Source organism: Methylobrevis albus (assembly GCF_015904235.1).
Taxonomy (GTDB): Bacteria; Pseudomonadota; Alphaproteobacteria; order Rhizobiales; family Pleomorphomonadaceae; genus Methylobrevis_A; species Methylobrevis_A albus.
The window spans coordinates 423,349-479,148 of sequence record NZ_JADZLT010000050.1 but is presented as its reverse complement, the minus strand read 5'-3'; the positions used below and the strand labels follow the sequence as shown (position 1 = coordinate 479,148).

At 70.9% G+C, this 55,800-nt stretch carries 52 protein-coding genes and 1 tRNA gene (2 of these 53 cut by a window edge); 28 read left to right on the top strand and 25 right to left on the bottom strand.

All coding sequences use genetic code 11. The features are described from left to right. Positions 1-701: the 5' portion of an aspartate aminotransferase family protein gene (locus I5731_RS11940; protein ID WP_197311602.1), read on the bottom strand. Its footprint begins 499 nt before the window's first position; the window shows 701 of its 1,200 coding nt (coding positions 1-701); it begins with the start codon at positions 699-701; its stop codon lies beyond the left edge, outside the window. A 440-nt stretch (positions 702-1,141) separates the two neighbouring features. Between I5731_RS11940 and I5731_RS11935 the strand changes: the two genes are divergently transcribed. Next, positions 1,142-1,648, top strand: coding sequence for a GcrA family cell cycle regulator (locus I5731_RS11935; protein ID WP_197311601.1), 507 nt, complete (start codon positions 1,142-1,144; stop codon positions 1,646-1,648). A gap of 114 nt (positions 1,649-1,762) precedes the next feature. Here the strand turns inward: I5731_RS11935 and I5731_RS11930 are convergent, their stop codons facing one another. Then, the gene (locus I5731_RS11930) at positions 1,763-2,644 is read right to left on the bottom strand and encodes a transporter substrate-binding domain-containing protein (RefSeq protein WP_197311600.1); all 882 of its coding nucleotides are present in this window, start codon (positions 2,642-2,644) and stop codon (positions 1,763-1,765) included. 300 nt (positions 2,645-2,944) lie between these two features. On the opposite strand from I5731_RS11930, the gene I5731_RS20025 reads away from it, so the two are divergent. Continuing rightward, positions 2,945-5,260, top strand: coding sequence for a glycosyltransferase family 2 protein (locus I5731_RS20025; protein WP_197311599.1), 2,316 nt, complete (start codon positions 2,945-2,947; stop codon positions 5,258-5,260). A gap of 10 nt (positions 5,261-5,270) precedes the next feature. Here I5731_RS20025 and I5731_RS11920 read toward each other — a convergent pair. Then, positions 5,271-5,344, bottom strand: a tRNA-Gly gene (locus tag I5731_RS11920). A gap of 266 nt (positions 5,345-5,610) precedes the next feature. Here I5731_RS11920 and I5731_RS11915 point away from each other — a divergent pair. Beyond that, positions 5,611-6,798 carry a M12 family metallo-peptidase gene (locus I5731_RS11915; RefSeq protein WP_197311598.1) on the top strand — a complete coding sequence of 396 codons (1,188 nt, stop codon included), beginning with the start codon at positions 5,611-5,613 and terminating at the stop codon, positions 6,796-6,798. Positions 6,799-6,834: 36 nt separating this feature from the next. Here I5731_RS11915 and lepA read toward each other — a convergent pair whose 3' ends face one another. The 3 genes from lepA to I5731_RS11900 all read right to left on the bottom strand — a co-directional run bounded on the left by lepA (position 6,835) and on the right by I5731_RS11900 (position 10,216). After that, a complete protein-coding gene (gene lepA, locus I5731_RS11910) occupies positions 6,835-8,640 on the bottom strand; it encodes a translation elongation factor 4 (protein WP_197311597.1) in 1,806 nt (601 codons plus the stop codon). A 103-nt stretch (positions 8,641-8,743) separates the two neighbouring features. Beyond that, the gene (locus tag I5731_RS11905; RefSeq protein ID WP_197311596.1) at positions 8,744-9,178 is read right to left on the bottom strand and encodes a hypothetical protein; all 435 of its coding nucleotides are present in this window, start codon (positions 9,176-9,178) and stop codon (positions 8,744-8,746) included. A 117-nt stretch (positions 9,179-9,295) separates the two neighbouring features. Then, complete coding sequence (locus tag I5731_RS11900; RefSeq protein WP_197311595.1) at positions 9,296-10,216, bottom strand: LysR family transcriptional regulator; 921 nt, start codon at positions 10,214-10,216, stop codon at positions 9,296-9,298. A 115-nt stretch (positions 10,217-10,331) separates the two neighbouring features. On the opposite strand from I5731_RS11900, the gene I5731_RS11895 reads away from it, so the two are divergent. The 7 genes from I5731_RS11895 to I5731_RS11865 all read left to right on the top strand — a co-directional run bounded on the left by I5731_RS11895 (position 10,332) and on the right by I5731_RS11865 (position 17,234). Next, a complete protein-coding gene (locus I5731_RS11895) occupies positions 10,332-10,892 on the top strand; it encodes a GNAT family N-acetyltransferase (protein WP_197311594.1) in 561 nt (186 codons plus the stop codon). 39 nt (positions 10,893-10,931) lie between these two features. Beyond that, positions 10,932-11,480: a GNAT family N-acetyltransferase gene (locus tag I5731_RS11890; RefSeq protein WP_197311593.1), complete on the top strand. Its 549-nt coding sequence runs from the start codon at positions 10,932-10,934 to the stop codon at positions 11,478-11,480. A 33-nt stretch (positions 11,481-11,513) separates the two neighbouring features. Continuing rightward, positions 11,514-12,014: a MarR family winged helix-turn-helix transcriptional regulator gene (locus I5731_RS11885; RefSeq protein WP_197311592.1), complete on the top strand. Its 501-nt coding sequence runs from the start codon at positions 11,514-11,516 to the stop codon at positions 12,012-12,014. A 500-nt stretch (positions 12,015-12,514) separates the two neighbouring features. After that, positions 12,515-13,039: a tyrosine phosphatase family protein gene (locus tag I5731_RS11880; protein ID WP_197311591.1), complete on the top strand. Its 525-nt coding sequence runs from the start codon at positions 12,515-12,517 to the stop codon at positions 13,037-13,039. Continuing rightward, the gene (locus I5731_RS11875) at positions 13,039-15,816 is read left to right on the top strand and encodes a DUF2339 domain-containing protein (RefSeq protein ID WP_197311590.1); all 2,778 of its coding nucleotides are present in this window, start codon (positions 13,039-13,041) and stop codon (positions 15,814-15,816) included. Before I5731_RS11880 ends, I5731_RS11875 begins: the two co-directional genes overlap by 1 nt. A 116-nt stretch (positions 15,817-15,932) precedes the next feature. Further along, positions 15,933-16,886 (top strand): ArgK/MeaB family GTPase, encoded by a 954-nt coding sequence (locus tag I5731_RS11870; protein ID WP_197311589.1) that lies wholly within the window; start codon positions 15,933-15,935, stop codon positions 16,884-16,886. A 135-nt stretch (positions 16,887-17,021) separates the two neighbouring features. Next, positions 17,022-17,234, top strand: a complete 213-nt coding sequence (locus tag I5731_RS11865) for a hypothetical protein (protein ID WP_197311588.1) — start codon at positions 17,022-17,024, stop codon at positions 17,232-17,234. A 15-nt stretch (positions 17,235-17,249) separates the two neighbouring features. On the opposite strand, the gene I5731_RS11860 is transcribed toward I5731_RS11865, so the two are convergent. After that, on the bottom strand, positions 17,250-18,473 hold the full coding sequence (locus tag I5731_RS11860) for an MFS transporter (protein ID WP_197311587.1): 1,224 nt from the start codon (positions 18,471-18,473) through the stop codon (positions 17,250-17,252). Positions 18,474-18,888: 415 nt separating this feature from the next. On the opposite strand from I5731_RS11860, the gene I5731_RS11855 reads away from it, so the two are divergent. Next, positions 18,889-20,241 (top strand): glycoside hydrolase family 1 protein, encoded by a 1,353-nt coding sequence (locus I5731_RS11855; protein WP_197311586.1) that lies wholly within the window; start codon positions 18,889-18,891, stop codon positions 20,239-20,241. A 190-nt stretch (positions 20,242-20,431) separates the two neighbouring features. Further along, positions 20,432-22,693: a UDP-galactopyranose mutase gene (gene glf / locus I5731_RS11850; protein ID WP_197311585.1), complete on the top strand. Its 2,262-nt coding sequence runs from the start codon at positions 20,432-20,434 to the stop codon at positions 22,691-22,693. 132 nt (positions 22,694-22,825) lie between these two features. Here the strand turns inward: glf and I5731_RS11845 are convergent, their stop codons facing one another. The 3 genes from I5731_RS11845 to ygfZ all read right to left on the bottom strand — a co-directional run bounded on the left by I5731_RS11845 (position 22,826) and on the right by ygfZ (position 25,625). Next, entirely contained in the window at positions 22,826-23,938 is a 1,113-nt protein-coding gene (locus I5731_RS11845) for an NAD(P)/FAD-dependent oxidoreductase (RefSeq protein WP_197311584.1), read from the bottom strand. A gap of 100 nt (positions 23,939-24,038) precedes the next feature. Next, the gene (locus I5731_RS11840) at positions 24,039-24,656 is read right to left on the bottom strand and encodes an HD domain-containing protein (protein WP_197311583.1); all 618 of its coding nucleotides are present in this window, start codon (positions 24,654-24,656) and stop codon (positions 24,039-24,041) included. Positions 24,657-24,707: 51 nt separating this feature from the next. Then, complete coding sequence (ygfZ, locus tag I5731_RS11835) at positions 24,708-25,625, bottom strand: CAF17-like 4Fe-4S cluster assembly/insertion protein YgfZ (protein WP_197311582.1); 918 nt, start codon at positions 25,623-25,625, stop codon at positions 24,708-24,710. Positions 25,626-26,541: 916 nt separating this feature from the next. On the opposite strand from ygfZ, the gene I5731_RS11830 reads away from it, so the two are divergent. Then, positions 26,542-27,879, top strand: a complete 1,338-nt coding sequence (locus tag I5731_RS11830) for a dihydroorotase (protein WP_197311581.1) — start codon at positions 26,542-26,544, stop codon at positions 27,877-27,879. Positions 27,880-27,894: 15 nt separating this feature from the next. Here I5731_RS11830 and I5731_RS11825 read toward each other — a convergent pair whose 3' ends face one another. The 5 genes from I5731_RS11825 to I5731_RS11805 form a co-directional block, all read right to left on the bottom strand. Continuing rightward, positions 27,895-28,590: a hypothetical protein gene (locus tag I5731_RS11825; protein ID WP_197311580.1), complete on the bottom strand. Its 696-nt coding sequence runs from the start codon at positions 28,588-28,590 to the stop codon at positions 27,895-27,897. Positions 28,591-28,739: 149 nt separating this feature from the next. Continuing rightward, on the bottom strand, positions 28,740-29,009 hold the full coding sequence (locus I5731_RS11820; RefSeq protein ID WP_197311579.1) for a hypothetical protein: 270 nt from the start codon (positions 29,007-29,009) through the stop codon (positions 28,740-28,742). A gap of 186 nt (positions 29,010-29,195) precedes the next feature. Next, positions 29,196-29,549, bottom strand: coding sequence for a TIGR02301 family protein (locus I5731_RS11815; protein ID WP_197311578.1), 354 nt, complete (start codon positions 29,547-29,549; stop codon positions 29,196-29,198). A 59-nt stretch (positions 29,550-29,608) separates the two neighbouring features. Then, positions 29,609-30,091, bottom strand: a complete 483-nt coding sequence (locus I5731_RS11810; protein WP_197311577.1) for an NUDIX hydrolase — start codon at positions 30,089-30,091, stop codon at positions 29,609-29,611. Then, positions 30,091-30,618 carry a hypothetical protein gene (locus I5731_RS11805; protein ID WP_197311576.1) on the bottom strand — a complete coding sequence of 176 codons (528 nt, stop codon included), beginning with the start codon at positions 30,616-30,618 and terminating at the stop codon, positions 30,091-30,093. The genes I5731_RS11810 and I5731_RS11805 overlap by 1 nt, the downstream gene beginning before the upstream one ends. A 247-nt stretch (positions 30,619-30,865) precedes the next feature. Between I5731_RS11805 and I5731_RS11800 the strand changes: the two genes are divergently transcribed. Both I5731_RS11800 and I5731_RS11795 read left to right on the top strand, forming a co-directional pair. Further along, the gene (locus I5731_RS11800) at positions 30,866-31,600 is read left to right on the top strand and encodes an SOS response-associated peptidase (protein ID WP_197311575.1); all 735 of its coding nucleotides are present in this window, start codon (positions 30,866-30,868) and stop codon (positions 31,598-31,600) included. A gap of 117 nt (positions 31,601-31,717) precedes the next feature. Beyond that, positions 31,718-32,464, top strand: a complete 747-nt coding sequence (locus I5731_RS11795; protein WP_197311574.1) for a sulfotransferase-like domain-containing protein — start codon at positions 31,718-31,720, stop codon at positions 32,462-32,464. Positions 32,465-33,265: 801 nt separating this feature from the next. On the opposite strand, the gene I5731_RS11790 is transcribed toward I5731_RS11795, so the two are convergent. Both I5731_RS11790 and I5731_RS11785 read right to left on the bottom strand, forming a co-directional pair. Further along, positions 33,266-33,643, bottom strand: coding sequence for a VOC family protein (locus I5731_RS11790; protein WP_197311573.1), 378 nt, complete (start codon positions 33,641-33,643; stop codon positions 33,266-33,268). A 185-nt stretch (positions 33,644-33,828) separates the two neighbouring features. After that, positions 33,829-34,503 (bottom strand): outer membrane protein, encoded by a 675-nt coding sequence (locus tag I5731_RS11785; RefSeq protein ID WP_197311572.1) that lies wholly within the window; start codon positions 34,501-34,503, stop codon positions 33,829-33,831. 365 nt (positions 34,504-34,868) lie between these two features. Here I5731_RS11785 and I5731_RS11780 point away from each other — a divergent pair, with 365 nt between their 5' ends. Further along, positions 34,869-35,663: an SDR family oxidoreductase gene (locus I5731_RS11780; protein WP_197311571.1), complete on the top strand. Its 795-nt coding sequence runs from the start codon at positions 34,869-34,871 to the stop codon at positions 35,661-35,663. Between the two features lie 65 nt (positions 35,664-35,728). Then, on the top strand, positions 35,729-37,774 hold the full coding sequence (gene uvrC, locus I5731_RS11775; RefSeq protein WP_197311570.1) for an excinuclease ABC subunit UvrC: 2,046 nt from the start codon (positions 35,729-35,731) through the stop codon (positions 37,772-37,774). Positions 37,775-38,378: 604 nt separating this feature from the next. Here uvrC and I5731_RS11770 read toward each other — a convergent pair. Genes I5731_RS11770 through pgsA form a run of 3 tightly spaced genes read right to left on the bottom strand, consistent with a single transcriptional unit; the run spans position 38,379 to position 39,670 of the window. Beyond that, a complete protein-coding gene (locus I5731_RS11770; protein WP_197311569.1) occupies positions 38,379-38,834 on the bottom strand; it encodes a molybdenum cofactor biosynthesis protein MoaE in 456 nt (151 codons plus the stop codon). A 4-nt stretch (positions 38,835-38,838) separates the two neighbouring features. Further along, positions 38,839-39,093 (bottom strand): molybdopterin converting factor subunit 1, encoded by a 255-nt coding sequence (gene moaD, locus I5731_RS11765; protein WP_197311568.1) that lies wholly within the window; start codon positions 39,091-39,093, stop codon positions 38,839-38,841. Positions 39,094-39,100: 7 nt separating this feature from the next. Further along, positions 39,101-39,670, bottom strand: coding sequence for a CDP-diacylglycerol--glycerol-3-phosphate 3-phosphatidyltransferase (gene pgsA, locus I5731_RS11760; RefSeq protein ID WP_197311567.1), 570 nt, complete (start codon positions 39,668-39,670; stop codon positions 39,101-39,103). Positions 39,671-39,938: 268 nt separating this feature from the next. Between pgsA and bioB the strand changes: the two genes are divergently transcribed. The 6 genes from bioB to I5731_RS11730 all read left to right on the top strand — a co-directional run bounded on the left by bioB (position 39,939) and on the right by I5731_RS11730 (position 46,923). Next, positions 39,939-40,997: a biotin synthase BioB gene (bioB, locus tag I5731_RS11755; protein WP_197311566.1), complete on the top strand. Its 1,059-nt coding sequence runs from the start codon at positions 39,939-39,941 to the stop codon at positions 40,995-40,997. A gap of 349 nt (positions 40,998-41,346) precedes the next feature. Then, positions 41,347-42,516, top strand: coding sequence for an 8-amino-7-oxononanoate synthase (locus tag I5731_RS11750; RefSeq protein WP_197311565.1), 1,170 nt, complete (start codon positions 41,347-41,349; stop codon positions 42,514-42,516). A 337-nt stretch (positions 42,517-42,853) separates the two neighbouring features. Then, positions 42,854-43,492, top strand: coding sequence for a dethiobiotin synthase (gene bioD, locus I5731_RS11745; RefSeq protein WP_197311564.1), 639 nt, complete (start codon positions 42,854-42,856; stop codon positions 43,490-43,492). Positions 43,493-43,597: 105 nt separating this feature from the next. Next, positions 43,598-44,866: an adenosylmethionine--8-amino-7-oxononanoate transaminase gene (locus tag I5731_RS11740; protein ID WP_197311563.1), complete on the top strand. Its 1,269-nt coding sequence runs from the start codon at positions 43,598-43,600 to the stop codon at positions 44,864-44,866. Between the two features lie 496 nt (positions 44,867-45,362). Beyond that, positions 45,363-46,346 (top strand): beta-ketoacyl-ACP synthase III, encoded by a 984-nt coding sequence (locus I5731_RS11735; protein ID WP_197311562.1) that lies wholly within the window; start codon positions 45,363-45,365, stop codon positions 46,344-46,346. 151 nt (positions 46,347-46,497) lie between these two features. Beyond that, entirely contained in the window at positions 46,498-46,923 is a 426-nt protein-coding gene (locus I5731_RS11730; protein ID WP_197311561.1) for a hypothetical protein, read from the top strand. A gap of 70 nt (positions 46,924-46,993) precedes the next feature. Here I5731_RS11730 and otnC read toward each other — a convergent pair whose 3' ends face one another. From otnC to nanR, 5 genes are all read right to left on the bottom strand, one after another. Continuing rightward, complete coding sequence (gene otnC, locus I5731_RS11725; RefSeq protein WP_197311560.1) at positions 46,994-47,644, bottom strand: 3-oxo-tetronate 4-phosphate decarboxylase; 651 nt, start codon at positions 47,642-47,644, stop codon at positions 46,994-46,996. 32 nt (positions 47,645-47,676) lie between these two features. After that, positions 47,677-48,948, bottom strand: coding sequence for a 3-oxo-tetronate kinase (gene otnK, locus I5731_RS11720; RefSeq protein ID WP_197311559.1), 1,272 nt, complete (start codon positions 48,946-48,948; stop codon positions 47,677-47,679). A gap of 3 nt (positions 48,949-48,951) precedes the next feature. Next, positions 48,952-49,758, bottom strand: coding sequence for an HpcH/HpaI aldolase family protein (locus tag I5731_RS11715; RefSeq protein ID WP_197311558.1), 807 nt, complete (start codon positions 49,756-49,758; stop codon positions 48,952-48,954). Between the two features lie 70 nt (positions 49,759-49,828). Continuing rightward, complete coding sequence (locus I5731_RS11710; RefSeq protein WP_197311557.1) at positions 49,829-50,137, bottom strand: putative quinol monooxygenase; 309 nt, start codon at positions 50,135-50,137, stop codon at positions 49,829-49,831. Between the two features lie 23 nt (positions 50,138-50,160). Beyond that, positions 50,161-50,868, bottom strand: coding sequence for a transcriptional regulator NanR (gene nanR / locus I5731_RS11705; protein WP_197311556.1), 708 nt, complete (start codon positions 50,866-50,868; stop codon positions 50,161-50,163). A 277-nt stretch (positions 50,869-51,145) separates the two neighbouring features. On the opposite strand from nanR, the gene I5731_RS11700 reads away from it, so the two are divergent. The 5 genes from I5731_RS11700 to I5731_RS11680 form a co-directional block, all read left to right on the top strand. Continuing rightward, positions 51,146-52,138: a TRAP transporter substrate-binding protein gene (locus I5731_RS11700; RefSeq protein ID WP_197311555.1), complete on the top strand. Its 993-nt coding sequence runs from the start codon at positions 51,146-51,148 to the stop codon at positions 52,136-52,138. Between the two features lie 151 nt (positions 52,139-52,289). Then, complete coding sequence (locus tag I5731_RS11695; protein ID WP_197311554.1) at positions 52,290-52,799, top strand: TRAP transporter small permease subunit; 510 nt, start codon at positions 52,290-52,292, stop codon at positions 52,797-52,799. A gap of 5 nt (positions 52,800-52,804) precedes the next feature. After that, the gene (locus I5731_RS11690) at positions 52,805-54,079 is read left to right on the top strand and encodes a TRAP transporter large permease (RefSeq protein ID WP_197311553.1); all 1,275 of its coding nucleotides are present in this window, start codon (positions 52,805-52,807) and stop codon (positions 54,077-54,079) included. An 8-nt stretch (positions 54,080-54,087) separates the two neighbouring features. Next, positions 54,088-55,233: an alpha-hydroxy acid oxidase gene (locus tag I5731_RS11685; RefSeq protein ID WP_197311552.1), complete on the top strand. Its 1,146-nt coding sequence runs from the start codon at positions 54,088-54,090 to the stop codon at positions 55,231-55,233. 124 nt (positions 55,234-55,357) lie between these two features. Then, positions 55,358-55,800, top strand: partial view of a multidrug effflux MFS transporter gene (locus tag I5731_RS11680; protein ID WP_197311551.1) — the start only. 1,072 nt of this gene lie beyond the right edge of the window; the window shows 443 of its 1,515 coding nt (coding positions 1-443); it begins with the start codon at positions 55,358-55,360; the stop codon falls past the right edge of the window.

Below are 55,800 nucleotides of genomic sequence, written 5' to 3'. Positions count from 1 at the left end.
GCGAACAGCTTGCCGGTGCGGCCGATGCCGGTCTGCACCTCGTCGTAGACGAGCAGGATGCCCTCGGCGTCGCAGAGCTCGCGCAGCGCCCGCAGCACGCCGTGCGGCACCGGCCGCACGCCGCCCTCGCCCTGGATCGGCTCGATCAGGATCGCCGCCGTCTCGGGGCCGACGGCGGCCTTCGCCGCCTCGAAGTCGGCGAACGGCACCTGGTCGAAGCCCTCGACCTTCGGACCGAAGCCTTCGAGATACTTCGCCTGGCCGCCGGCGGCGAGCGTCGCCAGCGTGCGGCCGTGGAACGCACCCTCGAAGGTGACGATGCGCACGCGCTCGGGGTTGCCGCGCGCGTAGTGATAGCGCCGCGCCGTCTTGATCGCCGCCTCCAGCGCCTCGGCGCCGGAATTGGAGAAGAAAACCCGGTCGGCGAAGGAATGGTCGACGAGCCGCTGCGCGAGCCGGGTCTGCTCGGGGATCTGGAACAGGTTCGACGTGTGCCACAGCTTGCCGGCTTGCCGCGTCAGCGCCTCGACGAGGTGCGGATGGGCGTGGCCGAGCGCGTTGACCGCGATGCCGGCGCCGAAATCGAGCCAGGCGTCGCCGCTCTCCGTGTAGAGCCACGCGCCCTCGCCTCGCTCGAAGGCGACGTCGGCGCGGGCGAAGGTCGCAAACAGCGGCGAGACGGCGGAGGGTGCGGCGGACATGGCTTTCCCGGTCGATCGAAGGAGGGTGCTGCGCTGGTGCGCAAATAGAAATGGCCGCGTCCCCTGAATTGGCGGCGCGGCCCGACGGTCTTCGTATACCATAAGGCCTGCGGGCGCTGTCAATCGCCGGGATTTGCGAGCCGCGGCGCGGGCTTGGCGGACGTTTTCCATGTTTCCGGCGCCGCCGTTGCACGCCAGGGGCGTTAAGCTGGGGAAAACCGCCGGCCACCCTGCCGCCGGGGCGGTGCGTCGTTGCCAGCGACTCAACGGGTATTGTAGTTTCCGGCCTGGGCCATACGACATATCGTATGGTCTGGACCTCTCGAGGTGCATCACGTCATCGGTGGCAGAGCGGCGCTCAAGGGGCGGCGCCGCGAACGCCCGGAGCTTTCCGGCGCGATGACGACGGATTCGAACCTCAAGTCAGGAGTAGCGGAACGATGGATCTTTCCTGGACCGACGATCGCGTGGAGCGTCTCAAGACCCTCTGGATGGAGGGTCACAGCGCCAGCCAGATCGCGGCGGAACTCGGCGGCGTGACCCGCAATGCGGTGATCGGCAAGGTCCACCGGCTCGGCCTCTCCGGTCGTGCCAAGCCGCAGCCGCAGGCGGCCCGGCCGCGCAAGGCCCGCGAGCCCAGCCATCCGATGCGCCCGGTCGCGCCGATCACCATCGGCAACCTCGCCGTGAAGGCCGAGCCGATGGCCGAGGCCGCCCCGGAGGTCGCTCCCGCCCCGGCGCCGGTGCCCGAGGTCGTGCCGTTCGAGCGCGCGACGATCCTGACGCTGACCGAGCAGACCTGCAAATGGCCGATCGGCGACCCGAGCCGCGCCGACTTCTTCTTCTGCGGCCGCAAGTCGGAATCGGGCGTGCCTTACTGCACCTACCATTGCCGCATGGCCTACCAGCCGGCGCACGACCGCCGCCGCGACCGCAAGGCGAGCTGAGCGGCCGCAAGCCCGCCTGACGACCGCCCGCGCGGGATCCCGCGGGCAAGCCCCCTTGGCGGTCCCTGTCCTCCTCCGGCCTTCCGCCGGAGGGGCAGGGCGCCGGGCCGGCCCTCAGTACAGCCCGGCCGGGAAGAACGTCAGCGACAACTCGCCGAGTTCGCCCGACTGCTCGAGCCGCATCAGCGCGCCGTCGAGGAAGACCTTCAGCGGCTCGCCCGACACCGCGATCGCCAGCCCCCCGTCGAAATAGGCCGGCTCGATGTAGGGCCCGCCGGCAAAGCCGCAACAGCCCGCCGCCGCCGGACCGTTCAACCAGAAGGTCAGCGGCAGCGCGTCCGCGAACACCGCCGCCGCCTTGCCCTCTTTTAGCAGCGCCAGCGCGCCGGCGAGGTCGGGCGCGGTGACGCGCGTCGTGTCGCCGAAGAAATCGCTGAGATAGGCCTCGTGCCGCGAGCCGGCGACGACGGCGACCGTCAGGCCGGCGAGCCCTTCCGGCGTCGCCGTGATCGCCGCCCCGGCGGCCGCGACGAAGCGCGCCGGGATCACCAGATAGGGCCGCGTGAACAGCAGCTCGCCCGGCGCATCGGGCCGCCGCAGCCCGGCGATGATCGCGTCCGCCCGGTTTTCGGCGACCGCCGCGCCAAGTTCGTCGAAGGGCAGCGCCTGGATCGTGCAGGCGACGCCGGCGCCGCGGCAGATCGCCCGCGCGAGTTCCACGTTGTAGCCGATCAGCGTGCCGCCGCCGTCGGCGAAGTTGAACGGCGGGAAATCGTCGGTGGTGACGAAGCGGATGCTGCGCGGCGGCAGCCCGGCCTCGCCGGCCTGCAACCCCGGATCGAACACGCGCGGCGGCAAGGTCGCGGTAGCGCCGGCGGCGGCCTGCGCCAAGTGCACGGTGGTGCCCGCCGCGGCGCCCGGCCGCGCGGCCGGGGCGCTGCCTTCGGCGCCGGCCGGCAGGCAACCGCCGATCGCGGCGAGAAGCGTACCGGCCACCAAGAATACTATTGCTGATCTCTTCATCGAACGACTACGATTTTAACGGGCATGGGCGGGCCGCGGGCGTTTCCACGGCTGCCCGGGCCGGCGCCGCACCCTGCAGCGCCGCGGCGAACCGGGCGCATCCTAGCCGTGCGGCAGGTGATTTGGCGACGCGTATTCGCACCCCGGGGGCCGGGCGCGGGCGCTTCGCAAGGGGCCGCGCCGATCGCGCGCGGCGCGCAGGAACCAGGACGAGGGAGACGGCAGCGGCGCAGGCAACGGGGGGCGGCCCGCATGGCGAGCGGGGAAGGGGGCGTGTCCGCGGGATCCGTGGGCGCCGTCGCGGCGCCGGCCGGCGCGCGCCCGCCCGCCGCCGGGGACGACCTGCCGCGCGAGGTCGTCGCTTTCGCCGAGGCGCTGGCACAGGAGACCGGCCGCCACGCCGTCGACATCCTGCTCGGCCTCGGCGTGCTGCCCGCCGACCCCGCCTATGACCGCATGGCCGCCGACCTCGGCATCGCGGCGCTCGACGCGGCCACCGTGGCGCTGCTCGGCGAGATCGCGCCCGCGTTTCGCGGGGCGGCGGCGGTCGAGGCCTGGCTCGCCTCCCGGCGCGGCGAGCGCGGCCGGGTGCTGGTCGCCGCCAGCCCGCGCGCCGACCAGCTCGGTGGCCTCGCCGACTTGCTCGCCGCGCTGCCGGAACTCGCCGCCGACCTGCGCCTGATCGCCCCCGCCCGCGCCGGGCGGCTGCTCGCCTGGGACGTGGGGGAGATTCCGGAACGCGCGCTGCACCGCGCGGCCGGCGCAAGCGCTGCCGGCGGGTCGGCGGTGCACCGGCTCGCCGCCGACCCGCGCGTCGGCGAGGCCGCCGTCTGCCGCCTGATCGCGCGGCGCCATGGCGTCCGCTTCGCCCGGCTCGGCCCCGGCTGGCGGCTCGACGTGCCGGCGGCGATCGCCCCGGCCGTCGCCGCGCGGCTGCGCATCATCGCCGCCACCGCCCCGGACGGCAGCCCCGTCATCGTGGTTGCCCCGGCCGTCGGCCGGCTCGGCACGGCGCTCGCCGAACTCGCCCGCCACGGCGTGCCGCGCGCCCGCCTCGTCGTCGCCACCGCGAGAGACCTCCGCGCGGCCGTCCGCGCCCGCATCGCCCGGCCGACGCTGGAGGCCGCCGTCGCCCGGCTCGGGGAGATCGACCCGGCGCTGTCGGCCCGCGCCGCCCCGGCGATGCCGCTCCGCGTCGGTCTCGCCCTCGCCATCCCGTCGCTCGCCGCGGCGACGGCGGCGTGGCCGTCGCTGGTGCTCGGCGTCGCGCTGGTCGGCACCACGGCCGGCTTTATCGCCATCGGCCTTTTGCGCATCTACGCGCTGCTCTGCATCGCCCTGCCGGTGCGCCGCGCGCCGCCGGACCTCGGTGCGCTGCCGCTGCCGCGCTACAGCGTGCTCGTCGCGCTGCGCGACGAGGCGGCGATGATCCCGGGGCTGGTCGCGGCGCTGGAACGGCTGCGCTATCCGCGCGACCGCCTCGACATCAAGATCGTGCTCGAGGTCGACGACCTCGCCACCCGCGCCGCCGCGGAGGAGCACTGCCGCGCGCCGCATTTCGAGGTGCTGGTGGTGCCGCACGGCCGCCCGGCGACCAAGCCGCGCGCGCTCGCCTACGCGCTCGCCTTCTGCGAGGGCGACATCGTCGCCGTGTTCGACGCCGAGGACCGGCCGCACCCCGACCAGCTGCTCCGCGCCGCCGAAGCCTTCGCCACCGGCCCGGCCGACCTCGGCTGCGTGCAGGCACGGCTCGAGATCGACCGCATCCGCAACCCGCTGCAGGCGCAGTTCGCCATCGAATACGCCGCGCTGTTCGAGGGGCTGCTGCCCTATCTCGCCCGCCTGCGCCTGCCGATGCCGCTGGGGGGCACCTCCAATCACTTCCGGCGCGCGGCGCTCGACACCGTCGGCAGTTGGGATCCGTGGAACGTCACCGAGGACGCCGACCTCGGCATCCGCCTCGCCCGGCTCGGCTGGACGAGCGGCATGATCGAATCCGTCACCTTCGAGGAGGCGCCGGCGCGGTTCCGCACCTGGCGCCGCCAGCGCCAGCGCTGGATCAAGGGCTGGATGATCACCTGGCTGGTGCACATGCGCCGGCCGCACCGGCTCTGGGCCGATCTTGGCCCGGCGGGCTTTCTCGCGGTGCAGGCCCAGGTCGGCGCGGTGGTGCTCTCGGCGCTCGCCCATCCCGCTGGCGTCGCGCTGATCGTTCTGCACGTCTCGGGCACGGTGCCGCTCGAAATCGGCTCCAGCTTTGCCGGCGACCTCGTCGTCGCAGGCGCCGGGCTCAACATCCTGTTCGGCTACGGCGCCAGCCTCTGGCTCGCCTCGCGCACGCTGGCGATCCGCGGCCGCTTCGCGCTCGCCGCCCATGTGCCGCTGATGCCGCTCTACTGGCTGCTCGTCTCGGCCGCCGCCTGGCTCGCCCTGCTGCAGCTCATCGCCCGTCCGCACCACTGGGCAAAAACCCCGCACGTCCCGCACGACGCCCCGCGCGACGACCCCCACGACGGCTTGCCCCCCGCCCTGCGCCCGACATGGACACAGCGGCTCGGCGCACGGCTGCGGCGGCTCTGGACGGGGTGATGTGGGAGTTTGGAGCGGGTGAAGGGAATCGAACCCTCGTATGCAGCTTGGGAAGCTGCCGTTCTACCATTGAACTACACCCGCGACGCCATCTGATTAGCGCGTTCCCCCATGATGCGGCAAGCCCAAAGCGACGAGACGGCGACCGCCGGCGGGTAAGCTCAGCATCGGGGAACAGAAGTCGCGCGGAAAAAGTCGATAGCATCGACAAGCAGATTGTGCTACATTTCAACTATTAAATCACAAACAATAGATCGAGAAAGACGATTTCCTAGAATTCGGCTTTCCGGATACCGCGCCCCGCGAGCGTGATTTTCAATGATGAGATGTCCCCGTCAGGAGGGCTTGTCATGAGTATTCGTTTGATGATGGCCGCATTTTTCGCCGTGATGCTGGCGACGCTGCCTGCAAGATCTCAGTCGATCATCAACTTCGTCACCGATACACCGGATTTGACGCCGGGCCAGTCGCTGGCGCTCGATAGTATCAACCAGTCGAAGACGACGGGCTCGGTCAACCTCGTCACGATCGACACCGCGCGCATCGTCGAAGGCAGCAATGTCGAGTTCGACCTCCCGGAAGGGAAGTTCTCGGCGATGCGGAACTTCGGCGAGCGATCCGGCCCGCGCTCGGCGACCTGGATCGGTGAGATCGAACAGCAACTCGGCGGCACCGCGACCTTTGCCGTCGACGGCGACGCGGTGACGGCGACGATCGAGACGCCCACCGACCTCTACCGCATCCGGCCGCTCGGCGGCGGGCTGCACGCGCTGATCAAGGAAGACCCGTCCGGCCTGCCGCCGGAGCATCCGCCGGAGCTGCAGAACCTCAATCCCGGCGACCAGCCCGACATTCCGCCGGTCGACCCGCGCGATCTGCGCGATGCCGCCGATACGACGATCGAGACGATCGACGTCTTCGTCGCCTTCACCCCGGCCGCCCGCGATGCGGTCGCGAACATCGCCTCGTTCGCCGGGCTGGCGGTAGCGGAATCGAACCAGTCCTACGTGAACTCGGACATCGCCGTCCGCCAGCGTCTCGTCGGCACGGCCGTGCTCGATTACCAGGAATCCGGCGACTTCCAGACCGACCTCAATCGGCTGCGATCAAAGTCGGACGGCTTCATGGACAATATCCATGCGCTGCGCGACGCGGCGAAGGCCGATGTCGTGGTGCTGATCAACGACGACGACCAGTTCTGCGGCCTCGCCTCGGTCTATGCCGGGCAGGACCGGGCCTTCGCCGTGGTCTGGCAGAACTGCGCGACGGGCTATTATTCCTTCGCGCACGAGATCGGGCATCTGTTCGGCGCCGTGCACAATCCGGAGGCGGGCGGCGGTGGCGGGCCGTTCGCCTATGGTCACGGCTGGATCAACCCGGCCAAGCAGGTCCGCACCATCATGGCGTACCAGTGCCCGGCCACCTCCTGCCGGCGCATGCCGCAATGGTCGCGTCCGCCGGAATGGGGCGATGCGGTCAAGCACCACGACGCCCGCGTCATGCAGGAGGTCAGCCGGCGGATCGCCGCGTTCCGGTAGGGCGCCCGGCTCCCGGGGGCCGACCGGAAACGCGTCTCAGTCTTCCATCTTCAGCGCAGCGATGAAGGCTTCCTGCGGGATTTCGACCTTGCCGAACTGCCGCATGCGCTTCTTGCCTTCCTTCTGCTTTTCCAGAAGCTTGCGCTTGCGGGTGACGTCGCCGCCGTAGCACTTGGCGGTGACGTCTTTGCGCAGCGCCTTCACCGTCTCGCGGGCGATGATGCGCCCGCCGAGCGCCGCCTGGATCGGGATCTGGAACATGTGCTGCGGGATCAGGTCCTTCAGCTTCTCGCACATCGCCCGCCCGCGCCGCTCGGCGGCGGAGCGGTGCACGAGGATCGACAGCGCGTCGACCGGCTCGGCGTTGACGAGGATCTGCATCTTGACGAGGTCGCCCTCGCGGTAGTCGGTGAGCTGGTAGTCGAACGAGGCGTAGCCCTTCGAGATCGACTTCAGCCGGTCGTAGAAGTCGAACACCACCTCGTTCAGCGGCAGGTCGTAGGTGACCATGGCGCGGCTGCCGACGTAGTTGAGGTCGACCTGGATGCCGCGGCGGTCCTGACACAGCTTCAGGATCGCGCCGAGATGCTCGTCCGGCGTCATGATCGAGGCGCGGATCCACGGCTCGGCGATCGTCTCGATCTTCACCGGGTCCGGCATGTCGGCCGGATTGTGCAGGTCGATCTCGGTGCCGTTGGTCATCTGGATCTTGTAGATGACCGAGGGCGCCGTCGCGATCAGGTCGAGGTTGAACTCGCGCTCGAGCCGCTCCTGGATGATCTCGAGATGCAAGAGGCCGAGGAAGCCGCAGCGGAAGCCGAAGCCGAGCGCCGCGGAGGTCTCCATCTCGAACGAGAAGCTGGCGTCGTTGAGCCGCAGCTTGCCCATCGCGGCGCGCAGGTCCTCGAACTCGGCGGCATCGACCGGGAACAGGCCGCAGAACACCACGGGCTGCGCCGGGCGGAAGCCGGGCAGCGGCTCGGCGGTCGGCCGGCGCTCGTCGGTGATGGTGTCGCCGACGGCGGTGTCGGCGACTTCCTTGATCGAGCCGGTGAAGACGCCGATCTCGCCGGCGCCGAGCCGGTCGGTGACGATGAGCTTCGGGCTCATCACACCGACGCGCTCGACCTCGTGCACCGCGCCGGTGCGCATCATCTTGATGCGCTGGCCCTTCTTCAGCTCGCCGTCGATGATGCGCACCAGCACCATGACGCCGAGATAGGCGTCGTACCAGCTGTCGACCAGCATGGCTTTGAGCGGCGCGGTGCGGTCGCCCTTCGGCGGCGGCAGCCTTGTGACGATCGCTTCGAGCACGCCCTCGATGTTGAGGCCGGTCTTCGCCGAGATCTCGACCGCGTCCGAGGTGTCGAGGCCGATCACCTCCTCGATCTGCTGCTTGATCCGCGCAGGTTCCGCGGCGGGCAGGTCGACCTTGTTGAGGATCGGCACGATCTCGTGGTTGTTGTCGAGCGCCTGGTAGACGTTGGCGAGCGTCTGCGCCTCGACGCCCTGCGAGGCGTCGACCACCAGCAGCGAGCCCTCGCAGGCCGCCAGCGACCGCGACACCTCGTAGGCGAAGTCGACGTGGCCGGGCGTATCCATCAGGTTGAGGATATATTCCTCGCCGTCCTTCGCCGTGTAGACGAGGCGGACGGTCTGCGCCTTGATGGTGATGCCGCGCTCGCGCTCGATATCCATCGAGTCGAGCACCTGGTTCGTCATCTCGCGCTCGCTGAGCGCGCCGGTCGACTGGATCAACCGGTCGGCCAGCGTCGACTTGCCGTGGTCGATGTGCGCGATGATCGCGAAGTTGCGGATGTTGGCGATGGGCTCTGTCGTCATGGCCGGCTAGATATCACCGCCCATGTGCACCGCAAAGCGGATTTCGGCCGTTTGCGGCGGCAGGGTGCCCCAGACGGTGCCGCTCGGCCGTCGGCGCGGCCTCTCACAGCGTCGCGTACTGCAACTGGCGGTCGGTGAGGAAGGGGCCGCGGTTCTCGTTCACGATGGAAAGGTCCGCGGCGAGGCGGCAAATCCGTATCTTCGAGGTGTTCTGCGGCGGCTGATGTTCGAAGATCAGCACGCTCTCCGCGTCCTCGATCAGCTCGTCCGTCACGCTGCGCCGGTCCAGCCGGGAGATGATGCCGAATTTCACATAGTATCTGTAGTAGTAATAGCCGTTGATCCAGTCCTTCCGGTGTTCGTTCATCCGCATGTAGAAGGAGCGGGTCACGCCCTTGACGAGGCCGATGTAGATGAGTTTTTGCCGGCCGAAGCCGCGCTCGATGATCTGGTAGACCCCGCGTTCCGTCGAATACCTGTCCTTCTTGAGCCCGTCGAAATCGAACTCGTCGGTCCAGTTGATGACGATCGAAACCATGAGACCCCCCGGTCCCGCGACGACGTTGGATCGGCGCCGCAGTATTTCGGCGAGTATGCTTTCACGTCGAAAGATTGACCAGCCCGCAGCATTTTGGGAGGCGGTTATACCCCCCCGTCACCCTCGCCCCTCGCGCAGGTCCGTCACCGCCATCCCGATCTCCGCCGCCGATCGAATCAGCCGGTCGGCGAGGTCGGCGACCAGCGGGCGGCCGAGTACGCCGGCGCTGCCGGCGACGAGGGCGGAATCGCGCGTCACCGCCGGCATGTCGACGGGCGCGAGGTCGACGAGTTCGCCGCGCGCCACGTCGCCGCGCACCGAGGTCTCGAGCAGGTGGCCGACGGCGAGGCCGCGGTCGATCAGCGCCCGCCCCGGCGCATAGGGCATTTGCGACGAGGCGCGGGCGCGAAAGCGCAGCGCGGCGATCGGCGCCGGCATCACCTGCCACCAGAAGAAGGTCAGGAACTGCGGCGCCGCGGCGAAGATCCGCTCCAGCGTCGGGTCCGGCCCGATCCGTTCGGCGAGCGCGGGCGCGGCGGCGAGGATCACCCGCTCGCGGAAGATCGCCAGCGGCGACAGCGTGTCGAGCAGCGGATCGAGGTTCGGCCAGCCCATCACGGCGAGATCCAGCCGGCGGTCGTGCAGCCACTCGGCGATCATGCGATGATTGCCTTCCTCGACGTCGAGCTCGACCAGCGGATGGTCGGCGACGAAATCCGCCGCCGGTTCCGCCACCAGCGGCTCGACCAGGCTGCGCAGCGTCGCCACCGCGAGGCGGCCGCGGTCGACGCCGCGCAGCGCGTGCTCGCCCTCGATCCGGGTCGCCAGCATGCGCCGCGCGAGGGGCAGGAAGGTCGCTCCGGCCTCGGTCAGCGCCACGTTGCGGCCGCGGGTGAGCAGGCTGGCGCCGAGCGTCGTCTCCAGCGCCCGGATCCGCATCGAGACCGTCGCCTGCGTCACATCGAGCCGGGCGGCGGCCTTGGTGAAGCTGCCGTCGCGGACGACGCGGTCGAAGGTGCGCAACTGGTCGAAGTCCATAAGGAAACTCGATCCGTCGGTTAAGGAAACTTTATCCGCGGCCGATTGGCATTGGAATCGTTGATGCGGCCGGAGTCCATGCTCTACGCTTCGCACATGCAACAGGGGGAGCGCGATGACGGACGTTCTCGAACAGGGTAGGGCAGCGACGCGTGAGCCGGCCGTGCGCTGCCTCGGCCCGGACGAGGCCGTGGCCGCGGTGCCGCGGCTTGCGGCGCTGCTGGTCGACGCGGTGGCGAGCGGCGCCTCGGTGAACTTCATGGCCGGTTTCGGCCAGGCGGACGGGGAAGACTTCTGGCGGCGGCAGTTGCCGGAGGTCATGACCGGGGCGCGGCGCATCTTCGTCGCCGAGGTGGGTGGCGACCTCGCCGGCTGCGTCGTGCTCAGCTTCGCGCCGCAGCCGAACGCGCCGTTCCGCGGCGAGATCGGCAAGATGCTGGTGCACGCGTCGATGCGCCGGCGCGGCCTCGGCGCGAAGCTGCTCGCCGCCGCCGAAGACGCGGCGCGTGCGGCGGGGCTGACGCTGCTCCTCCTCGACACCGAGGCCGGCAGCGCCGGCGATGCGCTCTACCGCGCCGCGGGCTGGATCCCCTTCGGCACCGTGCCCGGCCACTCTTTCACGCCCGCCGGCGTCATTGCGTCGGCGACCTTCTTCTATAAGCCCCTGATTTCCTGATCTCCTGATCCCTGATTACCCGCACCGGAACCGGACCAGATGACCCAGCCCGCCACCACGACCGCTTCCGACCCGGCCGCCGACGCGGTCGCCGTGCGCCACGCCGCGCCGGCCGACCTCGGCGACATCCTCGCGATCTACAACGACGCGGTGGTCAACACGACGGCGATCTGGAACGACAACACGGTCGACCTCGCAGAACGGCAGGGCTGGTATGACTCTCGCATGTCGCTCGGATGCCCGGTTCTTGTTGCAACGCACAACGATACCGTCCTAGGCTACGCCAGCTACGGTCCTTTCCGGCCGTTCGAGGGTTTTCGCGGTTCGCGCGAGCTCTCGGTCTACGTGGCGGCGACGGCGCGGGGCCGCGGGGTGGGACGCCGCCTGCTGCGGGCGCTCATTGATGAGGCGACCGCGCGGGGCGTGCACGTTCTGATCGCAGGCATCGAGGCCGGCAACGGCGCCTCGATCGCGCTGCATGCGGCGGCGGGTTTCGCCGAAACGGGCCGGATGCCCGAGGTTGGCCAGAAGTTCGGTCGGTATCTTGATCTGGTTTTCATGCAGCTGAGACTGCCACGGCGCGACTGATCTCGATCGCGCCCGAGCGGGCGGGGGTCGAAGATGGACGAAGCCGATGTCGTGTCCAACAAGCTCGCAACCCTCGCCTTCGCCGTCGTCGATGCGATCGGCGCCGACACCGAGGAACTGTCCCCGTCGGCGATGGCCGCGCTGATCTCGCTGAAGGTGCGCGGCCCGATGGCGATCGGCGATGTCGCCGGCATCGTCGGCCTCACCCATTCCGCCGCCGTCCGCCTCGTCGACCGGCTGGAGAAGGACTGGCTGGTGCGGCGCCAGCGCCGCGTCGGCCGCGAGGTCATGGTCGAGCTCACCTCCCGCGGCAAGCGCCGCGCCGGCACGCTGCAGGAAAAGCGCCTGCAGGCCGCCCGCAGCTTCCTCGCCCACATTCCCGGCGACCAGCGCGAGGCCTTCCTCGCCATGATCGACCAGATGCTGGAAACCAAGGTCGAAGCCGGCATCGACCCCTTGCGCATCTGCCGCATGTGCACCGGCGTCGCCTGCGTGATTTGTTCGGTGGAGCGGCCGGTGATGGTCGCGGAGTAGGGCGGGGGAGCCGGGGCTGGTTGACCTGCGCTTGTTTCGGAACGGTCGCGACGGCAGGGCAGCGGCCCAGCGGTGCGGCAACCCGGCGAGGTGGCGATCGCACCCCGCCGATCTCCCGACCGCCTTTCCACCGCCATTGCCAAGCTTGACCCACGGCTGTCCGGGTGAAGTGCCTATACCCGTGCCAAGTGCCCTGCCGTGTGGCCTCCCCCCTCCCTGTCCCTCCCCCGCTTCGCAGGAGAGGGGACGATGGGCGATGGGGCTTTCGTAAGACGAAGGCTGCGCCGAACCGGAGAGCTGTTGAGTATGGCGCCCTAGCCTTCTTCGTCCCCTCTCCTGCGAAGCGGGGGAGGGACAGGGAGGGGGCCCGGCCTCACACAACGGCACGCCCCCTGAAAGCCCCACCTTTCCCGCCCCAAATTCCACCGCCCCTCCCAGCCCGCCGCAATTCGCCCTAAACTCCGCGCGAGAACATCGTCCCGCCTCGGAGTCCCCCTGCCGTGATCCACGTCTGCTCGCTCGCCCGCCTCGAAGAAACCGTCACCCGCACCCGGGCGCAACACGTGGTTTCGCTGGTCAATGCCGGCACGCCGATGCGCATTCCGGCCGGTCTCGCGCGGGACGGCCACCTGTTCCTCGCCATGAACGACATCGTCGAGGTGACGCCGGGCATGACCCCGCCGGGCGAGGCGCATGTCGCGGCCTATCTCGAGTATCTCGAAAGCTGGGCGCGCACCGGGCCGCTGGTGGTGCACTGCTATGCCGGCATCAGCCGCTCGACGGCCGCCGCCTACATCGCGGTGGCCGCCCTGGAGCCCGACCGCGACGAGGCTGAACTCGCCACCACGCTGCGCAGCCTCGCCCCCTCGGCGACGCCGAACCGCCGTCTCGTCGCCATCGCCGACGAGATTCTCGGCCGCGGCGGGCGGATGACCCGGGCGATCGAGGCGATCGGCCGCGGCGCCGACGCCTACGAGGGCACCCCCTTCGAACTCGCCTTCCGCACCGCCGCAGCCGCCCGCTGATGGATGCCCTGATCGCCGTCCCGCTGCTGATCGCGCTCAGCCTGTTGGTCGGCGCGATCCTCGGCATGCTCGCCTTCGGCCGCACGCGGCAGCTGGCGGCGCGGGTGGCGATGCTGGAAGCCCGGCTTGAAGCGCTCGTCGACATGGGGGCGGCGCGGACGACGAGCGCGGCGCCCGGCGCCGTCGATGGCGTGCGCGCCCCCGACGTCCCCGATCCCCGGCAGATTTCTGGCGCTTTTGCCGCGCCGCCGCCGCCTCTCGCCGAACCGCCCCTCGCCGAACCCGAGCCGGCCGCGCCCGAGTCGGCCGCCGCTGCCCATGACGAGCCGCCGGCCGATCCGGCCGCCGAGGCGACCATCGCTCCCGCCCCCCGCCCGCCGCGGCAAAACCTCGAGGAGATCATCGGCACGCGCTGGGCGGTGTGGGTCGGCGGGCTGGCGCTCGGCCTCGGCGGCATCTTCCTCGTGCGCTATTCGATCGAGGCCGGTCTGCTCGGCCCCGGCGCGCGCATCCTCGCCGGGCTCGGCTTCGCCGCGCTGCTGCTCGCCGCCGGCGAGGCGCTGCGCCGCCGGCTGCCGGCCGACGAGGGCGCCTCCGAAGCCACACTCCCCGGCCAGCGCGCGGGCTATATCCCCGGCGTGCTCACCGCCGCCGGCACCGTCGCGGCCTTCGCCGCGGTGTTCGCGGCCTACGCGGTCTATGGCTTCCTCGGCGATACGGCCGCGTTCGTCGTGCTCGCTGCCATCGCGCTCGCGACGCTGGCGCTCGCCGTGCTGCACGGTCGCGGCCTCGCCGCCCTCGGGCTCGGCGCGAGCTATGTGACGCCGCTGCTCGTCGCCTCGTCGCGGCCGGCACTCGGCGCGCTCGCGATCTATCTCGTCGTGGTCACCGCGGCGGCGCTCGGCGTCGCCCGGGTGCGCGGCTGGCTCTGGCTCGCCGTCACGGCGGTCGCCGGCAGCGTCGGCTGGTCGTGGCTGATGATCCTCGCCGGTAGCAGCGCCGGCCCAGACCCGGCCATCGTCGCCGGCTTCCTGCTCGTCTCCTTCGCCCTCGCCGTCACCGCCTTCGCCGCCGCGACCCATGCCGCCGGCCCGGGCGATCCGCCCGCCGGCCACGACCGCGTCGGTGCCGGCATGCTCGGCCTGTTCGCGCTGCCTGCGCTGATGCACCTCGCCGGCTTCGGCTATGGCAGCGAGGGACTGGTGCTGCTGATCGTCACGGCGGCGGGTCTCGCCGCCGTCGCCTATGAATGGCCGCCGCTGCGGCTGACCGCCGTTGCCGCGCTCGCCCTCGTCGTGCTTGCCCATCTCGGCTGGAACATCCCCTGGGGCGTGCTCGCCGGCGACCCGATCAACGGTCCGCCGACCCTCGACACGTTGCCCGCGCTGCTGCGCACCGCCGGCTTCGACCGGCTGATCGGCAGCGCCGTGGTGCTGGGCCTCGCCTTCGGGGCCGCCGGCTTCCTCGGCGCGCTGCGCTCCACCGGCCGCACGCCGCTCGCCGTGCTCGGCGGCTTTGCGCCGCTCGGCCTGCTCGTCGCGGTCTGGCTGCGCGTCGCCGAGTTCACCGTCAGCCCCGGCTTCGGCCTCGCCGCCCTGGCGCTCGCCGGCCTGCTCGCCGTCCTCACCGAGGCGCTGATCCGCCGCCTGCCGCGCGGCGCCTTCGGCGCCGACGGCGCGGTGGCGGCCTATGCGGTGGCGACGATCGCCGCGCTGGCGGTTGCCGCCACCATCCTGTTCGAGCGCGGCATGCTGACGGTGACGCTGGCGCTGATCGCCCCGGCGATCGCCTATGTCGCGAGCTTGCGCCCGGTGCGCGGCCTGCGGCCGATCGCAGTCGCCGTCGCCGCCGTCGTGGTGCTGCGCTTCGTTGTTGATCCGCGCGTCGTCGGCGATGATCTCGGCACGACGCCGGTGCTGAACTGGTTGCTCTACGGCTACGGCGTGCCCGCCGCCGCCTTCTTCCTCGCCGCCCGGCTGTTTGCTCGCACCCGGCTGCCCGGCGCGGGCCGCGACCTCGCCATCGACGTGTTCGAAGCGCTCGCCGTCACCTTCGGCACGCTGACGCTGGTGCTGGTCATCCACCACGCCATGACCGGCGGCGACGTCACCGCCCCGGTTTCCGGCCTTGCCGAACAGGCGCTGCTGACGCTCACCCTGCTCGCCGTCTCGCTCGGCGTGCAGCGGCTGGCGGGCGCCACCGGCAGCACCGTGTTCGACAGGGCGACGCTGGTGACGGGTGTGCTCGGCCTCGGCCTCGCCAGCGCCGGCCTGCTGGTCGGCTCCAACCCGGTCTTCACCGGCGAGCCGATCGGCGGCCCGCCGTTGTTCAACCTGCTCGCCTTCGGCTACCTCGCGCCCGCGCTCGGGGCGCTCGCTTTGCGCCGCGCGGCGCGGCGGGCCGGCCGGCCGGGCTGGTTCGTCTCGGCCGCCGGCTGGATCGCCGGGCTGCTCGGCGCCGCCTGGATCACTCTCGTGGTCCGCCACGGCTTCCACCGCCCGCACCTCGACCTCGGCGAGGTCGGCAATGCCGAGCTCTGGGCCTATTCGGCGGTCTGGCTGCTCGTCGGCGTCGTCCTGCTCGGGCTCGGCCGCTGGCGGCAGAGCCGCACGCTGCGGCTGGTCTCGGCGGTGGTCGTGGTCGGCGTGGTGCTGAAGGTGTTCCTCGTCGATGCCGCCGGCCTGTCGGGCGCCTGGCGCGCGCTCTCCTTCATCGGCCTCGGCGGCGTGCTGATCCTGATCGGCCTCGCCTACCAGCGCCTGCTGCCGCGGCGCTGACGGCGGCCCGTCCACGGCTGCGGCAATCGGCACGCCGCATCCCCGTCGACGGCGGCGCGCGGGGGCGCTAGGCAAGGAAGACGCGCCAGAGGCGAAGCGGGATGCCGAGCGACCAGATGGACCAGACCACCGCCCCCCTCGACCTCGCCGCGATCCGCGCCGGCGGCAAGCGCACCGTCGCCCGCGCCCTCGCCGCGATCGAGACGGCGGGCGGCACGCTGAAGCACGCCGACCTGCTCGACGCCGCATTGCAAGCGACCGCCGCCAGCCCCGGCGGCCACGTGCTCGGCCTCACCGGCCCGCCCGGCGTCGGCAAGTCGACCCTCACCAACGTGCTCGTCCGCCGCATCCGCGCGGCTGGGCAGTCGCTGGCGGTGCTCGCCGTCGATCCCTCGTCGCGCATTTCCGGCGGCGCGCTGCTCGGCGACCGCACCCGCCTGAAGACCGACCCCGACGACCCCGACATCTTCGTGCGCTCGATGGCCGCGCGCGACCGCCTCGGCGGCCTCTCCGACCACGCGGTGGCGGCGACCGCGCTGCTCGCCGCCGTCTACGACCGCGTCATCGTCGAATCGGTCGGCATCGGCCAGTCGGAGGCTGATGTCGCCACGGTCGCCGATACGGTGCTGCTCTGCATCCAGCCGGGCTCGGGCGACAGCCTGCAGTTCATGAAGGCCGGCGTGATGGAGCTTCCCGACGTCGTCGCCGTCACCAAGGCCGACATGGGCGAGGCGGCCCGCCGCGCCGCCGCCGACGTCGCCGGCGCGCTGTCGCTCGGCGTGCGCGCGCCCGGCGCCTTCACGCCGCCCGTCGTGCTGGTCTCGTCCACCGCCGGCACCGGCTTCGAGGCACTCGCCGATGCGGTGGAGGCGCACCGCGCTCATGTCGCCGAGCCCGGCCGGGCGGCGGCGCTCATCCGGGGGCGTCACCGCCACTGGGTCGCCGACGCCACCCGCGTCGCCTTCGGCCGTCACGGGCTCGGCAAGATCGACGTCGACGCGGAGATCGCCGCCGCCGGCGGCCCGTTCCGCGCGATCCGCGCCATCGACCTCGCGCTGCGCGCCCGCTAGCGGGGCGGTCAGGGCGGTCCAACTCCCGAATCGGCGGGAATCTCCGGAAAAATCTTTGCGGCCGTGAAACAAAAACCGGATCGGCCCCGTTGTTTCCCCAGAGGCCGACAAGGCCAGTGAAAAACGGGGACGACCATGAATTCCGCACTTTGCCTGTCCGGCGGTCGCAAGATCTTCCTCACCGCCTTCGCCATGGCCGCGCTCGCCGTCGGCATCATCGCGGGTCTCACGCCGTCGAACGCCGATACCGACCCGGTCGCGACCAACGCCCGCGCCGAAGTCGCCACCGTCGCCCCGGCGACGACCGCCGACGGCCAGCCGATCCGCGTCATCCTCGCCCTGCGCTGAGCTGAAGGACGCCGCTCAGGCGTCCTTCGCCACCAGCGGCCGGTCGACGGACTTCTCGACGATCGGCAGGTGCACGATGCCGGCGGCCAGCGCCAGCAGCACGCCGAGGCCCCAGATCAGGTCGTAGCTTCCCGTCATGTCGAAGGCCTTGCCGCCGAGCCAGACGCCGAAGAACGCGCCGATCTGGTGCGACAGGAATACGAAGCCGAACAGCGTCGCGACATAGCGCGTGCCGAACATCACCACGACCAGCCCCTGCGTCGGCGGCACCGTCGACAGCCACAGGAATCCGGCCGCCGCTGCGAAGATCAGCACGGTGGTCGGCGTCGTCGGCGCCAGCGCGAAGCCGCCGTAGACCAGCGCGCGCCCGAAGTAGATTCCCGACAGGATCCACCGCTTCGGCCAGCGGCTCGACAACCAGCCCGCCATCAGCGAGCCGATGATGTTGAAGCCGCCGATCAACCCGATCGCCAGCGCCCCCCACACCGGGTCCAGCCCCCGATCGACGACGAACGGCGGCAGGTGCGTCGTCACGAACGCGACGTGAAAGCCGCAGACGAAGAAGCCCGCCGTCAACAGGCGGTAGCTGCGATGGCCGAAGGCCTCGCGCAGTGCCTCCATGATCGACTGGTCGCGCCGCCCGGCCACCGCCGCGTGCTCCGGCTTGCCCTTCAGCGGGATCGCCAGCAGCGGTACGAGGCAGATCGAGAAGCCGAGGATCACCAGCGCGATCTGGTAGCCGTAGGAATCGAGCAGCGAGATGCCGATCGGCGCGAACAGCAACTGTCCCAGCGACCCGGCCGCCGTGCCGAAGCCGTAGCTCATCGGCCGCAGCCGTTCGGGCAGCAGCCGGGCGAAGGCGGCGAGCACGAGGAACATCGCCGATCCGGAGATTCCCAGCCCGACCAGCACGCCGCCGGTGAACTGCAGCAGCACCGGGTCGGTCGTGTAGGCCATCAGCACGAGGCCTAGGCCGTAGAGCAGCGTGCCCGTCGCGAGCACCCGCCAGGTCCCGTAGCGGTCGGCGAGCATGCCGGCGATCGGCTGGCCGATGCCCCACGCGAGGTTCTGCAGCGCGATCGCCAGCGCGAACACCTCCCGGCTCCAGCCGTTCGCCGTCGTCATCGGCGTGAGGAAGAACCCCATCGTGGCGCGCGGCCCGAAGGTCATCACCGCGATCAGGCAGCCGCAAAAAAGCACGAGCGGGATGTTGAGCGGGCGGGCGGTGGCATTGGGCATTGGGATGGTCTCGCGCGGGCGGGGACGAGGACGATAATCCGTCGCCGTCCGCCGGCACAGCGAATGAATTTCATGGGTTCGATGCGGTTCGTGAATGGATCGGGCAGAGGAGGCCTTTGCCTGCCACTTCGACCGGACCCGGCACGCCGGTTGCCGGGGCGTATCGGACCGCGGGGCTTGGCTGGACGGTGGACCGTCCGGGTCGTCCATCATCCGCCCGAAAATGCCTTGGCGTCCCGAGGCAACCTTCGTCGGCCGCCCGCGTTACCTCCGCAACGCGCCATGACGGTGCCTGACCTGCGAGGCATCGGATCATGTCAGCCGTTTCTTCAGCCGCTTGCGCCGCCGCCTGCCATGCTTGGCCGCCAGGGTCGACCGGATGTGTGCCGCCCGCCCGTGGCGAGCAGGCCACTCGATGACCAAGGTCAGCGCCGGTCCGATGCCACCGCTCGCGCTTTGGGGCGGGGTCGAGGCCACCGTCAACCGGATCGGCGGGCTCTGGCTCGACCAGCTCCGCGAGAGCGGGCATCACGACCGCCCGGATGACCTCGATCAGTTCGCCGACCATGGCATATCCGCGCTGCGCCAGCCGATCCTGTGGGAACGGACCGAGCACGCCTGCGGCGTGCTCGACTGGTCCTGGCCGGACCTCTGGATGGCGCGGATGGCGCAGCGCGGCCTGCGCCCGATCGTCGGCCTTCTCCACCACGGCTCGGGACCGGCGTGGACGGGGCTCGCCGAGGCCGACTTCGCCCCTGGCCTCGCCGCCTATGCCGAGGCGGTCGCCCGGCGTTATCCGTGGGTGGAGGACTGGACGCCGGTCAATGAGCCGCTCACCACGGCGCGGTTTTCCGGGCTCTACGGCCACTGGTATCCGCACCACCGCGATGAGACCGCATTCTGGACCCTGCTGCTCAACCAGGTCGACGCGACGCGGCTGTCGATGCGGGCGATCCGGCGGATCATTCCGCACGCGCGCCTCGTGCAGACCGAAGACTTCGGGCAGACCTACGCGACCCCGTCGTGCCAGCCGCAGGCCGACCACGACAACATCCGCCGTTTCGCCAGCTGGGACTTGCTCTGCGGCATGGTGGTCCGCGGCCACCCCCTGCACCGGCACCTTTGCGACATGGGCTTTCATCGCCGCCTCGAGGCGATTGCCGCCGATCCCTGTCCGCCCGACGTCATCGGCCTCAACCACTACGTCACCTCGGACCGCTTCCTCGACCACCGGCTCGCGCGCTATCCGGCACACATGCACGGCGGCAACGGACGGATCGCCTATGCCGACGTCGAGGCGGTCCGGGTGATCGACGGGGAGGACACCTGGGCCCGCCACCTCGACACGCTGTGGTCCCGCTACCGCCGGCCGATCGCCATCACCGAATGCCATCTCGGCTGCGACTGCCCGGACGAACAGGTCCGCTGGTTCGCGGAGTGCTGGTCGGAGGCGCTGGCCGCGCGGCAGCGCGGTGTCGAGGTGCTTGCCGTCACGGCGTGGGCCCTCGTCGGCAGCACGGGATGGAACGCGCTGCTGACCGCCCCGGGCGGCCTGCGCGAGCGCGGCGCCTTCGAGCCGACCGCGGGCGGGCTGGAACCGATGCCGCTCGCCGGGCTGCTGCGGGCGGTGGCGTCGGGGGCCTATCCCGCCGCCGCGGCGATTCCCGGCTGGTGGCGAAGGCCGGAGCGCTTCCTCTTTGGCGCCGCAGACCACGGCTCGCCGGTCGAAGCGCGCGCCCAGAACCGGGCTGCGCTGGTCGCCCATTGATCTATTTGCCGACGTGGAACGCAAGTCCTCCCACCCGCGTTGTCTTTCCGACACGATGAGAGGACCTCAAATGACGACTCCCGTTATCGCTGATACGTCCCCCGCTGCGGGCGATGATATGATTTTCGACGGGGTCGTATGCTTTTCACATCTTCGCTGGGACTTTGTTTTCCAGCGACCGCAGCATCTGATGACCTTGTTCGCGCAGGAGATGCCGGTAATTTACGTCGAGGAGCCCGGCGAGGCCCCCGGCGAGAGCGCCCTGTCGCGGCGCACCTGTCCGGACAGCGGCGTGCGGATCGTGACCCCCTTGCTGCCGGCGGGCCTCGACGGCGCGGCGCGGTACGCGGCGCTGCGGGCCCTCGTCGACGACATCCTCGTCCAGTCGGAGCTGAAGCGGCCGGTGCTCTGGCACTACAGCCCGATGTTCCGGCCGGCGACCCGCGGGCGGAAATGCGCCGCCGTCGTCTACGACTGCATGGACGAGCTCGCGAACTTCCGCTTCGCGCCGCCCGAGCTGCGCATCTACGAGCATGAACTGATCGCCGCGGCCGATGTGATGTTCACCGGCGGGCACAGCCTGTTCGAGGCCAAGCGCAAGTTCCACGCGGCGATCCATGCATTTCCCTCGGCGGTCGACCATGCGCATTTCCAGGTCGCCCGATCGCTGGACGGAGACCGGTCGACGGGAAAACCCCGCCTCGGCTTCTACGGCGTGATCGACGAACGGCTCGACCTCGCCCTGCTCGACACCCTGGCCCGTGACCGCCCCGACTGGGACATCGAGATCGTGGGACCGATCGCCAAGGTTTCGCCCGACGACCTGCCCCGCCGGCCCAACCTCAGCTACCCCGGCCGGCAGGCCTACGAGGATCTGCCGAAGTGGCTGGCGCGCTGGGACGTCGCGCTGATGCCGTTCGCCCTCAACGAGTCGACCCGTTTCATCAGCCCGACCAAGACGCCGGAGTATCTGAGCGGCGGCTGCCCCGTCGTGTCGACGGCGATCACCGACGTGGTGCGGACCTACGGCGACCTCGAAGGCGTCCGGATCGCGTCCGCGGAGACGTTCGCGGACGCCTGCGACGCGGCGCTGGCCCTGAAGCGCGGGCCGTCGCACGCCTGGCGCGACGCGGCCGACGCGCTGATCGCCGCGTCCTCGTGGCGCGAGACGCAGCGCGCGATGCGGGCCCTGATCTCTCGGGCCGCCCTGGACAAGCTGGAAGCGGCCCGTCCACGTCCGACCCGCAGCCGGTCGGCGTCCCCGCGCTGGGATGCCGTCGTCGTCGGCGCAGGCTTTGCCGGGGCCGTCATGGCCGAGCGCATGGCGTCGGACGGTGGCAAGCGCGTGCTTGTGCTCGACCGCCGCCCGCATGTCGCCGGCAACGCCCACGATCGCTACGACGCCGCCGGCATCCTCGTGCACGACTACGGGCCGCACATCTTCCACACCAACTCCGACGACGTGTTCGCCTATCTGTCGCGGTTCACCGAATGGCGCCCCTACGAGCACCGCGTCCTCGCCGAAGTGAACGGCATGCTCGTCCCGATCCCGATCAACCGCACGACGCTCAACCGGCTCTATGGTCTCGACCTCAAGACGAACGAGGAGGCGGCGGCGTTTCTCGCGACCCGCGCCGAGCCGGTCGCGCGGGTGCAGACCTCGGAGGACGTCGTGGTCTCGGCGGTCGGCCGCGAGCTCTACGAACTGTTCTTCCGCGGCTATACGCGCAAGCAATGGGGCCTCGACCCCTCCGAACTCGACCGCTCCGTCACGGCGCGGGTGCCGACCCGCACCAGTGACGACGACCGCTACTTCACCGACACGTTCCAGGCCATGCCGGCCGAGGGCTACACCCGCATGTTCGAGCGCATGCTGGACCATCCGGGCATCGAGGTCCGGACCGGGACCGACTTCAAGGACGTGCAGCACAGTCTGCTGTGGGACCACCTCGTCTACACCGGCCCGATCGACGAGTATTTCGGCCGCCGACATGGCCGGCTGCCCTATCGCTCGCTGGTCTTCCGTCATGAGACGCTGGATCAGGAGCGGGCGCTGCCGACCGGAACCGTCAATCATCCGGACGAGGCGACGCCCTACACGCGGGTGTCCGAATTCAAGTATCTGACCGGACAGTCCCACCCGCAGACCAGTGTCGTCTTCGAATATCCTTCGGCCGACGGCGACCCCTACTATCCGATCCCGCGGCCCGAGAACCGCGCGCTGCTCGATCGCTATCTCGCGCTGGCCGCAGAGACACCCGACGTCAGTTTCGTCGGTCGTCTCGCCAGCTATCGCTACTACAACATGGATCAGGTGGTCGGTCAGGCCCTCGCGACTTGGCGCCGGCTCAAGGACGTGGCACCGGCGGTGTCGAGACGGCCCGAACGGACGCGCGTGGCTGCCGCGGCCTCCGGCACGTCTCTGTCGGGCGTCGCCGCCGCCTCCTCCTGACGGCGGTCGGCGGGCGGGCCTCGGAGGATCCGGCTCGGGCGGTGGTCGAGAGGCTGCGGCGCGCAAGCGAAGGTCTGGAGCGGAGATTGGCTGGCGCCCGTCATCCGCGACATTCCGCGCCGGCCCGCCGCCTCACCCCTCCCGCCCGGCCAGCAACGCCTCCGTCGCCGCCGCCGTCCGCTCGCCGGCGATGCAGGCGGCGACGTCTGCGCCAGTGAGCGCGCCGAACTTGAAGCCGTGGCCGGAGCAGGCGCTGACGAAGCAGACGTCGCCGATCCGGCGGAAGACGAAGCGCTCCTCCGGCGCCAGCGTCCAGAAGTTGGCGTGGCCGGTGACGAGGCGGTAGTCGTCGAAATCCTTCACGAGAGGGCGGTAGGCCGCCCAGATCTCGGCGATGTTCTCGTCGCTCCAGCGCCGCGTCATCTCCGGGTCGCCGTCCGGATCGCAGCCGCCGAGGCCGAACTTGATCGGCAGGCCGGCGACCGCCGGAATGCCCCAGACCTCGAGGTCCGGATCGCCGAAGTCGCTCCACGCCGGCGTCGTCGCCCAGGCGTCCGCCAGCCGCGCTGGTGGCTCGGCATAGAGCAGCACCGAGCGCGTCGGCACCAGTTTCGTGTCGACATGCCCCTCGAACAGCGCCGGCGCCCCGACGCCGGGGGCAACCACGACGACATCGGCGCCGAGGCGCCGGCCGTCGGCCGTGGTGACGAGCCGGCGCTCCGGGTCGACCGCCGTCACCGGCGTGTGCCCGATGAAGCTGGCACCCGCCTGGCGCAGCAGCCGCACATAGGCGCCGAGGATGCGCCCGGCGAGCAGCGCGCCGCCGCTTTCCGTGTGCAGCACGTAGTCGGTGGCGCCGAACTCGAACACCGGAAACGCCCGGGCCGCCTCGTCCGGCGTCAGCCTCGTATAGTCCTCGCCGACCGCATCGAGAATATCACGCGCCCGCTCGGTCCAGTCGCCCGGCCGGCGCGAGGCGGCGATCACGCCGGTCTCGACGTAGAGTGTCTCGCCGCAGGCGCGCCACAGCCGGTCCCACGCGGCATAGGCGTCGCGGATGCGGCGGGTGTAGACCGGTTCGCCGGGATAGAACGAGCGGATCAGGCGGTGATGATCATAGGACGAGGCGACCGGGTTCGGCACCGGGCCGCTGTCGACGAGCGTCACGTCGAAGCCGCGACCGGTGAGCTCCCAGGCGGTGGCGAGGCCGACGACACCGGCGCCGACGATCAGGGCTGAGGGCATGATGGGTCCGGAGGCTGCGGGGGAGGGGGCCGAGTCGGCATTTGCCCGCCGAGCATAGGGCCCCGGCCGGCGGATCGCCAAGCCGGAGGCGAGCGCGGCCTCAGCCGGCGCGCTCGGCCTCGATCTTGCGGAAGTGCTCCAGGAACGTCGCCTGTGCGGCCACTGCCGGCAGCGGGTTGATGCCCATGCGCGGTCCGTCCGGCGTCGGCTCGCCGAAGCGCGGTTCGCCGAAGAAGCGCCGCGCCTCGGCCGGATCGAAGCCGGCGAGTTCCACCGCCTCGAAATAGGCGGCGATGCCGTCGGCCTTCTTGATCAGCCGGTACAGCGCGTCGGGCACCGTGGCCGGCAGGCCGAAGCGCAGGTGGATCGCGATCTGCAACCGCCGCTCGACCAGCTTGTAGTCGCCGCCCATCACCGCCTTGAACGGCGAGATCATGTCGCCGATCACATATTCCGGGGCGTCGTGCAGCAGCACGCAGAGCCGCTCCGCCGGCGTGAGCGCCGGCGCCAGCCACGTCGCGAACATCTCGACGAGCAGCGAATGCTGCGCGACGGAAAAGCCGTGGTCGCCCACGGTCTGGCCGTTCCAGCGCGCAACGCGGGCGAGCCCGTGCGCGATGTCCTCGATCTCGACGTCGAGCGGCGAGGGGTCGAGCAGGTCGAGCCGCCGCCCGGACAGCATGCGCTGCCAGGCACGATGCGCGCCGCGCCCCGCCATCAGACCGTCCCCCCGCTCATGGCCCGACCCCCGCTCATGCCGTGCCCTCGCTCACGCCTCACCCGCTGCCTCCGGCGCCGCCCCGCCTGCGAGCTCGGCCGCGCCCTCGGCGGCCCCCGTCGGCTCCGGCCAGCCATAGCCGGCCCAGCCGGGCAGGGCGAGGGTGACGGGGGTCTCCCCGGCGAGGATCGTCTCGCCGCCGCCGAGCGCCGCCGACGCGCGGTCGAGCCGCAGGATCGCGACCCCGTCGCCGCCCGCGGCCGAGCCCAGCGTGCCGAGCCCGCGTCCGCCGGCCGTGATCGGCGCGCCCGGCGCCGGCAGCTCGCCCGCCGCGGCGCTGATCCGCACCGGCCGCTTGCGCGCGGTGCCGCGGTGCTGCATCCGGCTCACCACCTCCTGCCCGACGTAGCAGCCCTTGGCAAAATCGACCCCGGCGAGCTGGTCCATCGCGGTCTCGTGCGGGAAGGCGTCACCATAGACGAAATCCCGCCCGCCCTCGGGCACGCCGAGCCGGATGCGCAACGCCTCGAAGGCCGCCAGCGCCGCGCCGTCCCCCGCCGGGGCGTCCCCCGCCGGATAGCGCCGCCGCCCGAGCCCGGCATGGCGCGGATCGGCGACACCGTCGCCCGCTACCGGCGTGCCGTCCGCGTCGAAAGCGATCTCGACATGACGGCTCGTCGACACATCGGCGATCGTCACCTTGGCGCGCAGCTTGTAGAGCGCGAGGCGCTTCAGCATGTCCGCCCTGGTTGCGGCAGGCAGGTCGAGCAGAAACCCGTCCGCCTCGGCCACCACGACAAAATCCGCGATGATCTTACCCTGCGGCGTCAGCAGCGCGCCAAAGCCGGCGCCGCCGCGCACCACATCGTCGATGTCGACCGTCACCAGATTGTCGAGAAAGCCACCGGCATCCGGACCCGTCACGGCGACGAGGGCCCGGTCGTCGGGATAGGCGAGGAGAAGCGCCATCGGCTGGACCGTTCCGCTGCAGTTGCGAAGCGCGATAGGTAGACCTGCGGACGGGGAGGGGCAAGGCGGGAGGGCTTTTTGGGGGGGCGGGGAGTTGGGGGGCGACGTCGCCGTGTGGGTTCACCGCTGTCCTCGCGACATCCACCACCCTCTCCGTCGTCATCGCCGGGCTTGACCCGGCGACCCACTCGCCGCGCGCCAAAGTGAGGGCATTCACTGGAAAACGCGGGTCATCCCGCACGACAGGTCCCCGCAGCCAAGGCTATTGGGTTGCCGGGTCGAGCCCGGTAATGACTGGGGATGGGTGGTGCGCGGCGAACTGGTGCGGCAGCCCGCGCGGGCCCTGCTCGACCCGGCTCCGCCAGGCAGCTCACCCCCTCGGTCGTCATCACCGGGCCTGACCCGGCGACCCACTCGCCGCGCGCCAAGTGAGGGCATTCACTGGAAAACGCCGGTCATCTCGCACGACAGGTCCCTGCAGCCAAGGCCATTGGGTTGCCGGGTCGAGCCCGGCAATGACTGGGGATGGGTGGTGCGCGGCGAACTGGTGCGGCAGCCCGCGCGGGCCCTGCTCGACCCGGCTTCGCCAGCCAGATCACCCCCTCGGTCGTCATCGCCGGGCTTGACCCGGCGACCCACTCGCCGCGCGCCAAGTGTGGGCCTTCACTGGAAAACGCCGGTCATCCCGCACGACAGGTCCCTGCAGCCAAGGCCATTGGGTTGCCGGGTCGAGCCCGGCAATGACGACGGAAAGATCATTGGACGGAGTCGGTCCCGTGTCGTCTCCGTCCCGCTCAAGCTGCCGCATCCGCCTCGACCGCGGTCAACGATAGCCTCTCACCGATCACCCCCGGTTCCCCACCGCGCCCTGCCGTCGTATAGGCAAGGGGTCATCCCGAACCGATGGACCCGCCCGATGCCCGAGACCTTCGACCTGCTCATTCGCAACGCCACCGTCGTCAACCAGGACGGCGCGGCGGTGCGTGACGTTGCGGTCAGGGACGGCAAGATCGCCGGCATCGGCAGCTTCGATCCCGCGTCAGCGGGCGAGACGATCGACGCCACCGGGCTGCACGTGCTGCCGGGCGTCATCGACACCCAGGTGCATTTCCGCGAGCCGGGCGCCACCCACAAGGAAGACCTCGAATCGGGGTCGCGCGCCGCGGTGATGGGCGGCGTCACCGCCGTGTTCGAGATGCCGAACACCTCGCCGCTCACCACCACGGCCGAGACGCTGGCGGCGAAGGTCGCCGCAGGCACCGACCGCATGCACTGCGACTTCGCCTTCTGGGTCGGCGGCACCCGCGGCAACGTCGCCGATATCCCCGAGCTCGAGCGCCTGCCGGGGGCGGCCGGCATCAAGGTGTTCATGGGCTCGTCCACCGGCGACCTGCTGGTCGAGGACGACGACGGCGTCGCGGCGATCCTGTCGGCGACCCGCCGCCGCGCCGCGTTCCATTCGGAAGACGAGTTCCGCCTGCGCGCACGCAAGGGCGAGCAGGTCGTCGGCGATCCCGCGTCGCACCCGGTCTGGCGCGACGCCGAGGCGGCGCTGCTGTGCACCCAGCGCCTCGTGCGCATCGCCCGCGCCACCGGCGCCCGCATCCACGTGCTGCACATCTCGACCGCCGACGAGATCGAATTTCTCAAAGCCCACAAGGACGTCGCCTCCTGCGAGGTGACGCCGCACCACCTGACGCTCACCGACGAGGCCTACCACCGCCTCGGCACGCTGGTGCAGATGAACCCGCCGGTGCGCTCCGCCGCCCACCGCGACGGCATCTGGGCCGGCGTCGCGCAGGGCATCGCCGATATCCTCGGCTCCGACCACGCGCCGCATACGCTGGAGGAAAAGGCGAAGCCCTATCCGGCCAGCCCCTCGGGCATGACCGGCGTGCAGACGCTGGTGCCGGTGATGCTCGATCACGTCGCCGCCGGCCGGCTCAGCCTCGCCCGCTTCGTCGACATGACCAGCGCCGGCCCGGCGCGGCTGTTCGGCATCGCCGGCAAGGGCCGCATCGCCGCCGGCTACGACGCCGACTTCACGGTGGTGGACCTGAAACGCCGCGAGACGATCACCAACGGCTGGATCGCCTCGAAGGCCGGCTGGACGCCCTACGACGGCGTCGCCGTCACCGGCTGGCCGGTCGGCACCATCGTGCGCGGGCGCAAGGTGATGTGGGAGGGCGAGCTCGTCGGCCCGTCGTCCGGCCGCCCGGTGCTGTTCGGCGAGGCCTTGCCCCGCCGGGCGTGACCCGGCGGCGGAACCTCACTCCGACATCGAAAACCGCTTCCAGCGGCCGTCGGCGGCGATCTCGACCCGGTAGAAGCTGTAGACGCCGGTCGCCTCGATCTCGGCGAAGTCGCCGGCGGTCATCACCTGGAACACCTCGACCAGCTGCGGCGGCGTCAGCTTGTCGGCCGGGTAATGCGCGAAATAGGGCCAGATGTAGGTCTCGTTCGGCGTGCCCTCGTCGATCTTCACCCAGCCGCTCTCGAGGATGTCGAGCAGGATGGCGAGGATCTCGCGGCCCTCGACGTCACCGGACTCCGCCTTCAGCGTGTCGATGACGTCCTCGGCTTCCTGGTCGGCGAACACCGGATGCTCGGGCTGGCGTTCGATGATCGGACGCAGCTGTTCCGGATCGCCGCTCTTTGCCGCCGCGATCAACTCGGCGCGCAGGCTGGCGATCGCCGGCGGCAGCTCGGCATCGCCGTAATACACCGTCGGCGGCGGCACGTCGGGCGCGTCGTCGCCGGCCTCGTCGGCCGGCGGCTCCTGGCTCGGGCGCGTCACGCCGGGGGGAAGCTGGAAGGGCGCCGGCCCCTCCGCGTCGCCGGCGCCGACATCGAGGCCGGGGCCGATGATGCGCTGGGTCGGCACCTCGGTCGCGGCGCGGGCGAGCGGCGCGGCACTGATGAGGCAGAGGGCCGTCGAGATCACGGCTAGGGCGAAACGCGTCATCGCTGGCTCCGGGCGATCTCCGGCCGGTCGCGCCGGCACCGTTCGCGCATGACCCCCCATAAAGCGGTTCGGCGGCGATTCGACAACCGGCCACGACGCAACGCTGGGCCGCGATGGCACAGGTCGGCTCGATCCGCCGTGCCGGCGGCCTATTGCAGCGTGCGGTCGAGCGTATAGTCGCCGGACGAGATCTTCTCGGGAATTTTCGCCATCATCGTCGCGACGGCGTTCTCGCCGAAGCAGTCGACCAGCGTGGTCAGGGCCGTGAACAAGGCGACATGCGCGAAGGCATCCGCCGGCACGCCGTCCGAATCCGCGTCGTCGAACGCGCGCTCGAGGTGCCCCATGGCACAGCGCTTGACGCGGTCGTGTTCGGTCTCGGCCGCTTCGGCATCACGCGGCTCGTTCAGCATGCCCATCGACGATTCACCCCGGCTTGACGGCCTCGGCCGTTCCATTCCGGCAAGCCTAGCAGGCGCATGCCGCGCCGCAACCCGCATCGTTAATCGTCGTTAACGCGGAAAAGTTAAAGGGCGTTAACCGCGGCTTCGCCGGTTTCCCGCCTGTGGATAAGGTTCGGTGGCCCGGCACGGCGCCGGCCCGCGTCACTCGTGCGCGAGCCGCCCCGTCACCCGGCCACCCTCGTCGAGCAGCCGGTCGATCGCGGCGCGGGCGCGGTCGGAGCAGCCGAGATAGAGCGCCGCATAGGTGCGGTTGGCGCGGTTGAACACGTCGACATAGCGCCGCCGCGTCTCCGGCTGCGGCGTTTCCGCGTCGATCAGCGCCTGCATCTTCGCCCGCCACACCGCCCCGTCGCCGCCGCCGCACAGCCCGTCGAGATGGGTCAGCGCACCGAGCACCTCGGCAAGGCGCAGCACGTCGCCGGTGAACTCGGTCTCCTCGGCATGGGCCGGCGCGGCGCCGACGATCAGCCCGGCGGCGATCGCCAGGGCCGCCATGCGGCGGCGCGTCCCGCGCCATGGCCCTTCCGGTCTCACGTTGTCCCGCCGCTTCGCCGTCATTCGCCGTCCAGCGCTCCGCCGCCCGCCGCCATACTCGTCTCGAGGCGCGCCCGGGTCTTCGCGACAAAAATTCCAAGCTCGGGTGTCGTTTCCAAGGCGGCGATGTCCGCGGGCGCGAACCAGCCCACCGCGGCCGCGTCGTCGCCGGCAACCGCGACCGTGTCGTCGGACGGCACCGCGGCATACACCAGCAGCACATGGTGGGAGAGCAAGGTGCCGCCCGTGCCGCGGCGGATGAGTTCGTTGACGAACGGCGCGCCGACGGGAAGGACGGGGAGCCCTGTCTCCTCCGCCACTTCGCGGCGCACGGCGTCGTGCAGGCTCTCGCCGGGTTCGAGATGGCCGCCCGGCAGGCTCCATGCCCCCTGCCACGGCGCCTTGCCGCGCCGGACCAGCAGGATCCGCCCGTCCCGCCACACGCCGGCGCTGACGCCGAGCCGGGGCAGGACGGCCGGCACCGCGGGCGATGGCGCGGCCATCAGCCGAACAGCGCGTCGACGGCCGACTGGGCGTGGTTGGCGTCGCTGCGCTCGGGCGCGCGCACCGGCCCGCCGTTGATCAGCCCGCTCGCATGCTCGAGCAGCGGCTTCACCTCGTGATCGGCGATCGCCGCGATCGTCGCGAAGGTCTGTTCGTCGGCTTCCGGCACGAAGGCGAGAATCGTCTGCACCGCCGCGATCGCCGCGTCGATCGCCGCCACCGTCGCCTCGAAGGCGTGGCGCCGCGCCGGATCGACGGTGGAATAGGCGGCGATGGCGAGGTCGCGCTCCTTGAACCAGGAAGCGGCGAAATGCTCGACGTAGCTGCGCGGCCGCCAGCTCGCGATGTCCGCCGCGCAGTCCGGCATCATCGGCAGCATGTCGATCAGCATGACGACTTCGTTGAAATGGTTGAGGTAGTCGGTGGCGAGTCGGGTTTCCGGGTGAATGTTCGCCGCGGACAGCCGGTCGGACGTGAAGTCCGCGGCCGGGTTGGCGACTGCCTCGATCTCCGCCGACAGCATCACTCGCAGCCCACTCCCCAAGCGGCCGATCCCGCGTCGGCGCCGGCACCCCCCGTGCCGGATCTGCCCGCAGTCGCCTCGGCCGGTGGTGCCGGCCGCGCGCAGTCGTTCGGCCGGTCCCGCCTCGGGCCGCCCTTTGTCCAGATTAGGGCCGACGAGGTTGCCAAAGTGCTTACGATCGCGGACCTTGAGGCCCGTCGGAGTGGGTTTTCCGCGCTTCTGGCGTCGGTAGGAATACGGAGAACGCGTCATGTGCGGCCGGTTGCTGCTCGCTCACCCCCCGGCGGAGATCCGGGCGCTGTTCGGCTACGAGGACCAGCCGAACCTGCCGCCGCGCTACAACATCGCCCCGACGCAGCCGCTCGGCATCGTCCACCGCGACGGCGAGCGCCGCCGCTTCCTGCTGGTGCGCTGGAGCTTCATTCCGTCCTGGACCAAGGATCCGGGCGCCCAGCCGCTGCTGATCAACGCCCGCGCCGAAACCGCCGCCGACAAGGCGACCTTCCGCGCCGCGATGCGCCACCGGCGCGGCCTCGTGCCGGCGAGCGGTTTTTATGAATGGCTGCGCGTCGGCAAGGAAAAGCGGCCGTTCCTGTTCCGCCGCCGCGACGGCGCGCCCTTCGCTCTCGGGGCGCTCTACGAGACCTATCTCGACCCGAACGGCAGCGAGATCGACACCGCGGCGATCCTCACCACCTCGGCCAACGCGCTGATGGCGCGCATCCACGACCGCATGCCGGTGATCATCCCGCCGGAGCGATTCGGCGACTGGCTCGACACGGTGGCGAACCAGCCGAAGGACATCGCCGACCTGCTCGGCCCGGCGCCGGACGACCTGCTCGAGGCGGTGCCGGTCTCGATGCGGGTCAACGGCGTGCGCGACGACGACGCCGGCCTGATCGAACCGATCTCCGAGCCGCTCACCGCGGCGGATGACGCCCCCGGCGCCCCGCCGCCGCCCCCGGCGCAGGGCAGCCTGTTCTGACGACCGCGACATTCGGTGGGCCGGCCGGGCCGCCGCTCCGGACGGCGTTGCGCCCCTTGACGGCGCCGGTCGGCTCGGTGCTCATGCCGCCGTCCGCCAGCATCCGGGGAGAGCGACTTGACCGCCCAGCAGCCTGAGCCCGTCCGTATCGCCATGTGGTCCGGCCCGCGCAACATCTCCACCGCGATGATGCGCTCGTTCGGCTCGCGCGGCGACTGCGTCGTCGTCGACGAGCCGTTCTACGCGGCCTACCTCGCCGCGACGGGCCTCGCGCATCCGATGCGCGACGAGGTGCTGGCGAGCCAGCCCAACGACCCGGCGGAGGCCGCCGCCGGCCTGTTCGCGAGCCTGCCGGCCGGAAAGTCGGTGTTCTACCAGAAGCACATGACGCACCACATGCTGCCGGGCTTCGACCTCGCCTGGATCGGCCAGGTCGCGAACGCCTTCCTGCTCCGCCGTCCGGAAGACGTGCTCGCCTCCTATGTGGTGAAGCGCGAGAGCGTCGAACTCGCCGATATCGGCTTCGTGCAGCAGGCCGAGATCTTCGCCCGCGTCGCCGACGCCACCGGCAAGGCGCCGCCCGTCGTCGAGGGCAACGACGTGCTCGCCGATCCCGCCGGCACGCTGCAGCGGCTCTGCACCGCGCTCGGCATTCCGTTCGATCCGGCGATGCTTGCCTGGGCGCCCGGCCGGCGCGACAGCGACGGCGTCTGGGCGCCGCACTGGTACCACGCCGTCGAGGCCTCCACCGGCTTCGGCCCGCCGCGCGCCGGCCTCCCCGCCGCGGACCTCCCCGACCACCTCCGCAGGATCGCCGACGCCGCCCGCCCGGCCTACGAGACGCTGGCGGCGCACCGGATCTGAGGGGGAGGGCAAAGGCGAGATACTCAGGGGGCGGACATCGTGACCGAGGCCTTCGGCCCATCGCGCTTGCCGATCGAGGTCCCGCCGCCGCCCCGGCTTTTCCCTCGCCCTTCGAGACAGGCGCTGCGCGCCTTCCTCAGGATGAGGGCAAAGGACAACGATCTGCAATCGATCGACAATTCCTCAAAGGCCTCATCCTGAGGAGGCCCGCAGGGCCGTCTCGAAGGACGAGGCCGGGTGCACCGGGCCCATCCGCCCGCGCCGGCCCGCTCCGCCCGCGCCGGCCCCCTCCGCCCGCGCCGGCCCCCTCCGCCCGCGCTGGCCCATCCGCCCGCGCCGGCCCGCTCCGCCCGCGCCGGCCCCTCCACGGCCCTCTGCCTCTCCATCGTCATCGCCGGGCTCGACCCGGCGACCCACTCGCCGCGCCGCACCCGACGCCGCAGGTCGAAAAAGTAAATAACTTCAGCGGGTACTCTATCGCGCAAGGCAAGGCGAGTGGGTTGCCGGGTCAAGCCCGGCAATGACGATCGAGGGGATTTTGGTCGGGACCTGATCGGCATCGTCGATGACCTCGGTCGCCGCGAGCGAGGCGGAGCCACCGCCACCGCGCAAGGCAAGGCGAGGGAGTTGCCGGGTCAAGCCCGGCAATGACGATCGAGGGGATTTTGGTCGGGACCTGATCGGCATGGTGAATGCCCCCCGGTCGCCGCGGGCGAGGCGGAGCCTCTGCTGCGGCGCAGGCGGTCAGTACACGCTCGCCCTGCCGCAACTGCGGCACGCGTGGCCGGACGCCCGCTCCCCCTACTCCGCCACCGACTGCATCCACCCCATCACCTCGCCGCCCGGCGCGCAGACGATGGCGATGCGGCCGACGCCGGGGACGTCGAAGGGCGGGCGCATCAGCGAGCCGCCGGCGGCGAGGGCGCGGTCGACGCGGGCGTCGACGTTGTCGGCCTCGATGTAGGTCAGCCAGTGGGACGGCACGCCCTCGAAGTCCGGCTCGGTCAGGGGGAAGAGGCCGCCGACGCGGTTGCCGTCGCTGAAGATCAGCCAGTAGGTGCCGCCGGGCATCGGCATCGCCTCGAAGGTCCAGCCGAGCGCCTCGCCGTAGAAGCGCATCGCGCCGTCCGGATCCCAGCTGTTGAGTTCGTTCCAGGTGATCGTGCCGTGCGCGGTCATGGAAACCTCCCTGTCTCACCGAAGATGCGGCGAGCCTAGCACAGCCGGCGCGGCGGGCGAGTGGCGAGGGCCGCCATGCCCGCGTCCGGGGGCGGCCGGACAAAGAAAAAGCGGCCCGGCGGGAGGACGCCGGGCCGCTCGAGGGGCCGCGCTCGCGGTGACGCGGCGGGAGGATCAGGGACGGATCAGAACTTGTAGCCGACACCGACCTTCACGGCGTGGCCGTCGAGGTCCAGCTTCTGGCTCTGGGCGCCGCTGACGTAGGTCTTCGCGTTGGTGTCGGTGTAGTTGTACTCGGCGCGCGCCGTGATGTTCTCGGTCAGCGCCGCCTCGACGCCGGCACCGATCACGCCACCGACGTGGGTGTTGCTGTCCTTGCCGCCGTTGAACTTGGCATCGGCGTCGACCACGGTCACGCCGGCCTTGCCGTAGACCATGTAGTTGTCGAAGGCGTAGCCGACGCGGCCGCTGACGGTGCCGCCGACGTTCTGCTGCACGGTCGTCGGGACGCCGTTGATCGTGTACTTCGAGTCCTCGGTGGTCGAGACCTCGACTTCGCCGCCGACCACGACGTTCGGGGTGACCATGGCGTTGTAGCCGCCGTAGACGCCGCCGGTGAAGCCGTCGTTCTCGATGAACTTCTTGCCGCCGAGGTTGTCGCGCGACGTGCCGTCGCCGAACGTGTAGCCGACCTGGCCGCCGACGTAGGCGCCGTTCCAGTCGTAGACGTCCGACGGCGCGTCATAGTTGCCGGCCATCGGCGCGGCCGGAATCGGCTCCAGCACGTCGGCGGCGAATGCGGCGGTGGAAGCAAGCGCCAGTGCAGCAGCACCAGCGAGGGTGGAGACCTGACGGAACATACGCAACTCCTCGTTACCAAACCCCCGCCGCGGCGGGGTACGCCTTGGGCGCTCGCGATGGCGGGCGCTTGAACTTTTTCGAATGGAGGGCGCCTTGATGGGGGGGCGAGGCGCCTCCGCTCCGGTCTCCTTTGTGGCGGTGCAATGTGGCGCCGCGCCTGCGCGATTGAGTCTAATTTTAGGCAATTCGGCGGTGTTTGAACGACCGCGGTAACCTCTTTTAAGGAATGATGAATCGCCTGTACGAGGCTGGGTCGGAACGCGCGTTCCGGGGCAGAGATCGTATCTCTCCACTTCCCCGCCGCCGTGGTCGCCCTATCTGCCGGCCGGGTCCGAAACGGGGTTCGGCTGGGGAGAGATGGCAGATGGCGGCGGACGGCGGCAGGGGCGGCGTCGGGCGTGAACATCGTGGCACGGCGGTGGTGACGGGCGGGGCACGGCGCATCGGCCGGGCGATCGCCCTCGACCTCGCGGGGCGCGGCTTCGACGTCGCCGTGCACTGCAACGAATCGACCGACGAGGCGGAGGCGGTCGCCGACCTCATCCGCGGCACCGGCGCGCGCGCCGTCGTCGTGCGCGCCGACCTCGGCGATCTCGCCGCGGTGGCGCGCATCGTCCCGGAGGCTGCGGCGGCGCTCGGGCCGGTCACCATGCTGGTCAACAACGCCTCGATGTTCGTCGGCGATACGCCCGAGACGCTGCAGCCTGCGCTGTTCCTGCGCCAGATGACGGTCAACCTCGCCGCGCCCTGCTTCCTCGCCCGCGACCTCGCCGGCCGCCTGCCGGCGGACCGCACCGGTCTCGTCGTCAACCTGATCGACCAGCGCGTGCTGAAGCCGACGCCGCAGTTCTTTTCCTATACGCTGTCGAAGTCGGCGCTCTTTGATGCGACCAGGACGCTCGCCCAGGCGCTGGCGCCCTGGGTCCGGGTCAACGGCATCGGCCCCGGGCCGACGCTGCCCAACGTGCGCCAGAGCGACGACGACTTCGCCCGCCAATCCTCCGCCGTGCTGCTCGGGCGCGGTCCGGCGCTGTCGGAAATCACCGGCGCGATCGGCTTCCTGCTTGAAACGCCGTCGGTCACGGGCCAGATGCTGGCCCTCGACGGCGGGCAGCACCTTGCCTGGCAGACGCCCGACGTCGTAGGCATCAACGAGTAGAGAGGACGCGCCGGGCTGTCCGGTCCCGACGATTGGGGCAGGGCACGGCGCCGCAGACCGGTTCCATGCAGGACGACGACGACATCGCCCCGGCCGCGCCAGACGACGCGCCAGACGACGAGCTGGCGGCCGACCCGGCCGACTCGGCTGCGGCCGAGCCCGACGAGGCCGAAACCGAGACGCCCGCCGCGCGCGAGGCGCTGCGCTTCGGCACGGCGGTGATCGCCGACATGGTGAAGCTGCTGCCGAACGGCCCCGGCGTCTACCGCATGCTGTCGGGCAGCGGCGACGTGCTCTACGTCGGCAAGGCGCGCAGCCTGAAGAAGCGCGTTTCCAGCTATGCCCGCATCGCCGGCCAGTCGAACCGGATCATCCGCATGATCCAGGCGACCGCCGCGATGGAGTTCGTCACCACGGCGACGGAAACCGAGGCGCTGCTGCTCGAGGCGAACCTCATCAAGCAGCTGCGGCCGCGCTTCAACGTGCTGCTGCGCGACGACAAGTCGTTCCCCTACATCCTGATCACCGGCGACCACGAGGCGCCGCAGCTGGTCAAGCATCGCGGCGCGCGCAGCCGCAAGGGCCGCTACTTCGGCCCCTTCGCCAGCGCCGGCGCGGTGACGCGCACCATCAACGCCATGCAGAAGGCGTTCCTGATCCGGACCTGCACCGATTCGGTCTACGAGACGCGCACGCGCCCCTGCTTGCTTCACCAGATCAAGCGCTGCTCCGCGCCCTGCACGCGCGAGATCGCGATCCCCGACTACGCCGAACTGGTGAGCGAGGCGACGGCGTTTCTGTCGGGCAAGAGCCGCGCGATCCGCTCCGAGCTCGCGGCCGAGATGCAGACCGCCTCCGAGGCGATGGAGTTCGAGCGCGCCGCCGTCTACCGCGACCGCCTCGCCGCCCTCAGCCACGTCCAGTCGCACCAGGGCATCAATCCGCAGAACGTCGAGGAGGCGGACGTCTTCGCCTGCCATCAGGACGGTGGCCAGACCTCGATCCAGGTGTTCTTCTTCCGCACCGGGCAGAACTGGGGCAACCGCGCCTATTTCCCCCGCGCCGACAAGAGCATGGAGGTCGGCGAGGTGCTGTCCTCCTTCATCGGCCAGTTCTACGACGACAAGCCGGCGCCGCGCCTCGTCCTCGTCAGCCACGAGCCCGACGAGATGGACCTGCTCGCCGCGGCGCTGTCCGAGCGCGCCGGCCACCGCATCGAGATCGCCGTGCCGCGGCGCGGCGAGAAGAAGGACCTCGTCGACCACGCGCTGCAGAACGCGCGCGAGGCGCTCGGCCGCAAGCTCGCCGAGACCTCGTCGCAGTCGACCCTGCTCGGCGGCGTCGCCCGCGCCTTCGGTCTCGAGGCCCCGCCGCGCCGGATCGAGGTCTACGACAACTCGCACATCTCCGGCAGCAACGCCGTCGGCGGCATGATCGTCGCGGGGCCGGAGGGCTTTGTGAAGAACCAGTACCGCAAGTTCAACATCCGCGGCGCCGACATCACGCCCGGCGACGACTTCGGCATGATGCGCGAGGTGCTGACGCGGCGCTTCTCGCGGCTGATCAAGGAGCACGGCCCGCGCGGCGAGGCCGTCGCCCCCGAAGCTGGCACGGTAGCCGGCGAGGAGGGCCCGCTGCCCACCGACCCGGTCGGCCCCTGGCCCGACCTCGTGCTCATCGACGGCGGCGCCGGCCAGCTCTCGGCCGCGCAGGCGATCTTCGACGAACTCGGCATCGACGACGTCGCCCTCGTCGGCGTCGCCAAGGGCCCGGACCGCGACGCCGGCAGGGAAAAGTTCTTCGTCACCGGCAAGCCCGACTTCATGCTGCCGCTGCGCGATCCCGTGCTCTACTACGTCCAGCGCCTGCGCGACGAAGCCCACCGCTTCGCCATCGGCTCCCACCGCGCCCGCCGTTCGAAGGACATCGGCCGCGCCGGCCTCGAGGAAATCGCCGGCGTCGGCCCGACGCGGAAACGGGCGCTGCTCAACCATTTCGGCACGCTGAAGGCGATCCAGCGCGCCGGCATCGAGGACCTGCTGTCGGTGCCCGGGATCTCCGAGGCGACGGCGCGGACGGTGTACGAGTTTTTCCACGAGAAGGCGGAGTAGGGGGAGGTTCGCCGCGGCGACACATCCCTGCCCCTTGTGGGGATGGTGGCGAGCGGAGGAGACACGTGGCTCCGAAGCCGGGTCGGGAGGGGGTAACGGCCTCTCAGCGGAAGCGGGGATCCCCCTCGCCGCTGGACTGCAAGCCGGCTGGATATTGCTGATTGGCCGTCATCCCCGCGAAGGCGGGGATCCAAATATCCGCGGGGGCGGAGGAACTTTGGGTCGCTGACGCGCCGGGTCCCGACTGCAAGTCGGCAATAGCTGAGAGTTGGATCCCCGCTTTCGCGGGGATGACGGACTGTGAGCGTCATCGGCTGAACCGGTCGTCCGCGACATGAGGCCGAAGACGCACCGCCCATACCAGGCCGATGAGACATCCCTTCCCCTTGTGGGGCTGCGCAGCAGGCGGAGGAGACACGTGGCTCCGAAGCAGGGGTGGCCCGGCGAAGCCGGGTCGGGAGGGGGCACGGCCTCGCCTCGATTCGTGGAGGGGCCGTTACCCCTCCCGGCTCGCTATGCTCGCCACCCCTGCTTCGGAGCCACGTGTCTCCTTCGCCTGCTGCGCAGCCCCACGAGGGGGAGGGATGGAGCCCTCACCCAGCCCCTATTTCCACCTTGCCGCGCGGGCGTCGTCCGCATCCTTCGCCGCCACCCAGCCCCCGTCCGTCCCGTCGGTCCGGTGTTCCTTCTTCCAGAACGGCGCCTGCGTCTTCAAGAAATCCATCAGAAAATCCGCCGCCTCGATCGCCGCCGCCCGGTGCGCCGAGGCGGTGACGACGAGGACGATGCGTTCGCCGGGGCGGATCCGGCCGAAGCGGTGGATGACGGTGACGGCGAGCAGCGGCCAGCGCGCGAGCGCCGCGTCGACGACGCGGTCGATCTCGGCCTCGGCCATGCCGGGATAGTGCTCGAGTTCCAGCGCGGCGAGCGTGCCGGCCTCGTCGCGGCAGAGGCCGGAGAAACTCGCCACGGCGCCGACGTCGGTGCGTCCGGCGCCGGCCGCCTCGATCTCGGCGGCGGTGTCGAAATCCTCCGCCTGCACCCGGACGCTGCGGCGCATCGCGTCAGCCCCCGGTCATCGGCGGGAACAGCGCGATCTCGCGCGCGCCGGCGAGCGGATCCTCGGGAAACGCGTGCACCCGGTCGAGCGCGACGCGGATCGTCTCGGGCTCGGCGAAGGCCTCGGCGAAGCCGTCGCCGCGGGCGCGCAGGTAGAGCAGCAGGTCGCCGACCGTGGCGACCTCCGGCGGCAGCGTCGCCTCTTCCTCGGCGAGGCCGACCTTCTCGCGCACCCAGGCAAAATAGACGAGCTTGGTCATGGGCCGCCTACTCGTCGATCAGGTGTACGATCGCGGCGCGCAGATAATCGTAGCCGGTGTAGAGCGTCACCAGCGCCGCGGTCCACAGCAGCACCAGCCCGACGGTGGTGACGCCGGGGATCAGCGCGTCGCCGGCGGGGCCGGCGAGCAGGAAGCCGATCGCGACCAGCTGCGCCGTCGTCTTCCACTTGGCGAGGCGGGTGACCGGCACGCTGACCTTCAGCTCGATCAGGAATTCGCGCAGGCCCGAGACGAAGATCTCGCGCATCAGGATGATCACCGCCGCCCACAGCGACCAGCCGCCGATGGTGCCCTCGCCGGTCAGCACCAGCAGCGACACGGCGACGAGCAGCTTGTCGGCGATCGGGTCCAGCATGCGGCCGAGCGCCGACTGCTGCTGCCAGGCGCGGGCGAGGTAGCCGTCGAGATAGTCGGTGATGCTGGCGGCCGCGAACAGGCCGACGGCGAGCCAGCGACCGGTGTTGCCCTCGACGTAGAACGACGCCGCCACCATGGGCACCGCGAAGATGCGCAGGTAGGTCAGGATGTTGGGCAGCGACAGCGCACTCGTCTGCATCGTCCGGTGTTCTCGTCGCGCCACGCCCGGGTGAATGGGCGGCAGGGGTTGGGACATGAGGAGGGCCTTCTCGGGTCGGGCCCGTCAGGATCCGCCAAGACAGACCACGGCAGGGCAGGGGGCGTCAATCGCGGCGGCGGCGGCGCGGCGCATCGTCCGTTTGGCGCAGGCGGCGCGGAGCGGCCTTTCCCATCGCTGCCGCAATGCGATAAAGAGGGATGACGACGATTTCGCGACGGCGGTCGCGACGAGGACAGGGGACGACGCAATGCTCGAAGCCGCTGCGGCCAAGGCCGAAACCAGGGTTCCGGACGGGATCGGCATCGCGGCGGATTCGCCCGTCCGCCCCGCGGCGAGGCCCGATGGCGCGCTGCGCCACGACTGGACCCGCGCCGAGGCCGAGGCGATCTACAGCCTGCCCTTCAACGACCTGATCTTCCGCGCCCAGACCGTGCACCGCGCCCATTTCGACCCGAACAAGGTTCAGATGAGCCGGCTGCTCTCGATCAAGACCGGCGGCTGCCCGGAGGACTGCGGCTATTGCAGCCAGTCGGTGAAGAACCCGACCGGGCTGAAGGCCTCGAAGCTGATGGAAGTGCAGCGCGTCCTCGCCGAGGCGAAGAAGGCGAAGGACGGCGGCGCGACGCGCTACTGCATGGGCGCGGCCTGGCGCAGCCCCAAGGAGCGCGACATGGACGTCGTCATCGCCATGGTCGAGGGCGTCAAGGCGCTCGGCATGGAGACCTGCATGACGCTCGGCATGCTGTCGCCGCACCAGGCCGCCCGCCTTTCCGACGCCGGCCTCGACTACTACAATCACAACATCGACACCTCGGAGCGCTTCTATTCCGAGATCATCACCACCCGCACCTTCGCCGACCGCCTCGACACGCTGGCGAACGTCCGCGACGCCGGCATCAAGGTCTGCGCCGGCGGCATCCTCGGCATGGGCGAGACGCAGGCCGACCGCGTCGACATGCTGGTGACGCTGGCGAACTTGCCGGCGCACCCCGAGAGCGTGCCGATTAACATGCTGATCCCGATCGAGGGCTCGCCGATGGCCGACCGGCCGAAGCTCGACCCGATCGAGTTCGTCCGCTCCATCGCCCTCGCCCGCATCCTGATGCCGCACTCCCACGTCCGCCTCTCGGCCGGCCGCACCGACATGACCGACGAAATGCAGGCGCTCTGCTTCTTCGCCGGCGCCAACTCGATCTTCGTCGGCGAGACGCTGCTGACGGCGGACAACCCCGGCGAGGACCACGACACCGCGCTGTTCAGGCGGCTGGGGATCGAGCCGATGGAACTCGAGGCGGCCGCGGAGTAGGGCGGGGGCCGGTATCTCGAGGCGCCGCGGCAGTGCAGCATCCCTCCCCCTTGTGGGGAGGGTGGCCCCGCCGAAGGCGGGGTCGGGAGGGGTAACGGCCTCTCCGCGAATCGAGGCGAGGCGGCTGTGCACACATCCCTCCCCCTCGTGGGGCTGCGAAGCAGGCGGAGGAGACACGTGGCTCTGTAGCAGGGGTGGCGAGCGCAGCGAGCCGGGAGGGGTAACGGCCTCTCCACGAATCGAGGCGAGGCCGCAACCCCTCCCGACCCCGCCTTCGGCGGGGCCACCCTCCCCACAAGGGGGAGGGATGTCCGCCCCGACGCCGCCGTGGCCTTCGCCGAGATCCCCCATGCCCACCCCCGACCGCCCCCTCGCCCGCTTCGAGCGCTCCCTCGCCGGCCTCGCCCGCAAGGACCGCCTGCGCAGCCTCGGGCCCGCGGCCGGGCTCGACTTCACCTCGAACGACTACCTCGGCCTCGCCGCCGACCCGCGTCTCACCGCGGCGGTGGCCGATGCCCTCGCCCGCGGCGTGCCGGTCGGGGCAGGGGGATCGCGGCTGCTGCGCGGCAACCACCCGGAGCACGAGGCGCTGGAGGCGGAGGCGGCCGCCTTTTTCGGGGCGAAGCGCGCGCTGTTCTTCGGCGGCGGCTTCAACGCCAATCTCGCCCTCGTCTCCACGCTGCCGCAGAAGGGCGACCTCGTCCTCTATGACGCCCTCGTCCACGCCAGCGCGCACGAGGGCATGGCCGCGGGGCGGGCGGAGACCGTCGCCTTTGCACATAACGACGTCGACGCCGCCGCGGCGGAGATCGCGCGCTGGCGCGCCGCCGGCGGCCTCGGCCGGGTCTGGCTCGTCGCCGAGAGCGTCTATTCGATGGACGGCGACGTCGCCCCGGTCGCGGGCCTCCTCGCCCTCGCCGACCGGGCGGAGGGGTTCCTGATCCTCGACGAGGCGCACGCCACCGGCGTGCTCGGCCCCGGCGGGCGCGGCGTCGCCGCCGCCTTCGAGGGGCGCGAGAACCTCGTCGTGCTGCACACCTGCGGCAAGGCGCTCGGCGTCTCCGGCGGCCTCGTCACCGCCGACCCGGTGCTCTGCGACTACCTCGTCAACCGCGCCCGCGCCTTCATCTACGCCACCGCCCCCTCGCCGCTGGTCGCCGCCGCCGTGCGCGCCGCGCTGCGCATCCTCGCCGACGAGCCCGAACGGATCACCCGCCTCGCCCGCCTCGTCGCCTTCGCCGGCGAGGGGTTTTCTCGCCTCGGCGTCACGCCCAGCGGCACGCCGATCCAGCCCGTGATCGTGCACGACAACGCCCGCGCCGTCCGCCTCGCCGCCCGGATGCAAGCCGCCGGCTTCGACCTCCGCGCCATCCGCCCGCCGACGGTGCCGGAAGGCTCCGCCCGCTTGCGGGTGGCCTTGACGCTGAACGTCGGCGAGGCGGACGTGACCGCGATGCTCGCGGCGCTGGCGGAGGGGTTGCGGGCGGAGGGGCTTTTATCGTCGGGTGACGCGGGATGACGACGGCGCCGCCGCACCCTGCCGCCGGCTCCCCCCCTCCCTGTCCCTCCCCCTCGAGGGGGGAGGGGATGCAAGGGGCACGGCCCGTCGATGATCGTCCCCTCCCCCCTCGAGGGGGAGGGCCAGGGAGGGGGGGACTATCCGCACTAACCGACCGCTCCGATCGACCCTCGCCCCCACCCCCATCGTCCCCTCTCCCCCTGTGGGAGAGGGACAGGGAGAGGGGTGAGCCCCACGGCACGACTGCCCGTGAACCCCCCGGCACAGCCGGTGGCAAGCCCCCCGACACGACCGACGCCTCGTCCTCAACCCACCGAGCCCCCGCCGGAACCACCCCATGACCCCCGTCATCATCACCGGCACCGACACCGGCATCGGTAAGACCGTCTTCTCCGCCGGCCTCGTCGCCGCCCTCCAGGCCACCTACTGGAAGCCCGTGCAGTCCGGCCTCGACGAGGAGACCGACAGCGAGACCGTCACGCGCCTCGCCGCCCTGCCGCCCGAGCGCCTGCTGCCCGAGGCGCACCGCCTCGTCACCCCCGCCTCGCCGCATCTCTCCGCCGAGATCGACGGCGTCGCCATCGACCCCGACGCGCTGCTGCTGCCCGACGTCGCCGGCCCGCTGGTGGTCGAGGGCGCCGGCGGGCTGCTGGTGCCGCTCACCCGCGACGTGCTCTACGCCGACGTCTTCGCCCGCTGGGGCGCGCCGCTTATCCTCTGCGCCCGCACCGGCCTCGGCACCATCAACCACACGCTGCTGTCCGTGGCGGCGATCCGCGCGCGCCGCATTCCGCTGCTCGGCATCGCCTTCATCGGCGACGCCCATGCCGACAACCCGCGCACCATTGCCGCGTTCTCCGGCGTGCCGATCCTCGGCCGTCTGCCGCGCCTCGACCCGCTCGACCCGGGGACCCTCGCCGCCGCCTTCGCGGCCAACATCGACGTCGCGGCGATCCGGCGCGGGCTCGGGGCCTGACGCGGCTTTTGCGGTGCAGCGCGGCGCGTGCTAACCCGTGACGGCCCTTGCTGCCGGCCGTGGCGCCGGCGCCCGGGCGTGGCCGCAAGCGCACGAGTGCCGGACATGGACTTCCCCTCCGACCCATCCCCCGTCTGGCACCCGTTCACCCAGCACGGGTCCGAGCCGCCGCCGATCCGCGCGGTCGGCACCGAGGGCGCCTACATCCTCGCCGAGGGCGGCCGCCGCATCCTCGACCTCGCCGCCTCGTGGTGGGTGGTCACGCACGGCCACCGCCACCCGGCGATCGTCGCAGCGATCAAGGCGGCGGTCGACACGATGGACCAGGTGATTTTCGCCGGCTTCACCCACCCCTACGCCGAGGAGCTCGCCCGCGGCCTCGTCCGCCGCGCGCCGCCGGGGCTCACCCGGGTGTTCTTCTCCGATTCGGGATCGACCGCCGTCGAGGTGGCGCTGAAGATGGCGCTCGGCCATTTCCGCCATCTCGGCGCGCGCCGCACCCGCATCGTGGTGCTGGAGCACGCCTATCACGGCGACACCATCGGCACGATGTCGGTCGGCGCCCGCTCGGTGTTCAACGCGCCCTACGAGCCGCTGCTGTTCGACGTCGTCCGCATCCCGTTCCCGAACGGCGACGGCGCGGCGACGCTCGCAGCCCTCGAGGCCGCCTGCGCCGGTGGCGACGTCGCGGCGCTGCTGGTCGAGCCGCTGGTGCTCGGCGCCGGCGGCATGCTGATGTATGCGCCGGAGGTGCTCGCCGCGATGGCGGCGGTCGCCCGGCGCCACGGCGCGCTGGTGCTGCTCGACGAGATCATGACCGGCTGGGGCCGCACCGGCACCCTGTTTGCCTGCGAGCAGGCCGGCCTCGCGCCCGACATCCTCTGCACCTCGAAGGGGCTGACGGGCGGCGTCGTGCCGCTCGCCGCGACGCTCGCCACCGAGGCGATCTTCGCCTCGCACTATTCGGACGACCGCGCCCGCACCTTCTTCCACTCGTCGAGCTTCACGGCGAACCCGGTCGCCTGCGCCGCCGCCCTCGCCAACCTGAAGCTCTGGGACGAGGAGCCCGTCGCCGCGCGCGTCGCGGCGCTCTGTGCGATGCAGGAACAGCGCCTCGCCCGCTTCCGCGGAGACCCGCGCTTCGTCAACGTCCGCCGCTGCGGCACCATCGCGGCGCTGGACCTCGCCGGCAGCGCCGGCTACCTCGCCGGCGTCGGCCCGCAGTTGAAGGCGTTCTTTCTGGAGCGCGACCTGCTGATCCGCCCCCTCGGCAACATCATCTACCTGATGCCGCCCTACTGCGTGACCGGCGACGAACTCGACCGCGCCTACGCCGCGATCGACGCGGCGGCGGATGTGGTGGGGCGGGGATGAGGGGCTCTTCCGTGCGGCCCACCCCTCTCCCTGTCCCTCTCCCACAAGGGGAGAGGGGACGATTGACCGAGGCCCACGTCGCAGGGTCCCCTATCCCCTTGTGGGAGAGGGACAGGGAGAGGGGTAAGCCCCACCTGCCGGGCCTCCCTCTCATCGCCTTCCCCCGCCGTGCCTCCCCCCCTCCCTGTCCCTCCCCCTCGAGGGGGGAGGGGACGCAAGTCGCCGGCTCTGTCCGTGTGGCCGACCCCTTTCCCTGTCCCTCTCCCACAAGGGGAGAGGGGACGCCAATGGCACCGCCGTGCCCCAACCACCCCCTCCCCCCTCGAGGGGGAGGGCCGGGGAGGGGGGGACTCGCCTCATCCCCGAACCTCGCGGCTGTCGCCTCGTCCACAAATCTCTCGCCCCCATCGTCCCCTCTCCCCCTGTGGGAGAGGGACAGGGAGAGGGGTGGCCCCCGCGGCACGACCAGCGCCGCTCCCACCGGAACCCCCGCCCCATGACCCCCGGCGTCCGCCTCGCCGGATTCGGCCATGCCGTCCCCGCGCGCATCGTGCTCAACGCCGAGATCGAGGCCGACCTCGGGCTCGAGCCCGGCTGGATCGAGCGCCGCACCGGCATCCGCGCCCGGCGCTGGGCCGGCCCGGACGACCGCCTCTCCGCCCTCGCCACCGAAGCCGGCCGCCACGCCATCGCGGACGCCGGCATCGACCCGGCCGAGATCGCCCTCGTGCTGCTCGCCACCTCGACGCCCGACCACCTGCTGCCGCCCTCGGCGCCGCTGGTCGCGCACGGCCTCGGCCTGCCGCAGGCCGGGGCGATCGATCTCGCCGGGGCCTGCGCCGGCTTCCTCTACGCCCTCGCCCTCGCCGACGGCTTCGTCCGCGCGCAGGGCCGGCCGGTGCTGGTCGTCGCCGCCAACCTGCTCAGCCGCCGCATCAACCGGGCCGAGCGCGCCAGCGCGATCCTGTTCGCCGACGCCGCGGGCGCCGTGGTGCTGACGCCGTCGGAGAACCCCGCCGCCGGCCTGCTCGGCGTCGACCTCGCCTCCGACGGGTCACGCTACGGCATCGTCCGCATCGACGCCGGCGGCAGCGCCAAGCCCTTCGGGCCGGACGTCGCGGTCGAGGAAACGCTGATGACGATCGCCGACGGCAAGCAGCTCTTCGCCGAGGCGGTGCGGCTGATGACGGGCTGCTCGGCGCGGGCGCTGGAGCGCGCCGGCCTCAAGGCCGAGGCGGTCAGCCGCTTCGTGCCGCACCAGGCCAACGCGCGCATCTTCGACCTCGTCGGCCGCAGCCTCGGCGTCGATGACGCCGCGGTGGTGCGCTCGATCGCCGACTACGGCAACTCGTCGGCCGCAACCATCCCGCTGTCGCTGTCGCTCAGCCACGCGCAACGCCCCTTCGCCCCCGGCGAGCGCATCCTGCTCGCCGCCGCCGGCGCCGGCCTCACCGGCGGCGCGGCGGTCGTCGGGTTCTGAAATCCGCTTCGGCGTGTTCAAAGCCGGCCATCGGCGTTTGACAGCCGCCTCCGTCAGAATCGGGCGCGCATCACCTTTTCAGCCACGCTGATTGCTTTGATTTCGTCCGCTTCTTAGCTTGATGAAACTGCTGGAAACGGATCGATCTGCGATGACACCCTATCGGGGACGGACGCTCCCGTTGACGATCTTGGCTGGGAAACATGGAGCGGCGGCTCCACTCAACGTCGAGAATCAGAGAAACGGACGCATCCTCCTTTCAGGTAGAAGGCGTTTGTTGGATACATTTAAATTCCGAAGAGAAATTCCGTTTATCGACCAAGGTCGGCCTTGGGAGAACGAAGATCTATATTCAAAGCTTGTCGAGCTGAATTACTATGGGATTCCGTTCCAGTATCAGCCCAAGGAAATGGAGTCGCCCGACATCCTGATGGCTTGGTGGCAGGAGATCGGGAAGCTCAAGGTGAGTTTCAAGGAAATCTCGTGGAGGAACCAGAACGAGTGGTTCATCACGATCGTCGAGCCGCCCGTCATCGGAGTCGGTGGCTGGACGGGTCCCAAACCTTTCGGGAAATGAACTCGGGACTACCGGCTCCTGCACGCCGTCCCGCCCACCGGCGGCGCGGCCGTCGTCGGGTTCTGACGGCCTACCAGACCGCGCCGAACGTCTGCCGCAACTCCTCGATCTGCGCCTCGCTCAGCGCGCGGTGCGGTTTGCCGTGCAGGTCGACGAACAGGCGCGAGGTCGCCTCGAGTTCCTCGATCGCGTTCACCGCGGCGTCGAGGCTCTCCCCGGAGACGACCGGGCCGTGGTTCGCCAGCATCACCGCGGCATGGTGGCGGGCGAGGTCGCGGATCACGTCCGCGACCGACGGGTCGCCGGGCCGGAAATACGGCACCAGCGGCAACCGGCCGACCTTCATCACGAAATAGGGCGTCAGCGGCGGCAGCATCGAGGCGGCATCGATGCCTTCCAGCAGCGACGCCGCGACGGAATAGTGCGAGTGCAGGTGCACGATCGCCCGCGCACCGCCACGCACGTCATAGACGGCGCGGTGCAGCGGGATCTCCTTGGTCGGGGCGTCGCCGGAGACGAGCCGGCCGTCGGCACCGAGCTTCGAGATCCGCGCCGGATCGAGCCGGCCGAGCGAGGCGTTGGTCGGCGTCATCAGCCAGCCGCCGTCGTCGAGGGCGACCGAGATGTTACCGCTCGATCCCGCCGTCAGGCCGCGGTCGAACAGCGATCGGCCGAAGTCGCAGATCGCCTCGCGCAGCCGGCCCTCTTCGCTCAGCGCCATCGCCGCTCTCCCGTGCCCGTCGTCGTGGTGGCTCAGCCGTCCAGCCGCGCCAGCGCCTTGGCGAAGAAGTCGGTGCTGCCGAAGTTGCCGGATTTCAGCGCCAGCGCCAGCGGCCGGCCGCGCGACTCGGTGGTCGTCCACGGCACGCCCGGATCGATCGGCGCGCCGATGCGCAGTTGCTGGGCTTCGAGCGCCTCGACCACCGCGCCGGAGGTCTCGCCGCCGGCGACCACGAGGCGCGCGACGCCGGCATCGACCAGCCGCCCGGCGATCGCGGCGAGCGCCGCCTCGACCAGCGCGCCGCTCGCCTCCGGCCCGAGCCGGGCCTGCGCCGCCTTGACCCCGTCCGGCGTGTCGGTGGCGTAGACGAGCACCGGGCCGTCGCCGAGCCGGGGCAGGGCGAAGGCGACGGCCTCGTCGACGAGGGCGTCGCCGTCACCGAGCGCCAGCGGATCGATGCGGAACGCCGGCCGGCCCTCCGCTTGCCAGGCGGCGACCTGCGCGTTGGTCGCCTTCGAGCAACTACCCGACACCACCGCGGCATGACCGGCCGGCACGGCGAGCGCCGCGGCGTCACGCGTCGGGCCGAGCATCCCGGCGACCCGGTAGGCGGCGGGCAGGCCGAGCGCGAGGCCCGAGCCGCCGGTGAGCAGCGGCAGCGCCGCGAACGCCGCGCCGAGCGCCATCAGGTCGGCGTCGGAGATCGCATCGGCGATGGCGATCGGCATGCCGGCGGCAGCGAGGTCGCCAGCCCGCGCCGTGATCGCCGCCGGCCCCGCCGCGACGGTGGTGTGTTCGATCAGCCCGACGCGGGCGACCGTCTGCCGGCCGAGCACGCGGACGAGGTCGGGATCGCGCATCGGGTTGAGCGGATGGTTCTCCATACCCGACTCACTCAGCAGCCGGTCGCCGACGAAGAGGTGGCCCTTGTAGACGGTGCGGCCGTTGGTCGGGAACGCCGGGCAGGCGACCGTGAAGCCGGCGCCGAGCGCCGCCATCAGCGCCTCCGTCACCGGGCCGATGTTGCCGGCGTCGGTGGAATCGAAGGTCGAGCAGTACTTGAAGAAGATCCGCGTGCAGCCGGCGGCGCGGAGCGCGGCGAGCGCCGCGCGCGACTGCGCCACCGCCGCATCGGCCGCGATGCTGCGGCTCTTCAGGGCGACGACGACGGCGTCGGCGTCCGCGGGGAGCGGGCCGTCCGGCACGCCGATCACCTGGATCGTCCGCATGCCGCCGGCGACCAGCGTGCTGGCGAGGTCGGTGGCGCCGGTGAAGTCGTCGGCGATGCATCCGAGCACGGGCATGGCTTAGCCTCGCGCCGGCGTGGCGGCGGCGAGGCCGTTCAGCAGGGAAAGGCCGCCGGCCAGCGCCTTCTGGAACAGGAGATGGTCGAGCCCGTAGGCGATCGCGCGGAAGCCGCGCCGGTAGTAGGCCTCGGCCCACGCCTCGTCGGCGGCCATGAAGCCGGCCGGCTTGCCGTTGGCGTCGGCCGCGGCCAGCACCCGGGCGAGCGCCGCCTCGTAGTCGGGATGGTCGAAGGCGGCCGGGATGCCGAGGAAGTTGGTGAGGTCGAAGTGGCCGACCCAGACGATGTCGACGCCGTCGACCGCGGCGATGTCCTCGACCGCCTCGAGGCCCGTCTTGGTCTCGATCTGTGGGATGATCAGTGTCCGCCCGTTCGCCGCGGCGATCTTCGCCACCGGGTCGCCGCCGCGGTAGCCGTCGTGCGCGACGCCGAACGCCGCGCCGCGCCGGCCCTTCGGCGGATAGTGGGCGAACGAGACGATCTCGGCCGCATGCGCCGCGCTCTCGACCATCGGCACCATGATGCCCTCGGCGCCGGCGTCGAGCGCCCGGGCGACGAAGTGGTATTCTCCCGACGGCACGCGCACCAGCGGCGCGATGCCCAGCCCGCGGGCGGCGGCGCACTGCTCCTTGATGTCGCCGATCTCGGCGCCCGAGTGCTCCATGTCGTAGAGCACGAAGTCGGCGCCGGCGGCCGCGGCGATCGCCGCCATGCCGGGGGTGAAGAACTCGATCACCATCGGGCCGAAGGCATGGCCGTCGGCGGCGAACTTCTGCTTAAGGGTGCGGGCGGGAACGGCGGGGGTCATGCGGGGGTCCTCTCCTCTGCCGCGGCCGGCCTTCTCGGCGTGGCCGGGCGTCGTCTTCTTGGCGGCCGGGTCAGGCCGGCTGCTTCTCGGGGCTCGCCTTCAGCGCCAGCTGGCGAACGCTTTTCGCCGCGATCATCGCCGCGCTCGCCCGGTCGAAGGCGAGGTAGTGGGCGGTCTCGAGATGGGCGCGAAAGGCGGCCTCGTCGTCGTAGATCTCGTAGAGGAACACCGACCGGCCATCGGCGGTGGCCGTGACGTCGAAGCGCTGGCAGCCGGGCTCGAGCCGGACCGAATCCGCCGCGTTCACCGAGACGAGGTCGAGAAACGCGGCCTCGGCGCCGGGCGTGATGTCGAAGTCGACGGCGATGACGAAACTCATGGACGAAACTCTCCGGGGCGGCCTCAACGGCCGGCGTGTTGCCAGTAGAAGTTGGCGACCGACTCGAGATGCTCCCGCATCGCCGTCTCGGCGGCGTCCGGGTCGCGGGCGGCGATCGCCTCGTAGATGCGCTCGTGGAAGGCGAGGGCGTTGGACTTGGCGCGGCTCGCCTTCAGCGACACCTCGCGCTGCTCGGCGAGCCACTGCACCACGGCCTGGTGCACGCCGTTGAACAGCGGATTGCGCGCCACCAGCACGATCTCGAAGTGGAACGCGAGGTCGGACTTCTCGAACGCCTCGACGTTGCCGACGTCCTTGGCGTTGCGCGCCAGCGCGCCGCCGATACGGGCGATGTCGGCCTCGGTCGCCTCGCGCGCCGCATGGCGGGCGAGCGACACCTCGAGATGCATGCGCGCGCTCTGGAAGTGCCGCACGCCGTCGGGATTGGCGAGGAACACCCGCGCCGTCGCCGACAGCTCCTGGATGAAGTGCTGCGCGTCCGGCTTGCTGACGCGCGCCCGCTCGCCGTTGCCGACGGTGATCAGCCCGGCCTTCTGCAGCGACAGCAGCGCCTCGCGTACCGCCGGGCGGCCGACCTGGAACTGCTCCATCAGCTCGCGCTCGGACGGCAGCGCGTCGCCTTCGCGCAGCGTGCGGGTCCGTATCATCTCCTCCAGCCGCTCGGACACGTCCTCGTAGACGCGACGTCGGCGGATCGGTTGGATTTCCATGTGCCTGACCTCGATTGGTATGAAAGGATTACCGCACCATTTGCCCTTGTCAACTCCCGCAAGCCAATTGATCTGCGGCGTCAAATTATAACATGCTGGTTTTGATGGCATTTATTGAACTCTCTCCAATTTCCTCTGCCGATCGGGTTGACCGTCGTTCGGACTCGTGGTTAGCCTTTCATACCAGCTGGCGCCGGATGACCGCCTCGACGCCGCGGAATGTGACGGGGCACGGCCACAACGAAATGGTCGGCTCAAGACCGGTCAGGAGGAAACAATGCGTATTTCAGGACTGCTCGCAGCCGCCGCCTTCGCCGCGGCGACGCTCGGATCGGCCTTCGCCCAGGAGGTCAAGGAAATCCGCCTCGGATCGCCGTGGCCGACCGCCAGCACCATTCATACCGCGCTGCCGGTGTTCGCCGACGAGGTCGAGCGCCTCTCCGAAGGCAAGATCAAGGTCCGGGTCTATCCCGACAGCCAGCTCGGCGACATCCAGGCGCTGATCAACGGCGTGCAGCTCGGCACCGTCGACATGACCTACCTCGCGATCGGCAACGCCGGCGTGCTGCGCGGCGGCACCGCGCTCAACGTCGCCTACGTGCCCTACCTGTTCGATTCCAAGGAAGACGCCGAGCGCATCGCCAACAGCGAAGTGTTCGGAGAGCTCTACGACGAGCTCGCCAGCCAGTCCGGCGTGCGCATCTTCGCCGTCTACGGCGCCCGCTCGCCGCGCGCCGTGCAGAACAAGGTCCGCGCCGTCTCGAAGCCCGAGGACATGGTCGGCCTGAAGATCCGCATCCCGCCGATCGACGGCATCCGCCTCGCCTTCGAGGCGATGGGCGCCAAGCCCGTCGTGCTCGGCCTCGGCGACACCTACAACGCCATCGAGCGCGGCCAGGTCGACGGCCACGAGAACGGTATCGACGCCGCCGTCGGCTACAAGTGGTACGAGATCGCCAAGCACTTCACGCCGACCGAGCACATCTACGAGACGGCGGCCTGGTACATCAACGAGAACCTCTGGGCGTCCTTCACCGACGCCGAGCGCGAGATCTTCCGCGCGGCCGCGAAGGCCGGTGGCATGGCGATGACCGAAGCCGGCGAGGCGGTCGACGTCGAGGGCTACAAGATCTTCAAGGAGCAGGGCGTCACCGTCACGCAGCCCGACACGGAAGCGTTCCGCGAGGCCCTGAAGGACGTCTACAAGAACTTCGAAGGCCGCGTCTGGCCGGAAGGCCTCGTCGCCAAGATCCGCGCGATGCAGGACTGACCTTCCGACCCGTTCCGATCACCTCCCCTGGGGCGGCTGGCCGCCCCAGGGTCCCTCGTGCAGCCGGTCGTCCGCCGGCTGCACGCTTTTCGAAACCCATTCCGCATGCTGCGTCCGCCGGGCCGAGCCCGCCCGGACCCGGAGCCCGATCATGACCTTCGAGACCATCGACCGCGCCATCGCGGTCCTCGGGCGGGGCGTCGGCCTGCTGCTCGACACGATCATCGCCCTGCTGGTCGCGGGCCTGCTGGTCATCGTCTTCTCGCAGTTCATCGACCGCAACTACGTCACCTTCTGGCGGGATTCGCCGGAGGAGTACGTCAAGATCGGCCTGACCTGGCTCTGCTACGTCGGCATCGCCCGTGCCTTCTCCACCGACGAGACGATCCGCATCACCTTCCTGCACGAAGTGCTGCCGAAGCCGGCGATCCTCGTCATCGAGACGCTGCTCGACCTCTTGCTCCTGGTGCTGCTCGCCATCCTCACGGTGAAGAGCATCGTGATGGTGCAGATGGCGCAGTACCAGATCGTGCTCGGCACCGACTTCTCCCTCGCCGTTCCCGCCACGGGCGTCCTCGTCGGCGTCGTGCTCCTCATCCCGCTGATCGCCTGGCGCCTCGTGCGCCGCCTCGCGATCCAGGCCGGCTGGCTGCAAGGCTGAATGTCATGGCTCTCCTGTTCGTCATCTTCATCGCGCTGCTGATTCTCGGCACCGAGGTCGGCTTCGCGATGATCATCGCCGCCTGGCTCGGCATCGAGCTGAAGACCGACCGCGTCGTCGACCTCGTCATGCTGCCGACGTCGATGCTGAGCGGCATCGGGCTCTACGCCCTCGTGCAGATCCCGCTGTTCATCCTCGCCGGCGAGGTCATGAACCGCGGCGGCATCACGCGGCGCCTGATCGACTTCGCTTCCGTCTGGGTCGGGCGCGGCAAGGGCAGCCTCGGCCAGGTCTCGGTCGGCGCCAACGCCATGATGGCCGGCATCTCGGGATCGGCCGTCGCCGACGCCGTCGCCATCGGCAAGGCGATGATCCCGCAGATGACCGAGAAGGGTTACAAGCCCGCCTATTCCAGCGCCGTCATCGCCGCCGGCGCCCTGATCGGCCCGATCATCCCGCCGTCGATCCCGATGGTCGTCTACGCCCAGATGGCGAACACGTCGGTCGCCAAGATGTTCATGTCGGGGCTGATCCCCGGCGCGATGCTGGCGCTCGGCTTCATGGCGATCTGCGCCATCATCGGCCGGCTGCGCGACCTGCCCGCCGGCGAGCGGGTCGGCTGGGGCGCGCGGCTGCGCGTGTCGGCCGGGGCGAGCTGGGCGCTGCTGATGCCGGTGATCATCCTCGTCGGCATCCGCATGGGCTACATGACCGACACCGAGATCGCGGCGATCGCCGTGGTCTACGCGCTACTGGTCAGCTTCTTCGTCTACCGCACCCTGCGCCTCGCCGACCTGCCGGGCCTGCTCGTCAGTGCCGGCCGCTCCAGCGCGGTGATCCTGTTCCTGCTCGCCGCCGCCGCCCCCTTCTCCTGGCTCGTCGCCGAGAGCCAGGTCGCCGACCGTGTCGTCGAGATGATTCACGCGATCTCCACCAATCCGGTGGTCGTGCTGATCATCGTCAACGTCTTCCTGCTGCTCGTCGGCCTAGTGCTCGAGCCGCTGCCGGCGATGATCATCTTCCTCCCCGCGCTGATCCCGATCGGCATGGAGCTCGGCATCGACCCGATCCACTTCGGCGCCACCGTGGTGATCAACCTGATGATCGGCCTGATCACCCCGCCGGTCGGCTTGCTGCTCTTCGTCGTCGCCAGCATCTCGAAGACGCCCTTCGTGCAGATCGCCCGCGAGGTGCTGCCGTTCCTCGCCTGGTCGCTCGTCGTGCTACTCCTCGTCATCATCTTCCCGCAGCTGACGCTGTGGCTTACCGCGGGGCTTTGACCAGACCGATGACCGCCCTCGACCGCGCCGCCTCGATTGCCGACCTGCGCCGGCTCGCCCGCCGCCGCCTGCCGCGCTCGATCTTCGAGTTCATCGACGGCGGCGCCGGCGACGAGCGCACCCTGCGCGACAACGCCGACCACCTCGCGGCGCTGCGCCTGATGCCGCGGGTCGGCGTCGACGTCGCGGCCCGCAGCGCCGCGGTCGACATCGTGGGCCGGCGCTCGGCGCTGCCCCTGGTGCTGGCGCCGACCGGGCTTGCCGGGCTGTTCTGGCCGGGCGGCGAGATGGCGGCGGCGCGGGCGGCACAGGCGGCCGGCATCTCCTTCTGCCTCTCGACGAACTCCGTCGCCTCGATCGAGGAGGTCGCGGCCGCGGTGCCCGGCGTCGACCGCTGGTTCCAGCTCTATTTCCTGAAAGACGAGGCGCTGATGGACCGGATGCTGGCCCGCGCGGCCGCATCGGGCTACCGCGTGCTCTGCCTCACCCTCGACCTCGCCGTGCAGGGCCGCCGCGACCGCGACATCCGCAACGCCTTCACCGTGCCGCTGCGGCCTCGGCTCAAGACCGTGCTCGAGGTGGCGCTGCGCCCCGCCTGGCTTGCCGGCTTCCTGCGCGCTCCGGTGCGCTTCGGCAACTTCGAGGCGGATGCGCCGCAGACCGGATTTTCCAGCATGGCCCAGCACGTCGCCAAGCTCTGCGATGCTTCCGCCAACTGGGGCACCATCGCCCGCGTCGCCGCGAAATGGCACGGTCCCGTCGTGATCAAGGGAGTCCTCGCCCCCGACGATGCCCGCCGCGCCGTCGATCTCGGCGCTGCCGCGGTGATCGTCTCCAACCACGGCGGCCGCCAGCTCGACCATGTGCCCTCCGCCGCCGCCGCGCTGCCGGGCGTCGTCGAGGCCGTCGCCGGCCGGGCACAAGTTCTGCTCGACGGCGGCGTGCGCCGCGGCACCGACGTCATCAAGGCGAAGGCGCTCGGCGCCGACGCCTGCATGATCGGCCGCCCGTTCCTCTGGGGCCTCGCCGCCGCCGGCGAGCCCGGCGTCGCGCGGACGCTGTCGATCTTCGCCGAGGAGATCGCCATCGCCCAGGCGCTGCTCGGCCGGCCGGATTTTGCCGCGATCGACCGGTCGGTGCTGTCGGACCTCTGAGTCCGGCAGAACATCCGCGCCCGCTCACGGGCATGTGAAGCCCGCCGCCGCCGTGCCGCCGCCCTGATCGCCGGCGGTTTCCGCGGCTTTCCCCGCATCTCGCGCCGTGGCATGCATCACCGGCATGTCTGGCATCCGTGCTTCCGGATGCACAGGTTGGCAGAACATAGTAGTCCCTTACTATTCCTGCCCCGGACGCCGCCTCGGCCGCCGGGTCGGCATTGTGACCACATTCTCCGCCGGAGCCCGTTTCGCCGCTTCGCCCGTTGGGCGCCGGCCGGACGGCTCCGCAGCCGACCGGATCGCCTCCCGTCCCGCCCGCGCCAGCCTCGCGCGGCCGGCCGGGCCGTCGCCGTTCCTGCCGGCCCCGGACAGACGCGAGCGAGATCAGGACATGGCTGCAGCAGAACAGGGCACCCCGCCGCATCAGGGGCTCGGCTTTGCCGAGTTCGTCGCGATGATGGCGGCGCTGATGGCGCTCAATGCGCTGGCGATCGATTCCATGCTGCCGGCGCTGCCGGAGATCGGTGCCGCCCTTGGCGTCGACGACCCCAACCGCCGCCAGGT

Bases quoted from the DNA above. Each gene is read 5' to 3' on its own strand.
- I5731_RS11935 (WP_197311601.1), top strand. From the start codon at position 1,142: ATGGATCTTTCCTGGACCGACGATCGCGTGGAGCGTCTCAAGACCCTC.
- I5731_RS11915 (WP_197311598.1), top strand. From the start codon at position 5,611: ATGAGTATTCGTTTGATGATGGCCGCATTTTTCGCCGTGATGCTGGCG.
- lepA (WP_197311597.1), bottom strand. From the start codon at position 8,640: ATGACGACAGAGCCCATCGCCAACATCCGCAACTTCGCGATCATCGCG.
- I5731_RS11905 (WP_197311596.1), bottom strand. From the start codon at position 9,178: ATGGTTTCGATCGTCATCAACTGGACCGACGAGTTCGATTTCGACGGG.
- I5731_RS11900 (WP_197311595.1), bottom strand. From the start codon at position 10,216: ATGGACTTCGACCAGTTGCGCACCTTCGACCGCGTCGTCCGCGACGGC.
- I5731_RS11895 (WP_197311594.1), top strand. From the start codon at position 10,332: ATGACGGACGTTCTCGAACAGGGTAGGGCAGCGACGCGTGAGCCGGCC.
- I5731_RS11890 (WP_197311593.1), top strand. From the start codon at position 10,932: ATGACCCAGCCCGCCACCACGACCGCTTCCGACCCGGCCGCCGACGCG.
- I5731_RS11885 (WP_197311592.1), top strand. From the start codon at position 11,514: ATGGACGAAGCCGATGTCGTGTCCAACAAGCTCGCAACCCTCGCCTTC.
- I5731_RS11875 (WP_197311590.1), top strand. From the start codon at position 13,039: ATGGATGCCCTGATCGCCGTCCCGCTGCTGATCGCGCTCAGCCTGTTG.
- I5731_RS11870 (WP_197311589.1), top strand. From the start codon at position 15,933: ATGGACCAGACCACCGCCCCCCTCGACCTCGCCGCGATCCGCGCCGGC.
- I5731_RS11865 (WP_197311588.1), top strand. From the start codon at position 17,022: ATGAATTCCGCACTTTGCCTGTCCGGCGGTCGCAAGATCTTCCTCACC.
- I5731_RS11860 (WP_197311587.1), bottom strand. From the start codon at position 18,473: ATGCCCAATGCCACCGCCCGCCCGCTCAACATCCCGCTCGTGCTTTTT.
- I5731_RS11855 (WP_197311586.1), top strand. From the start codon at position 18,889: ATGACCAAGGTCAGCGCCGGTCCGATGCCACCGCTCGCGCTTTGGGGC.
- glf (WP_197311585.1), top strand. From the start codon at position 20,432: ATGACCTTGTTCGCGCAGGAGATGCCGGTAATTTACGTCGAGGAGCCC.
- I5731_RS11845 (WP_197311584.1), bottom strand. From the start codon at position 23,938: ATGCCCTCAGCCCTGATCGTCGGCGCCGGTGTCGTCGGCCTCGCCACC.
- I5731_RS11840 (WP_197311583.1), bottom strand. From the start codon at position 24,656: ATGGCGGGGCGCGGCGCGCATCGTGCCTGGCAGCGCATGCTGTCCGGG.
- ygfZ (WP_197311582.1), bottom strand. From the start codon at position 25,625: ATGGCGCTTCTCCTCGCCTATCCCGACGACCGGGCCCTCGTCGCCGTG.
- I5731_RS11830 (WP_197311581.1), top strand. From the start codon at position 26,542: ATGCCCGAGACCTTCGACCTGCTCATTCGCAACGCCACCGTCGTCAAC.
- I5731_RS11825 (WP_197311580.1), bottom strand. From the start codon at position 28,590: ATGACGCGTTTCGCCCTAGCCGTGATCTCGACGGCCCTCTGCCTCATC.
- I5731_RS11820 (WP_197311579.1), bottom strand. From the start codon at position 29,009: ATGGGCATGCTGAACGAGCCGCGTGATGCCGAAGCGGCCGAGACCGAA.
- I5731_RS11815 (WP_197311578.1), bottom strand. From the start codon at position 29,549: ATGGCGGCCCTGGCGATCGCCGCCGGGCTGATCGTCGGCGCCGCGCCG.
- I5731_RS11810 (WP_197311577.1), bottom strand. From the start codon at position 30,091: ATGGCCGCGCCATCGCCCGCGGTGCCGGCCGTCCTGCCCCGGCTCGGC.
- I5731_RS11800 (WP_197311575.1), top strand. From the start codon at position 30,866: ATGTGCGGCCGGTTGCTGCTCGCTCACCCCCCGGCGGAGATCCGGGCG.
- I5731_RS11790 (WP_197311573.1), bottom strand. From the start codon at position 33,643: ATGACCGCGCACGGCACGATCACCTGGAACGAACTCAACAGCTGGGAT.
- I5731_RS11785 (WP_197311572.1), bottom strand. From the start codon at position 34,503: ATGTTCCGTCAGGTCTCCACCCTCGCTGGTGCTGCTGCACTGGCGCTT.
- I5731_RS11780 (WP_197311571.1), top strand. From the start codon at position 34,869: ATGGCGGCGGACGGCGGCAGGGGCGGCGTCGGGCGTGAACATCGTGGC.
- uvrC (WP_197311570.1), top strand. From the start codon at position 35,729: ATGCAGGACGACGACGACATCGCCCCGGCCGCGCCAGACGACGCGCCA.
- I5731_RS11770 (WP_197311569.1), bottom strand. From the start codon at position 38,834: ATGCGCCGCAGCGTCCGGGTGCAGGCGGAGGATTTCGACACCGCCGCC.
- moaD (WP_197311568.1), bottom strand. From the start codon at position 39,093: ATGACCAAGCTCGTCTATTTTGCCTGGGTGCGCGAGAAGGTCGGCCTC.
- pgsA (WP_197311567.1), bottom strand. From the start codon at position 39,670: ATGCAGACGAGTGCGCTGTCGCTGCCCAACATCCTGACCTACCTGCGC.
- bioB (WP_197311566.1), top strand. From the start codon at position 39,939: ATGCTCGAAGCCGCTGCGGCCAAGGCCGAAACCAGGGTTCCGGACGGG.
- I5731_RS11750 (WP_197311565.1), top strand. From the start codon at position 41,347: ATGCCCACCCCCGACCGCCCCCTCGCCCGCTTCGAGCGCTCCCTCGCC.
- bioD (WP_197311564.1), top strand. From the start codon at position 42,854: ATGACCCCCGTCATCATCACCGGCACCGACACCGGCATCGGTAAGACC.
- I5731_RS11740 (WP_197311563.1), top strand. From the start codon at position 43,598: ATGGACTTCCCCTCCGACCCATCCCCCGTCTGGCACCCGTTCACCCAG.
- I5731_RS11735 (WP_197311562.1), top strand. From the start codon at position 45,363: ATGACCCCCGGCGTCCGCCTCGCCGGATTCGGCCATGCCGTCCCCGCG.
- I5731_RS11730 (WP_197311561.1), top strand. From the start codon at position 46,498: ATGACACCCTATCGGGGACGGACGCTCCCGTTGACGATCTTGGCTGGG.
- otnC (WP_197311560.1), bottom strand. From the start codon at position 47,644: ATGGCGCTGAGCGAAGAGGGCCGGCTGCGCGAGGCGATCTGCGACTTC.
- otnK (WP_197311559.1), bottom strand. From the start codon at position 48,948: ATGCCCGTGCTCGGATGCATCGCCGACGACTTCACCGGCGCCACCGAC.
- I5731_RS11715 (WP_197311558.1), bottom strand. From the start codon at position 49,758: ATGACCCCCGCCGTTCCCGCCCGCACCCTTAAGCAGAAGTTCGCCGCC.
- I5731_RS11710 (WP_197311557.1), bottom strand. From the start codon at position 50,137: ATGAGTTTCGTCATCGCCGTCGACTTCGACATCACGCCCGGCGCCGAG.
- nanR (WP_197311556.1), bottom strand. From the start codon at position 50,868: ATGGAAATCCAACCGATCCGCCGACGTCGCGTCTACGAGGACGTGTCC.
- I5731_RS11700 (WP_197311555.1), top strand. From the start codon at position 51,146: ATGCGTATTTCAGGACTGCTCGCAGCCGCCGCCTTCGCCGCGGCGACG.
- I5731_RS11695 (WP_197311554.1), top strand. From the start codon at position 52,290: ATGACCTTCGAGACCATCGACCGCGCCATCGCGGTCCTCGGGCGGGGC.
- I5731_RS11690 (WP_197311553.1), top strand. From the start codon at position 52,805: ATGGCTCTCCTGTTCGTCATCTTCATCGCGCTGCTGATTCTCGGCACC.
- I5731_RS11685 (WP_197311552.1), top strand. From the start codon at position 54,088: ATGACCGCCCTCGACCGCGCCGCCTCGATTGCCGACCTGCGCCGGCTC.